Origin of the sequence: Nissabacter sp. SGAir0207, from assembly GCF_005491205.1 — a bacterium.
Taxonomy (GTDB): Bacteria; Pseudomonadota; Gammaproteobacteria; order Enterobacterales; family Enterobacteriaceae; genus Chimaeribacter.
Window position 1 is genome coordinate 800,999 of record NZ_CP028035.1, and the last position, 56,379, is coordinate 857,377.

Genomic DNA, 56,379 nt, shown 5'->3' on the forward strand with positions numbered 1-56,379 from the left:
GTTGGCGTTGTTCATCTCTTCGCGCACGATGTTTTCAACTTTTTTCAGGACGCGCAGGCCAGTCGGCAACCAGGTATACAACCCGGAAGCGAGTTTACGAATCATCCCGGCGCGCAGCATCAGCTGGTGGCTGATCACCTCTGCGTCGGCGGGGGTCTCCTTCAGGGTGGAGAGCAGGTATTGAGTTGTACGCATGATGTAGTGGTTCCAAGTAGAACAGCTAATTGCATCAGACTGCCGCAGTGGCAGCCAAAATATGAAAAGTCACTTAGTTTACCAGCGGCGGTGGGCCGCCAAAAGAGAAGGGCGAGAAAATTACACCCGCGTGAGGGAGAGCACTTCCGTTTCCCCCTCGCGTACCCGCCAGCGCACGTTGAATGCCAGCAGGTGAACCGCATACTCGCGCTCTTCACTGTCACCCTTGCGGTAGGCCGGGCGCGGGTCTTGCGCCAACACCTGGCTGATGAAGCGGCGCAACTGCGGGTAATCGCGGTTTTCCGCCAGCAGCTGGCGTTCTGCCTCGTCAGAGAAGCGCACCGGCATGTCGGCGGGCGGCGCATCCTGCGCGAAGCCAGCGCGCGCCTGCGGATGGCTCTCGGCAAACGGCAGATAGGGTTTGATGTCAACGACCGGCGTGCCATCCACCAGATCCAGACTGCCCAGCTCCAGAATCACCTCGCTGCCCTGTTGGCGGATGCCCTTCAGCGCAATCAATGACATGCCGAGTGGGTTAGGGCGGAAAGTGGAGCGGGTGGCGAACACCCCCATCCGCGCATTGCCGCCGAGCCGCGGCGGACGAACCGTCGGCCGCCAGCCGCCCTCCATGGTCTGGTGGAAGATAAACATCACCCAGACATGGCTGAACGCCTCAAGGCCGCGCACGGCTTCCGGCTGGTTGTAGGGCGGGAGCAGCACCAGCTCGCCGTTGCCATCTTCCACCAGTCCCGGCTGGCGCGGCACGGCAAACTTCTCTTTATAGGGGGAGCGGATGACGCCAATTTGCTGGAAGCTAAAGTCGGTCATTTAAAGGTGACGTCCAGTGCAGAGCCTTGGCAGACCGCCTGCTGGTAGCAGCCCGCCACATTACTGACCACCTCACACTTGTGCAGCAGCACGGCGTTGGCCTTCAGGCCCGCAGCGCGCACCTGCATCTTTTTGCGGGCGGCGGCCAGGCTTGGCGCGGCATCCTGGGCGGTGGCCTGACAGGATTCGCCGGTGACGGTGCCCAGATCGCGGAACGGGTGGGCGACCAGCTCTTCTGCGCTGCTATAGAGTTTGGCCGGTGCGGCAACATGCGGGGCCGCTGGCTTCGGCTTGGCCGGTTTCGGGTCAGAGAAAATAGGCTTGTTGGTGGAGGAGGGCTGGGTTTGGGTGGCCGAGCATCCTGCGAGCAGTAACGCCAACAAGCAGAGAGGTAAAGCACGCATGGGAGTTCCTCTGCTAAAAAAAGTGGCGTTATTGAAACAATCTGACGTGCAAATAACAAGACGGGCCGTAGCCCGTCTCAGAGATATATTGTTAAAAATCGAAAATTGCCGGATTACCAGCCCTTCACCGCGCCACCGTTGAAGATCTTGTTGGCGGCCTGATCAACGTCATCAGACTGGTAGGCCTGAACGAATTTCTTCACGTTCTCAGCATCCTTGTTGTCTTCACGGGAGACCAGCATGTTGACGTACGGGGAGTCTTTGTCTTCCACGAAGATGCCATCTTTCGCCGGCGTCAGGCCAATCTGGCTGGCGTAGGTGGTGTTGATGATGGCCAGCGCGATCTGCTGGTCATCCAAAGAGCGCGGCAGTTGCGGCGCTTCCAGCTCAACCAGCTTCAGGTTTTTCGGGTTGTCCACCACGTCCAGCACGGTCGGCAGCAGGCCCACGCCCTCTTTCAGCTTGATCAGGCCCTGTTTCTGCAACAGCAGCAGGGAGCGGCCCAGGTTGGTCGGGTCGTTTGGCAGGGCGATCTGCGAACCATCTTGCAGCTCAGACAGGGATTTGATCTTCTTGGAGTAGCCCGCAATCGGGTAGACAAAGGTATTGCCAACCGAAACCAGCTTGTAACCACGCTCTTTGATCTGCTGGTCCAGGTAAGGCTTGTGCTGGAAGGCGTTCAGGTCGATATCGCCCTTGCTCAGCGCTTCGTTCGGCAGCACGTAGTCGTTGAAGGTCACCAGCTCAACGTCCAGGCCATACTTCTCTTTCGCCACTTTGGCCGCTACTTCAGCCACTTGCTGTTCCGCGCCGACAATCACGCCCACTTTGATGTGGTTCGGATCTTTCTCTTCCTGGCCGCAACCCGCCAGCGCCAGAGAACCCAGAAGCGCACCCACTACCGCGAGAGATTTGAATTTAAACGCCATACCCTTTTCCTCTATAGACGGATATTAATTATGCGCCCCGCGGGGCGCTATTATGAAGACCGTTATTTATGTGTGACTGCCTTGACGATGCGGTCACCGGCGAACTGGATCAGATAGACCAGTACCACCAACAGAATCAGCACCGTGTTCATGACGGTAGCATCATAGCCGATATAGCCATACTGGTATCCAATCTGGCCAAGGCCACCGGCACCGACCGCACCGCCCATCGCCGAGTAGCCCACCAGGGTAATCAGCGTAATGGTGGCAGCGTTCACCAGACCGGGCAGCGCTTCCGGCAACAGGATCTTCTTGATGATCTGCAGCGGGGTGGCGCCCATGGCGCGCGACGCTTCAATCAGACCGGTAGGGATCTCCAGCAGCGCGTTCTCCACCATACGGGCGATGAAGGGCGCGGCACCCACGGTCAGCGGCACAATCGCCGCTTGCAGGCCAATGGAGGTGCCGACGATGATGCGCGTGAACGGGATCATCCACACCAGCAGGATAATAAAGGGAATCGAACGGAAAATGTTAACCAGCGCCGACAGCAGGCGATAGAGCTTGGCGTTCTCGCTGATCTGCCCAGGACGGCTGATATAAAGCAGCACGCCCACCGGCAGGCCAATCACAAAGCCAAAGAAGCCGGAGACGAAGGTCATCATCATCGTCTCCCAGACGCCACGGCCCAGCAGCCACATCATTGCCTCAGACATAACCCAGCACCTCTACTTTCACATGATGCTCCTTCAGGAACGTAATGGCCGCCGCGGTTGCTGCGCTGTCGCCATGCAGTTCGGTCAGCATGATGCCGAACTTCACGCCGCCAGCATAATCCATCTGGGCACTGATAATGTTGTTATTGATATTGAAACGGCGCACGGCCTCAGAGAGCAGCGGCGCATCCACGGATTGGCCGGTGAACTCCAGACGCAGCAGGGGCACACGGCCCTCCGCTGGCTCCGCGACCATCCGTTCGGCATAGTCGTCCGGGATATCCAGATGCAGCGTGGACTGGATGAAGGCTTGCGCCAGCGGGGTTTTCGGGTGGGAGAAGAGTTCGCTCACCTTATCCTGCTCAATCAGCTTGCCGCCGCTGATCACTGCCACCTGATCACAGATGCGCTTCACCACATCCATCTCATGGGTGATCAACAGGATGGTCAGACCCAGACGGCGGTTGATGTCTTTCAACAGCTCCAGAATGGCGCGGGTGGTAGCCGGGTCCAGGGCGCTGGTGGCTTCGTCACACAGCAGCACCTTTGGGTTGCTGGCCAGCGCACGGGCAATCGCTACGCGCTGTTTCTGGCCGCCAGAGAGGTTGGCCGGGTAAGCGTCATGCTTGTCCGCCAGCCCAACCAGCTCCAGCAGTTCGCTGACGCGACGCTTGATGTCCGCCGCGGGGGTGTTGTCCAGCTCCAGCGGCAGTGCCACGTTGCCAAACACGGTGCGCGAGGAGAGCAGGTTGAAGTGCTGGAAGATCATGCCGATCTGGCGGCGTGCGCGCACCAGCTGGCTGGCCGAAAGGGTGGTCAGATCCGTGCCGTCCACCAGAACTTTCCCGCTGGTGGGGCGCTCCAGCAGGTTTACACAACGGATAAGGGTACTCTTACCGGCGCCGGAGGCCCCGATAACCCCATAGATTTGTCCGGCAGGGACGTGCAGCGACACGTCAGAGAGCGCGTGAATGGCGCGCGAACCCTGCTGAAACACTTTAGTAATATTAGAAAGTCTGATCATGTTCTTCTTATATTGTCGCGGTTGCCTGTGGCTTGATGGAACATCACCCCTGACGGCAGGCGCCGGAGTATGGTGCGGATGGTAAGGTGTCTAGACGTCCAAGTCAACGCGATTGCCGTTGCTGCCCCTCTCACCCCCCGGAAAAACGTGCGATACTGATCAGGTTTTTCAGCCATCAGGAGCAAAGACGTGGCAAACAAAGTTCCCGCAATTTTTCTCGACCGTGACGGTACATTAAATGTCGATCATGGTTACGTTCATGAGATCGATGATTTCCAATTTATTGATGGCGTCATTGAAGCCTGTCAGGCACTCAAAAAGATGGGCTATGCCCTCATCGTCGTTACCAACCAATCTGGCATTGCGCGTGGCCTCTTTACTGAAGATCAGTTTATGACGCTGACAGAGTGGATGGACTGGTCGCTGGCTGACCGGGATGTCGATCTCGACGGTATCTACTTCTGCCCGCACCACCCAGAAGCGCAAGTAGAGGCTTACCGTCAAACCTGCGATTGCCGTAAACCGCAGCCGGGTATGCTGCTGGCCGCGCAACAGGAGCTGGAGATTGATATGGCCGCTTCTTATATGGTGGGCGACAAATTGGAAGACATGCAGGCGGGTCTGGCCGCTGGTGTCGGTACTAAAGTGCTGGTCAGAAGCGGCAAGCCGGTCACCGCAGAAGGGGAGAGCAGTGCGGATTGGGTGCTGAATAGCCTTGCTGAGCTGCCAGAAGCCATCAAAAAGCGGAAAAACTAGACGCTTCGCTCAAAAAATAGACGAACGAAATAAAAGTGATGATTTTCGCTTGTCATTCCGAACCGGCTCCCTATAATGCGCCTCCATCGACACGGCGCAAGTGATTCACTTCACGAAGCGACCGGAGCGAAAGAGAAAAAACTTCTGAAAAAAGAGGTTGACTCTGAAAGAGGAAAGTGTAATATACGCCACCTCGAGTTAGCAAGCGAAAGCGCGTAACTCACTGCTCTTTAACAATTTATCAGACAATCTGTGTGGGCACTCACAAGACGATATCAAGCATCCTCGGATGCACAAAATATTAAGTCTTGAAGAGTGACTAACTGAAGTAAAATTCAAACAGTAACCTTTGAGCATCGCTACCTTGTGTAGCACATCAAGCTTTTAATTGAAGAGTTTGATCATGGCTCAGATTGAACGCTGGCGGCAGGCCTAACACATGCAAGTCGAGCGGCAGCGGAAAGTAGCTTGCTACTTTGCCGGCGAGCGGCGGACGGGTGAGTAATGTCTGGGGATCTGCCTGATGGAGGGGGATAACTACTGGAAACGGTAGCTAATACCGCATAACGTCGCAAGACCAAAGCGGGGGACCTTCGGGCCTCGCGCCATCAGATGAACCCAGATGGGATTAGCTAGTAGGTGGGGTAATGGCTCACCTAGGCGACGATCCCTAGCTGGTCTGAGAGGATGACCAGCCACACTGGAACTGAGACACGGTCCAGACTCCTACGGGAGGCAGCAGTGGGGAATATTGCACAATGGGGGAAACCCTGATGCAGCCATGCCGCGTGTATGAAGAAGGCCTTCGGGTTGTAAAGTACTTTCAGCGAGGAGGAAGGCGGTAAGGTTAATAACCTTACCGATTGACGTTACTCGCAGAAGAAGCACCGGCTAACTCCGTGCCAGCAGCCGCGGTAATACGGAGGGTGCAAGCGTTAATCGGAATTACTGGGCGTAAAGCGCACGCAGGCGGTTTGTTAAGTCAGATGTGAAATCCCCGAGCTTAACTTGGGAACTGCATTTGAAACTGGCAAGCTAGAGTCTCGTAGAGGGGGGTAGAATTCCAGGTGTAGCGGTGAAATGCGTAGAGATCTGGAGGAATACCGGTGGCGAAGGCGGCCCCCTGGACGAAGACTGACGCTCAGGTGCGAAAGCGTGGGGAGCAAACAGGATTAGATACCCTGGTAGTCCACGCTGTAAACGATGTCGATTTGGAGGTTGTGCCCTTGAGGCGTGGCTTCCGGAGCTAACGCGTTAAATCGACCGCCTGGGGAGTACGGCCGCAAGGTTAAAACTCAAATGAATTGACGGGGGCCCGCACAAGCGGTGGAGCATGTGGTTTAATTCGATGCAACGCGAAGAACCTTACCTACTCTTGACATCCAGAGAACTTGGCAGAGATGCCTTGGTGCCTTCGGGAACTCTGAGACAGGTGCTGCATGGCTGTCGTCAGCTCGTGTTGTGAAATGTTGGGTTAAGTCCCGCAACGAGCGCAACCCTTATCCTTTGTTGCCAGCGATTCGGTCGGGAACTCAAAGGAGACTGCCGGTGATAAACCGGAGGAAGGTGGGGATGACGTCAAGTCATCATGGCCCTTACGAGTAGGGCTACACACGTGCTACAATGGCGCATACAAAGAGAAGCGAACTCGCGAGAGCAAGCGGACCTCATAAAGTGCGTCGTAGTCCGGATTGGAGTCTGCAACTCGACTCCATGAAGTCGGAATCGCTAGTAATCGTGGATCAGAATGCCACGGTGAATACGTTCCCGGGCCTTGTACACACCGCCCGTCACACCATGGGAGTGGGTTGCAAAAGAAGTAGGTAGCTTAACCTTCGGGAGGGCGCTTACCACTTTGTGATTCATGACTGGGGTGAAGTCGTAACAAGGTAACCGTAGGGGAACCTGCGGTTGGATCACCTCCTTACCTAGAGATATTTGACTGTGCAGTGCTCACACAGATTGTCTGATAGATGTACGAGCAAAGCGTCTGCGAAGCTGACCATGTGTCCCCTTCGTCTAGAGGCCTAGGACACCGCCCTTTCACGGCGGTAACAGGGGTTCGAATCCCCTAGGGGACGCCACTTGCTGATGATGGGTGAAAGACATTATCAACCGATATCTTAAAGCTGACTTACGAGTCAGGTTTACGATATTTGCTCTTTAACAATCTGGAACAAGCTGAAAATTGAAACCTTACAGCCCTGTCTCTCTCCGTAGAAGTCTTGAGAGATGGCGCATGTAAGAGAGTCTCTCAAATAATCACACCCTGATGGAAACATCTTCGGGTTGTGAGGTTAAGCGACTAAGCGTACACGGTGGATGCCTAGGCAGTCAGAGGCGATGAAGGGCGTGCTAATCTGCGATAAGCGTCGGTAAGCTGATATGAAGCGTTATACCCGACGATACCCGAATGGGGAAACCCAGTGTGATACGTCACACTATCTCTGCATGAATACATAGTGCAGTGAGGCGAACCGGGGAACTGAAACATCTAAGTACCCCGAGGAAAAGAAATCAACCGAGATTCCCCAGTAGCGGCGAGCGAACGGGGAACAGCCCAGAACCTGAATCAGTTTGTGTGTTAGTGGAAGCGTCTGGAAAGTCGCACAGTAAAGGGTGATAGTCCCGTACACAAAAATACACAAGTTGTGAGTTCGATGAGTAGGGCGGGACACGTGACATCCTGTCTGAATATGGGGGGACCATCCTCCAAGGCTAAATACTCCTGACTGACCGATAGTGAACCAGTACCGTGAGGGAAAGGCGAAAAGAACCCCGGCGAGGGGAGTGAAATAGAACCTGAAACCGTGTACGTACAAGCAGTGGGAGCCTTGATTTATCAGGGTGACTGCGTACCTTTTGTATAATGGGTCAGCGACTTATATTTTGTAGCAAGGTTAACCGTATAGGGGAGCCGTAGGGAAACCGAGTCTTAACTGGGCGTCTAGTTGCAAGGTATAGACCCGAAACCCGGTGATCTAGCCATGGGCAGGTTGAAGGTTGGGTAACACTAACTGGAGGACCGAACCGACTAATGTTGAAAAATTAGCGGATGACTTGTGGCTGGGGGTGAAAGGCCAATCAAACCGGGAGATAGCTGGTTCTCCCCGAAAGCTATTTAGGTAGCGCCTCGTGAATTTATCTTCGGGGGTAGAGCACTGTTTCGGCTAGGGGGCCACCCCGGCTTACCAACCCGATGCAAACTGCGAATACCGAAGAATATTATCACGGGAGACACACGGCGGGTGCTAACGTCCGTCGTGAAGAGGGAAACAACCCAGACCGCCAGCTAAGGTCCCAAAGTCATGGTTAAGTGGGAAACGATGTGGGAAGGCACAGACAGCCAGGATGTTGGCTTAGAAGCAGCCATCATTTAAAGAAAGCGTAATAGCTCACTGGTCGAGTCGGCCTGCGCGGAAGATGTAACGGGGCTAAACCATGCACCGAAGCTGCGGCAGCGACGCTTAGGCGTTGTTGGGTAGGGGAGCGTTCTGTAAGCCTGCGAAGGTGGACTGTGAGGTCTGCTGGAGGTATCAGAAGTGCGAATGCTGACATAAGTAACGATAAAGCGGGTGAAAAGCCCGCTCGCCGGAAGACCAAGGGTTCCTGTCCAACGTTAATCGGGGCAGGGTGAGTCGACCCCTAAGGCGAGGCTGAAAAGCGTAGTCGATGGGAAACAGGTTAATATTCCTGTACTTGGTGTTACTGCGAAGGGGGGACGGAGAAGGCTAGGCTGGCCAGGCGACGGTTGTCCTGGTTTAAGCGTGTAGGGGGAGAAGGCAGGTAAATCCGCTTTCTTGTTAACCCTGAGGCGCAATGACGAGCCACTACGGTGGTGAAGTAGCTGATGCCCTGCTTCCAGGAAAAGCCTCTAAGCTCCAGGTAACACGAAATCGTACCCCAAACCGACACAGGTGGTCAGGTAGAGAATACTCAGGCGCTTGAGAGAACTCGGGTGAAGGAACTAGGCAAAATGGTGCCGTAACTTCGGGAGAAGGCACGCTGGCATGTAGGTGAAGGGACTTGCTCCCGGAGCTGAAGCCAGTCGCAGATACCAGCTGGCTGCAACTGTTTAATAAAAACACAGCACTGTGCAAACACGAAAGTGGACGTATACGGTGTGACGCCTGCCCGGTGCCGGAAGGTTAATTGATGGGGTTAGCGGCAACGCGAAGCTCTTGATCGAAGCCCCGGTAAACGGCGGCCGTAACTATAACGGTCCTAAGGTAGCGAAATTCCTTGTCGGGTAAGTTCCGACCTGCACGAATGGCGTAATGATGGCCAGGCTGTCTCCACCCGAGACTCAGTGAAATTGAACTCGCTGTGAAGATGCAGTGTACCCGCGGCAAGACGGAAAGACCCCGTGAACCTTTACTATAGCTTGACACTGAACATTGAGCCTTGATGTGTAGGATAGGTGGGAGGCTTTGAAGTGTGGACGCCAGTCTGCATGGAGCCAACCTTGAAATACCACCCTTTAATGTTTGATGTTCTAACTCGGCCCCGTTATCCGGGGTGAGGACAGTGTCTGGTGGGTAGTTTGACTGGGGCGGTCTCCTCCTAAAGAGTAACGGAGGAGCACGAAGGTTAGCTAATCACGGTCGGACATCGTGAGGTTAGTGCAAAGGCATAAGCTAGCTTGACTGCGAGAGTGACGGCTCGAGCAGGTGCGAAAGCAGGTCTTAGTGATCCGGTGGTTCTGAATGGAAGGGCCATCGCTCAACGGATAAAAGGTACTCCGGGGATAACAGGCTGATACCGCCCAAGAGTTCATATCGACGGCGGTGTTTGGCACCTCGATGTCGGCTCATCACATCCTGGGGCTGAAGTAGGTCCCAAGGGTACGGCTGTTCGCCGTTTAAAGTGGTACGCGAGCTGGGTTTAGAACGTCGTGAGACAGTTCGGTCCCTATCTGCCGTGGGCGTTGGAAGATTGAGAGGGGTTGCTCCTAGTACGAGAGGACCGGAGTGAACGCACCACTGGTGTTCGGGTTGTCATGCCAATGGCACTGCCCGGTAGCTAAGTGCGGAAAAGATAAGCGCTGAAAGCATCTAAGCGCGAAACTTGCCTCAAGATGAGTCTTCCCTGGGACCTTGAGTCCCCTGAAGGGACGTTTAAGACGAAGACGTTGATAGGCCGGATGTGTAAGTGCAGCGATGCATTGAGCTAACCGGTACTAATGACCCGTGAGGCTTAACCTTACAACACCGAAGGTGTTTTCAGAGACGCGATATTCAGCTTGGTTCAGATATCTGATGGCCCGTTGGGCGGTCAGAGCACAGAATTTGCCTGGCGGCACGAGCGCGGTGGTCCCACCTGACCCCATGCCGAACTCAGAAGTGAAACGCCGTAGCGCCGATGGTAGTGTGGGGTCTCCCCATGCGAGAGTAGGGAACTGCCAGGCATCCAATTTAGCGTCTGTCGACAGACAGACCAGTGACACCGGTTAACAGAATGACCTCTCTGTTAACGTAAAAGAATCGGTGGTGCGGTAGTTCAGTCGGTTAGAATACCGGCCTGTCACGCCGGGGGTCGCGGGTTCGAGTCCCGTCCGCACCGCCACTTATTGCATAGGCCCTGAGCATTAGCTCAGGGCTTTTTGCATTGTATTTCGCCACACTGCTTTTCTGATTATCACCTCTTTGAGCCTCACGTCGCTGCTCTTATTGCGTCAGTTCCTCCTCTTTTACTCTTAAGCAACCTGTCAGTTGGGTAACGCCGCAAGATAGATAGCCGGTTTACCCTCAAAATCTGAGCTAAACAGGATCTGTTTATCATCTGGCGTGAATGAAGGGTGGGGGTGCGTGACCTGACGATCGCCATCCAACACTCGCCATGAACTATTGTGAGCTGCAATACGTTTATGCGTCTTACTGTGTACATCAAACAGATAGAGCCAGGGATCGTTATCAATGCTGTAACCCTTAGCATCTTGCACATCCACAGGTGTGCCCACACCATCTCCTACTAATAGCGTTCCTGTCTCGTTACTCATCAGGTGTGAACATGCCGGCATAGTCATCACTATTTCGTTAGTATTCGTGTCAGGATCAAAGCGCCAAATCTGACGATCCGGTTGGTTCTTCAAGTAGGAGACATAGATCAGTGCCGATCCATCAGGTACCCAGAACTCATGGGTACAACTCTCCCCTTCAGCATGTTCTTTGACTTTGCGTACATGAGAGCCATCTTCATTTACCAGCCACATACGGGCGTCGACCATATCGTGTGGGCCTTCATGGCAGAACGCCACTGTCTCATTATGGTAAGGACGATAGATAGGGTGGCCCAGCCAGGCGTTGGCTTCGTGGATGACATGTGACTTGCCGCTGTTCAGATCAATTCGCAGCAGCCGGCAGTGTGGCTGACGAGTGAAGAAGGTTTGGAAGACTTTCCAGTCTGTCAGCGGTACCCAATCCTTACGATCAATCTCAATCCCTACCAGGCTGGTACACTCGCTATTGGCAACCCACGTACCGTAGCCTACCCACTCTTCAGGTACTTCGTAGATGGTCTCTTCATGTTGAGTCGATAGGTCTACCCGCTGCAAACGGCGTTCATGTTTGACGTAATAGAGATAGCGATCGTCATGAGAAAGAAACCCGCCGAAGGTATTGTCGCCGCTGCCCTCAGTAAGTTGCACGGCTTTTCGCTTGGCCAGATCCAGCAGGTAATAGTTGCGATTTCCTTCAAACTCACCGGCAAACAGCAGCTTGTCACCCGCTCGGGTAAAACACTTTTGATAAAAGTAATTGCGGTGACACAGAACATCGGGTGGGGTCAGTCGAATGACCTCAACGCCTGTACCAGCATCTTGATAGGTATGATAATCCAGTGCAATAACAGAACCTTTAGCCACGTCACGTCTCCTCAGATAACAGGGTAGGGCGATTTCATACAGCCTCTATTTTTGAAACATCATTTCAATATTGTGATGAATCATACTCAGTTATCTTAAGTGAGGAGGATTTTCGCCCTTACTCTGTTAGCAGGATCACAATTTATTCTCACCTTATTAGTCTGCCGATCTCTACTAGCCAGATTGTGGCATTCGACTGGGGGAGGAGGGTGGGGGATACCGATCGCACCGTTAGCGCCCGGTGGTGGCAAAACAGGTTTTTCCTGTGCTGACTCTATGCGTATACTCAGACCTATACGGCTGGGTATTAAAGCCAGCCAGCCCCATTATGTAAGGGAGAAAGTTTCAGCGTGCGGAAGAAAACATATGCAATGAGGTATGTTGCCGGACAACCAGTTGAACGCATCTTTCCTGGTGCGGTAGCGCAATTGGGGCAGGCCTTGCCGCCTGGCGAGGCGTTGCCAAACTCACAGATTCTGCGCGTGATGGTGTGGAATATCTTCAAGCAGCAGCGGGCCGAGTGGCTCTCGGTGCTGAAAAACTTTGGGAAGGAGGCGCAGCTTGTGCTCTTGCAGGAGGCTCAAACGACGCCTGAGCTGATTAAGTTCGCCACCTCACACTATTTGGCAGCCGATCAGGTACCCGCTATTTCCTTGCCACAGCACCCCTCGGGTGTGATGACGCTGGCTGCGGCTCATCCGGTCTACTGCTGCCCTTTGCGCGAACGGGAACCATTGCTACGTTTGGCTAAGTCGGCCTTGATTACCGTCTATCCCCTGCTAAATGGCCAATTGCTGATGATAGTGAATATCCATGCCGTCAATTTCAGCATTGGTGTGGATGTCTACAGCAAGCAGCTGGGGCCGATTGGTGAGCAGCTAGCTTCCCATCGCGGCCCGGTTATTATGGCCGGGGATTTCAACGCCTGGAGCCGGCAGCGTATGAATGCGCTATTCAATTTTGCCCGTGATGCCGGGCTGGCGGAAGTCAGCTTTACGGATGACCATCGTCGGCGCGCATTTGGCAAGCCACTGGATTTTGTATTCTATCGCGGCCTGGACGTCAAAACGGCCTCTGTGCTGGTGACGCGAGCGTCGGATCACAACCCCTTGCTGGTTGAATTTGTTCCGCAAGAGGGTGGGGAAGAGGGATAAGAGACATAAAAAAAGCATCCCGAAGGATGCTTTTTTAAGAACTCAGTGGATATCTGACTTAAGTATCTGGCGTCATTTTGTTGTTCACAAACAACGTCAGCTTGTCACCCGGCTGCAGGTTATTGGAGATAGTATTCCAGCGCATAACATCGCTGATATTCACCCCATGACGTCGAGCGATACTCGCCAACGAATCCCCTTTGCGCACCTGATAGGTGATGCTGCCAGCTGACACCGTGCTGTTGTCAGCAGTCTGCAAGCTTTGGCCCACCTTGACCACGTTAGAGCGGCCCAGTTTGTTCCAACGCTGCAAATCACGCGTTGTCACGTTTAGTCGCGCAGCAATCGCAGACAGGGTGTCACCCGGACGCACTTTATAAGTGGAACCGGAAACCGTGCTGTTCTTGGCCAGTTTGGTCTCGACGGCGGCAATGTCACTCTCCGCCAGCGAATCCTTCAACTGATCAGCATGGGCTTTCGGTACCAAAATATAGTGCGGGCCGTTTGGCGCCGTCACACCTTGCTTATAGCCGGTGTTAAAGGATTTCAGCTTAGTGAGTGACATGCCAGCCATCTCGGCTGCCTGTGTCAGCTGCATCTGCTGACCTACCTCTACGCGGGCGAGGGCACGGCTCTCGTTCGCTTTCGGCAGGCGGATCCCATATTGTTTGCTATGCTTAAGAATATCACTAAGCGCTAACATCTTCGGAACATAGATGGACGTCTCATGGGGGAGCGCCAATGCCCAGAAGTTTGTTGGCCGACCTTTCGCTTTATTCGCTTTAATGGCTTGCATAACGCGGCCTTCGCCGCTGTTGTATGCTGCGACGGTCAGCAACCAGTCGCCATCAAACATGCGGTTAAGACGCTGCATCATGTCAAGCGCAGCCGTTGTCGAGGCCACCACATCGCGGCGACCGTCGTACCACTGGTTCTGTTTCAAACCATATGTGCGACCCGTGCTCGGTACAATCTGCCATAGCCCTGCGGCATTGGCGGAAGACGTAGCCCTGGGGTCAAAAGCGCTCTCCACTATGGGTAGCAGTACCAGTTCCATCGGCATCTTACGTTGCTTAATCTGCTCGACAATCCAGTACATGTACGGCTCTGCCCGTAATGTTACATCGTGGAGATAGCTCTTCTGTTTTAAATAACGCTTTTTTTGATCGCGGATCCGGGTGTTATCCGGAATTTCCATCTTCAGCTCGTCGCTAATGAAGTTCCACAAGTCCTCTTGCTGCGCAATGTCATTGTCACTGCCCAACCATCGTGCCGTGGTCTCTCGACCGGCTCCTGTGTACTCTCCTGCTTCACCTTGACCAGCTGAAGACAAACTCTGTGCGTGCTGTTCTGGTGGCATCGCGTCCTGCCTGGACGCCTGGCAACCCACTAGCAACACGGAGGCGAGTAGTATCGCTTTAGCCTTCATGTGTGTGTCAATAGTCGCTTAAAAGACGTCCGATAATACTTTGCTTCCCCAAACAACACAAGAAAAAGGTTCAATAACTGTCTTTCCGCTCGCGTAAACGGGCGAAAACTTGCCAAGGCTCACTAACTGGTAGGATAAATCCTAATTTCTTTTGTAAATCAGTATCATGGCAACGTAAAAATAGGTTAATTTTGTGCTCTAAATTGAGGGTTGTAGGTACTGTTGGTAGCCCTTTTTTACGTGTTTCTTGCACTTGTTGACGGTATGTTTCTATATCGCGATCAGTGGGTAAAATATGATGCGCAAAGTTAAGATTACTGAGGGTGTACTCGTGCGCGCAGCATACTAATGTATCTTCTGGTAAAACGGTTAACTGTTGAAACGACTGGTACATTTGCTGTGCGGTGCCTTCGAAAAGTCGTCCGCAACCGCCTGAAAACATCGTGTCACCACAAAACAGATAAGGCGCGCTGTAGTACGCAATGTGGCCTAAAGTGTGCCCCGGCACCTCGAAAATCTGGTAGGTTTGCTGCCCTACCGTGATCTCATCACCCTGTTTCAGAGTATTCTGAGTAAACTTGCTGGCGGTTTCCTGCGGGCCATAAAGAGTAACCTGCGGATAGCAATCAATAATCTCAGCGACGCCGCCCACATGGTCATGATGGTGGTGCGTCAACAAAATGGCAGTGGGTGTCAGGTTCCGCTGGCGCAGCTCGGCCAGCACCGGTGCCGCCTCGCCGGGATCGACAATAATGACCGTACCCTGCTGGTCATCAAGCAACCAAATGTAGTTATCCTGTAGAGCGGGAATGCTGATAAGATTCATAGAACACCTCGTTGGCAAACGCTTGAAAGAAGATAATAAAACATGCAAACCCTGCCGCCGTCCAACACTCTGTACCTGCCGCGCTCCTGGGAAGAGATTCCCCGAGGCGAGGCATTTCGCGCCGCGCTGGAGCAGCAGCTGCAGCCGTGGTGGCCAAAAATGTATGGTTATCATCTGCTAAAGCTTGGCAACCTGAGCGCTGGCATCGACAGTGAAAAGTGCCCGATCTCTCATCAGGTCAACGTAGGGCTGTGCGGCGAGGGACTACAGGTGCTGGCCGACCCCGTCCAGCTGCCGTTTGCCGAAAAGTCCGTTGATGCCTGTTTGATCGCCCATACACTGGCCTATGCGCGCGATCCGCACCGTATTCTGCGCGAGGTGGATCGGGTGTTGATTGATGACGGCTGGCTGGTGATGACCAACTTTAACTTGTTCAGTTTACTGGGTGTGGGAAAGCTACTGCCGTGGGTACGCCATCGGCAACCGATGGCGGCGCAGATGTTTACCCAGATGCGGCTGCTCGACTGGCTTGGCTTGCTGAATTACGAAGTGATGTATCATTCACGGGTACATGTGTTGCCGTGGGGTCGGCAGGGCGGAAAGATGCTGAGCGCCCACCTGCCGGCGTTGGGGTGTGTGGGGGTGATGGTGGCCCGCAAACGGACTTTGCCATTGACGCCTACGGCCAAGCGCGTTGGCCTGCGCAAGCCCAGCCTGAGCCGGGCCGTGGGTGCCGTAAAGAGTTATCGCGACCTGCCTTAGGCTGGCTGGTAGCCGATATCCTCAAAGCTGGGCGCATTGGCGGCGGCGCGTGCCAGCTCATCGCAACGCTCATTCTCCGGGTGACCGGCATGTCCTTTGACCCACTCCCAGGTAATCTGGTGGTGAGAGATGGCGGTATCGAGCCGCTGCCAGAGATCGACGTTCTTCACCGGCTTTTTGTCCGCGGTTTTCCAGCCACGCTTCTTCCAGTTATGGATCCAGCCAGTGATCCCCTGACGCACATATTGGCTGTCGGTGCTGAGCACCACATCACAGGGGGAGGTGAGTGCCTCCAGCGAGACGATGGCGGCCATCAGCTCCATCCGGTTGTTGGTCGTGAGCCGGTAACCGGCGCTGAAACACTTTTCATGCTGCTTGTAGCGCAAAATCGCGCCATAGCCACCGGGACCGGGATTGCCAAGGCAAGAACCGTCGGTGAAAATTTCTACCTGTTTACGCATCTCTGGTAGACTCTTCCTTCAATGTAAAAGCCAAGTCTGACACAAAACCAACCCTATGAGCACTGCAATTACACGACAGATTGTTATGGATACGGAAACCACCGGCATGAACAAGCTGGGGGTGCATTACGAAGGACACCGTATTATTGAGATCGGTGCGGTTGAAGTGATCAACCGCCGCCTGACCGGACGCAATTTCCATGTCTACCTGAAGCCAGACCGACTGGTCGACCCGGAGGCTTATGGCGTTCACGGCATCAGCGATGAGTTTCTGGCGGACAAACCGACCTTTGCGGACGTCGCTGACGAGTTCCTCGACTTTATCCGCGGCGGCGAGCTGGTGATCCATAACGCCTCGTTCGATATCGGCTTTATGGACTACGAGTTCGGCATGTTGAAGCGTGGCCTGCCGAAAACCGACACCTTCTGCACCATCACCGACAGTTTGTTGATGGCGCGCAAGCTGTTCCCCGGCAAACGCAACAACCTGGATGCGCTCTGCGATCGCTACCAGATTGACAACACCAAGCGTACGCTGCACGGCGCGCTGCTTGACTCCGAAATCCTGGCGGAAGTCTATCTGGCGATGACCGGCGGCCAGACCTCGCTCTCATTTTCGATGGAGGGGGAGAATCAGGCGCAGAACACCGAGCAGGGTATCCAACGCATTGCGCGCCCGAGCAGTGGGCTGACCGTGGTTTACGCCAGTGATGAAGAGGTTGTCGCCCATGAATCGCGGCTCGATCTGGTGATGAAGAAGGGCGGAAGCTGCCTGTGGCGCGGTTGAATTTTCCGCGTCTTGCAGCATTAATCGGCGGATTGTGGAAAAAGCGTGCAAACGAATCTTTTTAAAAGAAAAAGCATTGACGGATGCACGGGCTGACCGTAATATTCGCCTCGTTCTCAACCGGAACAACAGCGCGGTGCGGTAGTTCAGTCGGTTAGAATACCGGCCTGTCACGCCGGGGGTCGCGGGTTCGAGTCCCGTCCGCACCGCCAACTATTCAGAAGCCCTGAGTTAGCAATAACTCAGGGTTTCGTCGTTTTAGCGCGTCTCTTCCCCCATCCCCGCCTGTAGGTAAGCTGGCGCAGCGGCCGTTGCGGTTTCGCGGCGTGTAATCAGCCGATAAGCCCCGCCACCTAAAATTACCCCAATAAACCAGCTAAAGTTCGCCACCGCGTGCAGCCCCGGTGTGAAGCTAATTACCAACCCAATCGCCACCGCTGGCAGCAGCGCGGCAATCGCCTTCGGGTTAAAGCCATTACGATACCAGTAGCGCCCGGCGGGCGTGGCGTTGAACAGGTCATCCGTGTGCACCTTGCCACGTTTTACCAGATAGAAATCCGCCACCAGGATGCCAAACAGCGGCCCGATAAAGGCACCCAGCACATCCAGCGTATAGTGGATCAACTCCGGCGACTGGAAGAGGTTCCACGGCGTCAGCAGCACCGAGCCAACGGCGGCGATCATCCCGCCGGTACGGAAACTGATCTTCTGCGGCGCGCAGTTGGAGAAATCAAACGCCGGTGAGACAAAATTCGCCACGATGTTGATGCCGATGGTGGCGGTAATCATGGTCAGCAGGCCAATGGCCACCGCCAGGCTGTTGCCGACGCGGCTGACCGTCTCAATCGGGTCGGTGATCATCTGGCCAAACAGGCTCTGCGTCCCCGACACAATCACCACCGTCACCACCGAAAAGAGCAGGAAGTTGAAAGGCAGCCCCCAGCGGTTGCCGCGGCGGATCTCCTGCATGTTTTTGCCATAGCGCGAGAAGTCGCCAAAGTTCAGCAGCGGGCCGGAGAAGTAGGAGACTACCAGCGCGGTGGCGGTGATCATTTCCCAGGTCTGCTGGCCGGGTGTCAGCACCTTACTGGAGAGGGTAAAGGAGAGGTTATCCAGCCCGGTCTGGTAGAGGATCCAGCCGGCCAGCGCCAGCATCACCACATAGACCGCCGGGCCTGCGACGTCGATAAAGCGCTTGATGGCGTTCATGCCGTGCCAAAACACCATCGCCTGCAACAACCACATGATGCCAAAGCAGATCCAGCCCAACGTCGACAGCCCCAGCCACTGGCTGTGGGTCAACGGCACCAGCGAGGGATAGAACTTCAGCAGCACCAGCATCAGCGCGTTGGCCGCCAGATAGGTCTGGATACCGTACCACGCGAAGGCGATCAGCCCACGGATCACCGCTGGGATGTTGGCGCCGAACACGCCAAATGCCTGACGTGAAATCACCGCATAGGGCACGCCAGCCATCTGGCTCGGCTTCGCCACCAGATTGGCGCAGAGTTGCACGATGCAGATGCCCACCAGCAGGCAGATCAGCACCTGCCAGCTCGCCAGCCCCAGCGTGAAGAAGCTGGCGGCCACCACATAGCCCCCCATGCTGTGTACATCAGACATCCAGAACGAAAAGATGTTGTACCAACTCCAGCTCTGGTTTTTGGTCGGAGCCAGATCCTCGTTGCACAGCTTCGGGCTGTAAAAGGGCTTGATGCTGGCGGCATTGGGCCGGGTATCACTCCCGGCGGCATGGGTTTCCAGATTTGGCATAAAACGTGCTCCTCTACAGGACAGGCCACTTTTGTGGGTGTCAGGCGCGAACGCCCGAATACAAAAACAGTGGCAGCAACGGTGCAGGATCCAGGCCAGATTTTTAAAGCTAAGTAAAAAAGGTGTTCTTTTTGTATACAGAATGGAAATGCTGTGTATACGATTTGAGCAATAAACGGTATACGGAGTGACGCGATGACAAGCTGGGACGGGCTGAATTCAGCCTACTTCACATTGGATAAGGACGATCACATCTTCAACGCGCTGGTGACATCAATTGTCGAGCACCAGCTACTGCCGGGCAGCAAATTGCCCGAGGAGGCGCTGGCCGAGGTGTTTGGCGTCAGCCGCACCGGCATCCGCCGGGTATTGCAGCGCCTTGCCGCAGTGCAATTGATCACCCTGACGCCCAAGCGTGGTGCGCAGGTCGCCACGCCAGACATCGACACCTCGCGCGATCTGTTCGCCACCCGGCGAATGCTGGAGTGCGCCAACCTGCCAGCGGTGGTGGCCCACTGCCAGCCGCCGCATCTGGCGGCGATGCGCAATATCGTCAGTGAGGAGCAGCAGGCGCATGAGGCGCACGACGGCGCGGCGGCAATCCGGCTCTCGGCGGCCTTCCATGTGCAGTTGCAGGCCATCTCCGGCAACGCGGTACTGACCGAGCTGGTCTCCCAGCTCACGCTGCGATCGTCGCTGGTGGTGGCGGCATGGGGCGCGCCCTGGCAGCAGGGCTGCCGCTGCCTTGACCACGATGCCCTGCTGGCGCTGCTGAAAAAGCGCGATGTTGACGCGCTGGTGGCCCAGATGCACCGCCACTTTGACGCCATTGTCGGCAGCCTGCGCTTTGAGCCAGCAGGCGATACCCTGCCGGACTTCGCGCGCATCTTCGCGCCGTTCCAGGCGACCCTACCGAGTAAGGAGTAAACCATGCCTCCCCGTCCATTAGTGATTCAGGTGATCAATCCCAACACCAGCGAGGCGATGACCGCCACCATCGCCGCCGCCGCCCGCGTGGTGGCCGCGCCGGGCAATGAGATTCTGGCAGTCTGCCCGCAGGAGGGCGCGCCCTCGATTGAGGGCCATTTTGATGAGGCCGTGGCCGCACTGGGGGTGCTGGAGCAGGTGCGGCTGGGGCGTGAGGCGGGGGTGGATGGGCACATCATCGCCTGCTTTGGCGATCCCGGCCTGCTGGCGGCGCGGGAGTTGGCGCGCGCGCCGGTGATTGGCATTGCCGAGGCGGCAATGCACTTCGCCACGCTGGTGGCCACGCGCTTCTCCATCGTCACCACCCTGCCGCGCACTCTGGTGATTGCCCGCCATTTGCTGCATCAGTATGGCTTCGAGCGCCACTGCGCCGAGCTGCACGCCATCGACCTGCCGGTGCTGGCGCTGGAGGATGGCAGCGGTGTGGCGCAGGAGAAGGTGCGCGCGCAGTGCATTCAGGCGATCGAGCGCGATGGCAGCGGGGCGGTGGTGCTGGGGTGCGGCGGCATGGCGGATCTGGCGCGCCAGCTTACCCATGAGCTGGGGGTGCCGGTGATCGACGGCGTCAGTGCCGCGGTCAAGATGATTGAGGCGCTGGCGGCGCTGGGGTTGCGCACCAGCAAGCAGGGCGATCTGGCCTATCCGCTGGCAAAGCCGCTCTCCGGGCGCTTTGCCGGTTTGAATGAACGGTAAGTTTTTCCATCACAAGGAGTGGTTATGCACGACAACCGACGAGAGAGCCAGCCCGACTATGCCTTTACTGAACACTACCCGCGTGACCTGATGGGTTACGCCGGTAAGCCGCCCCACGCCAATTGGCCGGGCGGGGCGCGCATCGCGGTGCAATTTGTCCTGAACTACGAGGAGGGCGGAGAGAACCACGTCCTGCACGGCGATGCCGGTTCGGAGCAGTTCCTGTCAGACATCATTGGCGCGGCCAGCTACCCTGAGCGCCATATGTCGATGGACTCCCTTTATGAATATGGTTCGCGCGCGGGTTTCTGGCGCATCCATCAGGAGTTTGTGCGCCGTGGCCTGCCACTGACGGTGTTTGGCGTGGCGATGGCACTGGCGCGCAACCCGGCGGTGGTTGAGGCGATCAAGGCAGCGGAGTATGACGTGGTGAGCCACGGCTGGCGCTGGATCCACTACCAGCAGATGGAGGAGGCGCGCGAGCGCGAGCACCTGACGCAGGCGGTGGCAATCCTGAAGGATCTGTTTGGCCGCGCGCCGCTCGGCTGGTACACCGGCCGCGACAGCCCAAACACCCGTCGGCTGGTGGTGGAGCACGGCGGCTTCCAGTATGACAGCGACTACTACGGCGACGATCTGCCGTTCTGGAGCGAGGTCACGCTCAGTGATGGCCGCCGCGCGCCGCACCTGATCATCCCCTACACCCTGGAGGCGAATGACATGCGCTTCGCCTCACCGCAGGGCTACAACACCGGCGAACAGTTCTTCACCTACCTGAAAGACAGCTTCGACGTGCTCTATGCCGAGGGCGAAACCTCGCCGAAAATGCTCTCCATCGGTATGCACTGCCGGTTGCTGGGGCGGCCGGGGCGGTTCCGCGCGCTGCAACGCTTCCTCGACTATATCCAGCAGCATGAGCGCGTCTGGATCTGCCGTCGGCAGGATATCGCCGACCACTGGCGCGCCGAGCACCCCTACCAGCCTTGACCCGTGGCGCTGGCCCGAGGGCTGGCGTCAGGATCAGAAATCCCAGTCCTCATCCTCGGTGTTGACCGCCTTGCCAATCACATAGGAGGAGCCAGACCCGGAGAAGAAGTCGTGGTTCTCGTCGGCATTGGGCGACAGCGCCGACAGGATCGCCGGGTTGACCTCCGCCATCGCCGCCGGGAACAGCGCCTCATAGCCGAGGTTCATCAGCGCTTTGTTGGCGTTGTAGTGCAGGAATTTCTTCACATCCTCGCTCCAGCCGACGCCGTCATACAGCTCTTCGGTGTAGCGCAGCTCATTCTCATACAGATCCTGCAACAGGTCGTAGGCCTGCGCCTTCACCTGACGGCGGCGCGCCTCATCTACCTGCTGCAAGTTCTTCTGGAACTTGTAGCCGATGTAGTAGCCATGCACCGCCTCATCCCGGATGATCAGCCGGATCAGGTCGGCGGTGTTGGTCAGTTTGGCACGGCTTGACCAGTACATCGGCAGGTAGAAACCGGAGTAGAACAGGAACGACTCCAGGAACACGCTGGCCACCTTCTTCATCAGCGGATCGTCGCCCCGGTAGTGCGAGAGTACGATCTCCGCCTTGTTTTGCAGTGTGCGGTTCTGCTCGCTCCAGCGGAAGGCGTCATCCACGTCGGCGCTGGAGCAGAGCGTGGAGAAGATGGAGCTGTAGGAGCGGGCGTGCACCGCCTCCATAAAGCTGATGTTGGCGTAGACCGCCTCCTCATGCGGAGTGATGGCGTCCTCCATCAGCGCTGGCGCGCCCACCACGTTCTGCACCGTATCCAGCAGCGTCAGGCCGGTAAACACCCGGATGGTCAGCTGCTGCTCCTGTGGCGTCAACGTCGCCCAGGAGGGAATATCATTGGAGAGCGGCACCTTCTCCGGCAGCCAGAAGTTGGCGGTCAGCCGGTTCCACACCTCCAGATCCTTGTCATCCTCAATCTGGTTCCAGTTGATCGCCTTGTGTATGCGCCGTGCTGGCGCGACTAAAACACTCATCGTTGTCCCTTAATTCGTTGCGCCGGTCAGAGCGTGCAGGAGACGCAGCCCTGCACCTCGGTGCCTTCCAGCGCCATCTGCCGCAGGCGGATGTAGTAAATGGTTTTAATGCCCCGTTTCCAGGCGTAGATCTGTGCCCGGTTGATGTCGCGGGTGGTGGCGGTATCGCGGAAGAACAGCGTCAGCGACAGCCCCTGATCCACGTGCTGCGTCGCCTCGGCATAGGTGTCGATGATCTTCTCCGGCCCAATCTCATAGGCATCCTGGTAGTACTCCAGGTTGTCATTGGTCATAAAGGGCGCCGGGTAGTAGACGCGGCCAATCTTGCCCTCTTTGCGGATCTCAATACGCGACACAATCGGATGGATGCTGGAGGTGGCATTGTTGATATAGGAGATGGAGCCAGTCGGCGGCACTGCCTGCAAATTCTGGTTGTATAGCCCGTGCGCCATTACTGACGCTTTCAGCGCCGCCCACTCGGCGACCTGCGGGATGTGGATACCGGCCTGCTCAAACAGCGCCTTCACACGCGCGGTTTTCGGCTGCCAGCGCGGCTCCAGGTACTTGTCGAAGTAGGCGCCGCTGGCATAGGCGGAGTGCGCGAAGCCGCCAAACTGCGTCTGCCGCTCAATCGCCAACTGGTTGGAGGCGCGCAGGGCGTGGTACGCCACGGTATAGAAGTAGAGGTTGGTGAAGTCCAACGCCTCTTCCGAGCCGTAATAAATGCGCTCGCGCGCCAAATAGCCGTGCAGGTTCATCTGCCCAAGCCCGATGGCGTGGGAGCTGTGGTTTCCCTGCTCAATCGAGGGCACCGAGCGGATGTGGCTCATGTCAGAGACCGCGGTCAGCGCGCGGATCGCCGTCTCCACCGTCTGGCCGAAGTCCGGCGCGTCCATCACGTGGGCGATGTTCAGCGAGCCGAGGTTGCAGGAGATATCCTTGCCGATGTGCTGGTAAGAGAGATCCTCGCCATACTCGGTGGCGCTGTTGACCTGCAAAATCTCCGAGCAGAGGTTGCTCATGTTGATGCGGCCAGCGATCGGGTTAGCACGGTTCACCGTATCCTCAAACATCATGTAGGGATAGCCGGACTCAAACTGGATCTCCGCCAGGATCTTGAAGAACTCACGGGCGTTGATCTTCTTCTTGCGGATGCGCTTGTCCGCCACCATCTCACGGTACTTTTCGCTGACCGACAGCTCCGACAGCGGCACGCCATACACCTGCTGCACGTCATACGGCGAGAAGAGGTACATCTCCTCATTGTTCTTCGCCAGCTCAAAGGTGATGTCCGGGATCACCACGCCCAGCGACAGCGTTTTGATGCGGATCTTCTCGTCGGCGTTCTCGCGCTTGGTATCCAGAAAACGCAGGATGTCCGGGTGGTGCGCATGCAGGTAGACCGCGCCGGCCCCCTGACGCGCGCCAAGCTGGTTGGCGTAGGAGAAGGCATCCTCCAGCATCTTCATGATCGGGATGACGCCCGAGGATTGGTTCTCGATGCGCTTGATCGGCGCGCCAGCCTCACGGATGTTGGTCAGCATAAAGGCCACACCGCCGCCGCGCTTGGAGAGCTGCAACGCCGAGTTGACCGAACGGCCAATGGACTCCATGTTGTCCTCAATGCGCAGCAGGAAGCAGGAGACCAGTTCGCCGCGCTGCTTCTTGCCGCAGTTGAGGAAGGTGGGAGTGGCTGGCTGGAAGCGGCCACTGATGATCTCATCCACCATCTTCTGCGCCAGCGCGGTGTCACCCTGTGCCAACGTCAGCGCCACCATGCAGACGCGATCCTCATACCGCTCCAGATAGCGCTTGCCGTCGAAAGTCTTCAGCGTGTAGCTGGTGTAGTACTTGAACGCGCCCAAAAAGGTCTGGAAACGGAACTTATGGGCGTAGGCCTGGCGGAACAGCTGTTTGATAAAGGCCGGCGTATAGCGCGCCAGCACCTCCTGCTCGTAGTACCCCTCCGCCACCAGATAGCGCAACTTCTCCTCCAGGTTATGGAAGAAGACGGTGTTCTGGTTAACGTGCTGGAGGAAGTAGTGACGGGCGGCGAGCCGGTCTTTATCAAACTGGATCTGTCCCTGCTCATCGAACAGGTTCAGCATCGCGTTCAGCGCGTGGTAGTCCGGGCGCTCAAGCGCCGGCTCAGTCAGAGCGAGTTCTGTCGCTGCCAAAATGTGGTCACTCCGTTAATGACGTTATCGACATCGCCCGGCGTACCGAGCAACTCAAAGCGGTAGAGAAGGGGCACCTGGCACTTCTGCGCCACGATCCGGCCAGCAATGCCATAGGCCTCCCCGAAATTGGTGTTGCCAGCGGCGATCACCCCGCGGATCAGCGCGCGGTTCTCCGGCTGGTTCAAAAAGCGGATCACCTGTGGCGGCACCGCGCCCGCCATCCCGCCGCCGCCATAGCTCGGCACCACCAGAATATAGGGCTCATACACGCGCAGCGGCTCCCGCTGGCGCGCCAGCGGAATGCGGATGGCCGGCAGCCCGAGTTTGCCGATAAAACGGTGGGTATTCTCGGAGCTGCTGGAGAAGTAGACCAGCGGGTGCATCCGCTACCCCTGATGCGTGGCGCTCAGGGTGCTGAGCAGGTCAGGGCGGAAGCCCGACCAGTGGGCATCGCCAGCGACAATCACCGGCACCTGCTGATAACCGAGGGATTTGACATGATGCAGGGCAGCCTCATCGGTGGTCAGATCCACCACCTGATAGGCGATGCCCTGGCGATCGAGCGTGCGGTAGGTAGCGTTGCACTGAACACAATCCGGTTTACTGTAAATAATAATGCTCATGATTCGCATTTCCCTTTATGATAGGTCGTCAGGGCATTGCTCTGCAGTTCCCCCGGTAGTATTCCAGAGGCCCACTGAGCGCCATATTCAATATGTTAAGGCACAAAACGGACGGGCCGCCTGCGCTGTGGCTCTGCTAAAAATACTAGATATTGATCCGAAATATTGCAACCACACAATATATAGTGTTTGGGTGAAAAATATTCACGTGCGAATGCCAGCCCGCAGCAGCCGGGGCGTCAAGAGTTAAAAAATTTTTTTGATGATAGATGTGATAGGAAAAGCCAGGGTTTGCGAGGGGGCCGGGGGGGAAAGCCCCGGCATAAGAGACGCGAGAGTTATTATCAGCGAGAGAACAGAGGGTTAGCGGCGGGCAAGCAGGATACCGACCACGACACCCACGGCGGCACCCAACCCAACCCCTTTCCACGGGTTATCTTTAAGGGCGCTTTTTGCCTTGCCGGCCAGTTCGCGTGCAGGCGGTACCTCATGCAGACGCGCCCGGCTATTGCGCAGTACATCCTCTGCCCGGCTGCGGATCGCCTCCGCTGTCTCATGACCGCGGTTACGTGAGGATTGCAGCACCCCATCCAATGTATCCGCCAGCAGCGAGACATCCTGATCGAGGTTACGCTCAATTTTTTCTGATCTTTTAAACATTTGCTTCTCCCTTTCGCATGGTTTGCTTTAAAGCATAGACCAAATCACGCGCAGGGGCGGGGCCGCCAACGGGGCAATCTTCCAAAGATTAGCGTGGTTAATTGATGCCCGCCAAGGCGCGCGCAAGTCACCGGTAACGCAACCCGTCCCGTAGGGTTATGCTGACCAAGAGGGGATATTGGCGGCGGGAAAGGGGGAGAGTAAGCAGCCTGTTTAGAATAAGAGTTATTTGCAAAACATTTCTATTGTGATGCCGCATAGGGCAGGTCATTTATTTTTATTGATGCGCTGATGCATAGAAGACAATAAACCTGTAACAGGCGGCGGATTGATAACGGATGGAAAGTAATGACACTGCCCGATATCACCGGATAGTTTTCCTCCCTTGTTGTGCATTTACCGGGATCAGATCGTATTGTCATATCACTTTCCGTTGCACGGAGCCGGCCTTTATAACCGTTATGCACCGCGTTCGTTTAATAGCTGACGCCGCCTGCCTCCTTCTGATACTATTCCGCGCCTGCCGCTTGAGGGCGGCATTTTAGTTCCGGCAACATCCTATTTAATTGTTTGATCTGTAAGTTATTAATCAAAAAAGGCCCGTGTTCCTCACGCTGGTCAGATGTGTAACATCCTGACTTTATTGATTTTTGGCGTTGCGGAGAAGAGTAAAAGACACTTTGGCAATGACGCAAAGCGTCAGCACGAAAGGTATTACACAATGAAAACAATCACTGTCGCAACAAAAGAGCTGGAAGGGATCTCCCTTGATTGGGCCGTGGCCATTGCGACGAAACAGGCAGTCTGGTGTGAGCAGGGAATGATATTTCAGCATGGTGATGGGTTCCCCGAGTATTACCAACCCTCCGCTAACTGGAATCAAGCTGGAAAGTTAATTGAGCAATACAATGTCTGGCTATCCAGTCAGGATAAAGAGAGTGGCAATCGGGTAAACATTGCCAGCTGCTCGCCCCATGTTGACGCGGCAATACAGCAGGGGCAGACCGCGCTGATTGCGGCTTGCCGGGCGATTGTAATGATGGCACTGGGGGCATGCGTAGAGATACCTGACCTGATTAAGGGGCGGTACGCCAGCGATAAATAGCGATATGCCTTTGCCAACGGATGGCCGTAGTTGCGGAAAACATCCGGGCGCTGATTGGCGGGCCTGACTACCTGTCGTCAATAGGTAAGAATTATTGCTTGGACGCCAAGCAGGTTAGTCAATACGGGGACGCCGGAACGGGCTTCCCCAGAGGCGAAACGGCCTTAGGCACACCTTCTCTCATCCTTCATCCCATGCTTCCCTTTTCCTGCGCAGTTGTACATTTCGTTACGTAGCGACACCAATCACTCACGGAGTGCGGTGAAGAATCTGCGTAGACTGCATTTCACCGGCCCACCCCCGGGCTGATCCCAAACACGCTGAGGAATGTTATGAAAAAGATCGTCGCCATGATTGTTGCCGCTACCCTGGGTATGTCCTCTGTAGCGTTTGCTGCGGAAACGGCAACCACCGCTCCGGCCACCGCTGCACCGGCCACCACCACTGCACCGGCTGCGACCGCCCCGGCCGCGAAGACCGTGCACCACAAAGCGCATAAAAAACACGTTGCCCAGAAAGCTCAGGCTGCGAAAAAACACAAAAAATCCACCAAGAAAGCGGTAGAGCAGAAAGCCCAGGCTGCCAAAAAGCACCACAAAAAAGCCACTACCAAGCCGGCTGAGCAGAAAGCCCAGGCTGCTAAAAAGCACCACAAAAAAGCCACTACCAAGCCAGCTGAGCAGAAAGCCCAGGCTGCTAAAAAGCACCACAAAAAAGCGGCCCACAAACCTGTTGCCCAGAAAGCCCAGGCCGCTAAAAAGCACCACAAAAAAGTGACCCACAAGAAAGCTGCAGCACAGCCTGCCGCATAAGGAACAGGCGTGACGGCAGACACCCTCTGACCGCCAAACCCGTTGATAACGCCCGTCTTGTACGGGCGTTTTTTTAGCATCAGGACGGTGGCAACCATGCTGAAACGCTATTGGTTTGAACTCTTTCTGGCTGGGCTGACCCTGTGTGGGCTGGCGGCAGCCTGGGCACTGTTTATCACTGACGATCTGCTGTAACCCCCCCTCCGGCCGTTGTCTGATTGTTAAATTTTTTCACGATTTCCACATACCCTGATAGCGGCGCAGGCGCTATGCTGTTCACTTAACTCACTTTTTATCAGGCCAGCCGATGTCTGCCAGTCATGCAATCAGCACTTCGCAGCTGAACAAGCGCATCCTCTCCATTGTTCTGTTTACCTTCGTCTGTTACCTCACCATTGGCCTGCCGCTGGCGGTGCTGCCGGGCTTTGTCCATCACGATCTTGGTTATAACTCGGTACTGGCGGGGCTGATTATCAGCGCGCAATACTTCGCGACGCTGGTGAGCCGGCCACACGCCGGACGCTATGCGGACATGCTGGGGCCAAAGCGGGTGGTGCTGTTTGGGCTGGCGTGCTGTGGCCTCAGCGGCCTCTGTTATGCGCTGGCGTGGCTGGCGAGTGGGCAGCCGCTGCTTAGCCTGATGCTGCTCTGCGCGGGCCGCGTGCTGCTGGGCGTCGGCGAGAGCTTCGCCAGCACCGGCTCCACCCTGTGGGGCATCGGGGCGGTCGGGTCGCTGCATACCGCCCGCGTCATCTCCTGGAATGGGGTGGCGACCTACGGGGCCATGGCGATTGGCGCGCCACTTGGCGTCTGGCTTAACCAGCGCTGGGGGCTGGCTGGCGTGGCCGGGGTGATTGTGCTGGCGGTGGTGATCGCCATGCTGCTGGCCGCGCGCAAGTCACCCATCTCGGTGGTGGCAGGCAACCGCATCGCCTTCAGTGCCGTGGTGGGCAAAATTTGGCCCTACGGCCTTGGGCTGGGGTTGGGCACCATCGGGTTCGGTGTCATCGCCACCTTTATTACCCTCTACTACGGCGAGCGCGGCTGGCAGGGGGCGGCCTTCTCACTCTCCCTGTTCAGCTTGGGCTTTGTCGGCATCCGGTTACTGTTCAGCAACAACATCAACCGCCACGGCGGGCTGAAGGTCTCACTGGTCTCATTCCTGTTCGAGATGGCAGGGCTGCTGCTGATTTGGCAAGCCGGCAGCCCGCTGCTGGTGGAGTGCGGGGCGTTCCTGACCGGCGCTGGCTTCTCACTGGTCTTCCCGGCGTTGGGCGTGGAGGCGGTGAAGCAGGTGCCGGTGCAGAACCAAGGGACAGCCCTGGGGCTCTATTCTGCGTTTCTGGATCTCGGGCTGGGGCTGACTGGCCCGGTAGCGGGGATGATCATTAACCACTTTGGCATTGCCTCCATCTATCTGGTGGCGGCGATCACCGTTGGAGTGGCGGCGCTGATCACCCTGCGCCTGACGCTGGCCCGGCCAGCGGGGTCGGCGCAATAAACCGCCAGAAACTTGCGGCAGTGCCGGTAATTACATCAGCCGGGTGGAGAATATTCTGAAATCGTCCAGAATGCAGGATAAAGGCATTGTCTGATCGGGCCAATACGGTAAGGTCGCTTGGCTGTTCAAGATGCGAGGAGAAACAATGTATTTACGGCCGGATGAAGTCGCACGGGTATTGGAAGGTTCAGGATTTGAGCGGGACTATGTAGATGACAAAACCTACGGTTACCGCCGCGGCGTGCACTACGTGTACGTCAACCGCGAGGCCCGCTTTGGCCGCACGGCGCTGGTGATCCACCCAGCGCTCAAGGAGTTCAGCCTGCGTTTTGCGCAACCCACCTCGGAGATGCGCGCCAGCGAGCACTACACGGAGTTCCCGCGTGAGACCTCCGGCAGCGGCGGGCTGCACTACGGCATTCCGCACGGATTCAGCTCGCGCCAGTTGCTGGCCAGCTATCTGGAGAATGTCTTCAAATAATTACACCAGGTGGATCTGGTTATAGGTCTCGTTGTAGTGGCGGCGGAATTGCGCCAGCTCAAACGGATCCAGATCCAGCTCGGCAAAGTAGAACAGCGCCTGTTCAGCGTGCTCATTGGTCAGCACCGGTGACAGGTGCGCGCGAATCAGCACGTCACGCCAATGGAGGATGCTCTCTGGCGAGTCGTCGCGGATAAAGGTGTGGTAGATAAACACGATATAGGCCGCCTTGCGCAGCTCCTCCGCGTAACCACTGCTGATGGCACGGGTAAACATCTGGCTCTGGCGTTTGCCCATCTCCAGTAGCATTGACTCAATCACCACCGGCTTGATCCGCAGCAGGGAAGCCAACGAATCATTGGCCTTGCGGGTATCTGCCGTCATCACCAGGTAACCGGCGACAAAGACCGCGATCAGTGCGGCAATGATAATCCATGTCATCTGTCAGTCTGCTCTCCAGCTTGCCGGTCGCCGGCTGGCGTCCGATCTCCAGCCTGAGTGTATCCGCTTCTGCCGCGAATGGGATAACCCCGGCCACAATGTCGCGCTGACTGCTGAAAAAATAACCTTGGCGGGTGTCTGGTCTCCCTTGGCGCGGCGGGCAAGCTGCCGCCGCGCCAGACCGGGAAGGGAAATCAGTCGCGGTGGCCGTAGTGGTGACCGTGGCCATGCCCGTGGTGGTGGCCGTGGTGGGGATAGATGCAGCCGCTCAACAGGGTACTCAGCAGCAGGGCGCTGCACATCAGGGTCAATCTTTTCATCATCTTCAACTCTTAAAACAGTGCCATAACGGCAGGGGAAAAACGGTTTGCCACATCCCTGTCAGGCAGCACCTTAGTGCGCGGCAAAAAATTTATCCAGAGAAATCCACGCTGGCAGGCCGCCTGATCGAGGATTCAGACTATTCTGCCTGCCGTTGGCAACAGATTATGCTGAAAGCTCAATGTGTTGGCCGTTGTACCGCTATAACAGGCAACACGGCGGGTCGAAAACCGGGCCGTAACGAGTTGCGGCACCTCTTGACGCCCGAAACGCGGTTTACCTCTTCCTCCATTTGCTCCTTCTCTACGCGGAAGCCATTAATTCGCACCGGAAAAAATAGTCTGCGGCGAAATTTCTTTTGCACACTTTTAGACCATACTTCTCCTACCTTCAGAGAAGTGGAGTCTCACCCGATGAACAATCCCGTTATTTTGCAATTCTTTCACTGGTATTACCCGGAGGGCGGCAAGCTGTGGGCAGAAGTCGAGCAACAAGCGTCTTACCTGGGGGAGTTGGGAATCAGCCACACCTGGCTGCCGCCGGCCTATAAAGGGTCTGCGGGGGGCCACTCAGTGGGCTACGACGTGTACGATCTGTTTGACCTGGGAGAGTTCGATCAGAAGGGCAGTGTGGCCACCAAGTATGGCGACAAGGCCGGGCTGCTGCGGGCGGCCGACGCGCTGAACAGCGCGGGGGTGGGCGTGATGATGGATGTGGTGCTCAACCACAAAATGGGGGCGGATGAGAAAGAGCCGGTGAAGGTTAACCGCGTTGATGAGGGTAACCGCACGGACATTGATGATGAGGTGGTGGAGTGCGAAGCCTGGACTCGCTTTACCTTCCCCGGCCGCGCTGGCAAGTACTCCCAATTCGTCTGGGACTACAAGTGCTTCAGTGGCGTGGATCACATTGATAACCCGGAGGAGAGCGGCGTTTTCAAAATCATCAATGATTACACCGCCGAGGGGTGGAACGTAGAGGTGGACGGCGAACTGGGTAACTTCGACTACCTGATGGGGGCGAACATCGACTTCCGCAATCAGGCAGTGCGCGGCGAGCTGGAGTACTGGGCGCGCTGGCTGCTGGAGCAGGTACCCTGCGCCGGGTTCCGGCTGGACGCGGTGAAGCACATCCCGGCGTGGTTCTACCGGGACTGGCTGGCCTATGTCGAGACGCTGCGCGACCAGCCGATGCTGGTGGTGGCGGAGTACTGGTCGCCGGATCTCGATGTGCTCAAGCACTATATCGAGCAGGTCGAAGGGCGCACCATGCTGTTTGATGTGCCGCTCTACATGAATTTCCACCATGCCTCGAAGCAGGGTCAGGATTTCGATCTCTGCACACTGTTTGACGGCTCGCTGCTGGCAGACGATCCCTTCCATGCGGTGACCATTGTTGGCAACCACGACACCCAGCCCCTGCAGGCGCTGGAAGCGCCCGTGGAGAGCTGGTTCAAGCCGCTGGCCTACGCGCTGATCCTGCTGCGTGAGCAGGGCGTGCCAACCATCTTCTACCCGGATCTGTTTGGCGTGGCCTATGACGATCGCGGCCAGGATGGCAATGAGCACCACATCGATCTGCCCGCGGTGGCGGAGCTGCCCACGCTGCTGAAGGCGCGCCAGCGTTTCGCCCACGGGGTGCAAACCGACTACTTCGACCATGCCAACTGCATCGCCTTTACCCGCAGTGGTACAGACGAGGCACCGGGCTGCGTGGTAGTGCTCTCCAATGGCGAGGACGGCGAGAAGGGCGTTGCCCTTGGCGAGGCGCTGGCCAACCGCGAGTGGCGGGACTACCTGGGCCTGCGCGAGGAGACCATCACCACGGATGAACAGGGCAATGGCGTTTTCACCTGCAACGGTGGCAGCGTCAGCGTCTGGGTGCTGGCGGAGTGCCTGGATGCCTGAATACCTGCGGGCCGCCCGGCCCGCAGATTTCTCCCTTACACCACCCGCAACGCCTCATAAGAGACCATCACATGCTGGCGATAGGCTGGCCTCGCTGTCAGGCGCGCGTAGTAGGCGGCTAGATGGGGAAGGTCGGGCCGCTCCAGCGCAATGTCATAGTAGCGGTAGAGCAGGTGGCCGAACTGGATGTCCGCCAGCGTAAAGTGCTCCCCCACCAGCCACGGCTGCCGTGCCAGCCGCGCGTCGGCAATCTGCAAAAAAGGCACCAGCTTTGCCATCGCCTGCCTGACCTTCTCTGCATCACGCTCCCGCTCCGGCGTCCGCACCAGTTGCCAGAAGATCGGGCCAGTGAAGTTCTGCGAGATATTCAGCTTCGCCCACTCGGCCCACATGTCCACCGGCGCGCGCGCCGCTGCCTCCGCAGGCCAGAAAGCCGCGTCCGCATAGCGGGCGGCCAGGTAACGCAGGATCGCGCCACTCTCCCACAGCGGGGGGTGATCGCCATCCTGAATCACCGGCACCAGCCCGTTAGGGTTCATGGCCAAAAACTCTGGCGTATCGGTGCCGCCATAGCAGTGGCCAATATCGTAGCGCTGATAATCCAGCCCCAGTTCGCCGACACACCACATCACCGCCTGCACGTTGGATGAGGTTTTTCTTCCCCAGATTTGCAACATCGCTCCACGCCTCCATTGATAGCACTATGACGGCAGCCTATCAGGTCAAGGGGGAGGGCGGGGGAGTTTTCAGACTTTATCTGATGGCCGGGCGCGAAGGGTGAACTACAGTGAAAGGGCATCCCGGTCACTCAGCCGCTGCTCGCGGCCGGGGCGGCTTTGCAACAGTGACTGCCACAGGCGGGAGCGAAAGGGCGTCGCGTTCACCACACTGATAACGCGCCCCGGATCGTGATTGATCTGGTAACCCTGCCGATGGGGCGTCAGGCGGTCGCCGGGCCGCAGGGCCAGATCGGTGACTGTCCAGACAATCAACTTCAGGCTTTTGGCTGAAATCACGCAGACAAAGGTCATGTTGCTGCGCGTGCACACCACACTATCAATGACTCTCCACTCCATCAGGATCTCCTTATACGTCAAGCTGTGAGGGCAACAGTGAGGTAACATCCAGAATAAATTAAATATAATTTAATTTTAAATAACATTATGTGGCGATCGTTATGCGTGATAGAAGCAAAAAATGGTGTGTCAGCAAAATTTATTGATCTGGATCAACACCTTTGCATATCCCTCAACTTTTCCGCTTTATCAAACCTTACAACGGGTTATTTGCACGCCATTTAACCAGCGGATAAGAGCCTCTCTCCGGCAGCCTCATGGTTTTCCCGAATAATCTGGGGCGCAGCGTCGCGCTTTATGGTTATTATTCACGGTGGAAATAAGTCTGCGTGACGCCATCAGGCGCGAAAAGTCAGACCCGATTGCCAGTTCACTAACGGAAAAAGCCTGCTATGCCGATCACACCTTTGCGCCTCAGGCGCCTGCTCTATGCTCTTTTGCTGTTTGTTCCCCTGATGTCCCAAGTCGCCCATGCCGCCCCCGATGCCGCCGCAACGGGCGAAGAGAGTGCCAAACCAGCGGCGATCAATGCGCCCGCCACTCTGGCCCAGCTGCAAAAACGCCTCGACAACATCAAGCAGCAGGTCTCGAACACCACCAGCGACAACAAGCTCAGCGCGCTGAATGACAGCACGCTGCAACTGGCTGCCGATGCTGATGCGCTGTCTACGGCCCTGCAACCGGCCCTGGCGCAGGCCGAGGCGCAACTGGCGGTATTGGGGCCGGAGCCAGCCGATGACGCGCTAGCGGAGACCGCCGACGTCGCGCGCCAGCGCACCAGCCTGAACAAGAGCCAGCAACAGCTGAAAGACCAGATCGATCAGGCCAGCGCCATCAACGCGGCCGCCACCAATCTGTCAGCCCAGATCACCAACCTGCGCCGCAATGCGCTGAAGACCCAGCTGGCGCTTAACACCGGCAGCATTTTGGGCCACCATTTCTGGTCACCGCTGCTGGATGGGCAGGCCAATGATGCCCGCCGTTTCACTGGCTTTACCGAGCAACTGCACGCGAGTTGGTCGACGGCTTGGGAGCCGGAATGGCGCTACGGTTCCGTGGCGCTGCTGGTGGCCGCGCTGGCGATTGGCCTGTTTGGCCGCCGCCTGCTGGACAAGCCACTCACTTGGCTGGTGCTGAAGGCACTGCCAGAGGGGCGCTTACGCCGCAGTGCGCTGGCCGCCGGCACGGTGCTGACCGTATTGCTCTCCGTCGGGATTGCCGCTCAGCTGCTGTGCCAGATCGTGACCCGTGAGGGGAGTGCCAGCCAGATGGTGCTCGACTACGCGGAGGGCGTGGTCGACCTGAGCCTCTTCTCGGCGCTGATTGCCGGACTGGGGCAGGCGCTGCTCGCCAACCAGCACCCCTCGTGGCGCTTGCCGACCATGGCCAATGAGATCGCCCAGACGCTGCGGCCTTTCCCGCTGATGCTCGCCAGCTTCATTTTGGTGTTTGGCGCGATGGAGCAGCTGAACAACTTGATTGGCGTCAGCGTGGTGACCAGCCTGATGGGCAGTGGTCTGGCCTCGCTGCTGGTGGCGCTGACCGCCTTCATTGGCCCGATGCGCGTCAACCGCCTGCGCCGCCGCTACATCGCCGAGGGCGAGACCCCAGAGGCGCGCTCCACGCTGGTCGGGCTGGTTCATCTGGCAACCAGCGTCACGGCCTTCGTCATTTTGATGGCTGTGCTGGTGGGCTATATCCCGCTGGCACGTTTTCTCTCCTATGAACTGGTCTGGATCGGGCTGGTGCTGGGCTGCCTCTACCTGCTGATCCATCTGGTCACCGACGTATGCGAGAGCCTGTTTTCGGCCAATACCGCCAGCGGCCGCATCATCAAGCACTCCCTCAACATTCAGGATCGCCACCTGACGCTGGCCGCGACGCTGCTCTCCGCCATCGGCAAAAGCATCCTGATCCTGCTGGCGGTGGTAGCCATCCTTAACGGCACCTTCGGTACCACCACGCCGCTGGAGCTGATCAGCAAAGTGGTCGATATCTGGGGTGGCAAGGGGCTAGAGAAGCTCAACATTGTGCCGTCGCAGCTGATTAACGCGGTGATCTGTCTGGTGGTCGGCATGGTGGTGCTGCGTAGCGCGCGCCGCTGGCTGGACAATGACTTCCTACCAAAGACCATGATGGATAAGGGCATTCGCGCCTCGCTGGTGACGCTTTTCAGCAACGTAGGCTACGTGCTGGTGATCCTGATCACCCTGTCGGCAATGGGCATTCAGTGGAACAAACTGGCCTGGATCGTCAGTGCGCTGTCAGTGGGCATCGGTTTTGGTTTGCAGGAGATTGTGAAGAACTTCATCTCTGGCCTGATCTTGCTGACCGAACGGCCAGTCAAGGTGGGCGATCTGGTGACCATTAGTGGGGTAGAAGGGGATATTCGCCGCATCAATGTACGCGCCACCGAGATCCAGCTCTCTGACCGCTCAACGGTGATTGTGCCGAACTCCCAGCTGATTTCGCAGAACGTGCGCAACGCGACGATGAATAACGCTCAGGGCGTGGCGACCATCGCCTTGACCTTCCCGCTGGATATCGACCCGGAGCAGGTGCGCGGCATTCTGTTACAGGCCTATCAAGAGCATCAGTCTATTCTGGAGATGCCAGCGCCCTCAGTGACCTTCAGCCAGCTGGCACCAACCGGCATTGTACTGAGCGTGACGGGCTATGTTACCAGCCCACGCGTAGTGAGCAGCACTAAGAGCGAGCTGCTATATGACATCCTGAAGCGCCTGCGCGCTGAAAAGGTCTCCCTCTCCATGCCACAGAAAATGGTGCTAGAGGCTCCCGAAGACCGGCAGGGCTGATCGTTTTCCCTCCTTCCCACAGCACGCCTTAGGGTGTGCTTTTTTTTGGCGCGAGGAGTGCCTGTCAAATAGACAATCCTGCATGCAACGCAAAAAGAGACAGGTTTACCCAGCGCCTTTACCATGAAATGCAAATAATTTACAATGTTAAGAATTCTGGAAGTATCTGTGTCGACAGTGGCACAATGCAAATAAATTCAACCGATTAAGTGGTTTCTCTGTGCTTTTGACATCTTCACTCAGCTCACCCACCGTAGAAAACGAAAATTACCATGCCAGCGTTGAACACCTCAAAAATTGCCTGCGCATTGAGGTAATGAAATCCGACAAAGAGTTTTCATGGCTGAAAACCATCCATAAAGTCCTCAAGTGCCCGGACCGACGTTTCTACTTCTGGTGGCGTATCGCCAATTACTTCTACCTTAATAACAAGTATAAAAAACATGCGGTCAACTTTAATCGCAAATTACGTAATCGGTATGGCCTACATATTAAGCTGGGTGCCCAGATTGGCGAAGGGTTACGCATTGCGCACTATGTGGGCATCGTGATCGCCGAATGCAGCGTTATCGGTAAAAATTTCTATATCAAACAGAATGTTACCATTGGCATTCGCCATCTGGATCAGGCAGGCAAGATCTATATCGGGGATAACGTCGAAGTCGGGGCAAATAGCTGCATTATTGGTGACAATCTCCGGATTGGCGATAATGTGGTGATCGGTGCCATGACCTTTGTAAATAAGGACGTACCCGCAGGATCCGTGGTCTATAACCGAAAAGAGCTTCACTATCTTTAAGTTGCTCGCATAAACCGTAAGATCGCCTGGACAGGGATGTCAGGCAATATCAAGCTCCTCTGCACTTCACTTATTGAACGTGATTCACTGACGTTAAATAATCCACCCTGATTCAAGCCGTACTTCCGCAGCATAAAAAGCACATTGTAAGCGCTAATGATAAAAGCCTATCGTAAGAACAGCGGCCTGTTTCCCCTCTTAATATGTTACTCGCACTCATCAGTAAGTGCCCGGCCAACTTCTGACACTAACGCTAAATTTATTACAACATACAGAAATGCGCTGCCGCTACTTCACTCTGGCCTTACGGCAGCTGCTATAAATGGTGCGCTAAGAGTAGTGAAGAAGAGGAATGGCTGAACGGCAGGCACAAAAAAACCCGCCAACCGAAGTTGCGGGTTTTTAGGGTTTCCGGCCTTATCTGGTGATAACCGGAAGCATATTTGGTGGAGCTGGGGGGATTTGAACCCCCGTCCGAAATTACTACGCCGTCGGTACTACATGCTTAGTCCAATCTTTACATTCGCCTGCCAGCTGCGGATGGACACGCCACTAACAAACTAGCTTGATTAGTTTTAACGCTTCAACCCCAAGCAAGGCATCCACGCGATCTCTTTTAGGTTTGACCTCTCTTGATCCCCGTCCTAAGAGCGGAGGCTAGGGAGAGAGGGCTCTAAGCAGGTTATTAAGCTGCTAGTGCGTAGTTTTCGTCGTTTGCGACTATTTTTTTGCGGTTTTTTAGCGAGGCCTACCGCACCTCGGCATGCACCTTGGGTTTCGCAAATCCCGTCGAATCCAGAATCAGCCCCAAGTGTCTGTCAGACAGTATAACAGAAGATTACCATGTAATGCCAGTCACTTAACGATTGGCATTCTTCATGATACGCGCACGGTCAACCTGCCATTCACGGGTGCGGGTGTCTTCACGTTTGTCGTGCTCTTTTTTACCCTTCGCGACGCCGATCTTGATCTTCGTCCAGGCATTTTTCCAGTAGAGCGAGAGCGCCACGATGGTGTAACCATCACGGTTTACGGCACCAAACAGTGAGCTGAGCTCTTTACGGTTCAGCAGCAGCTTACGGGTACGCATCGGCTCACACACTACGTGGGAGGAGGCAACGTTGAGCGGAGTGATGGTAGCGCCAAACAGGTACGCTTCACCATCACGGAAAACAACATAGCTGTCGCTAAGGTTGGCTTTGCCAGCGCGCAGCGACTTAACTTCCCATCCTTGCAACGCAAGACCGGCCTCGATCTCTTCTTCAATGAAGTACTCGTGGCGGGCGCGCTTGTTCATCGCTATGGTTGCGGAACCGGGTTTATGTGCTTTTTTCTTAGTCATAGTGGTTGTTATTATACCGCATGGAGTGGCGAATGAAATCCCTTGAGCCTGAGGCCCTTAGCCTTTTTATGCTCTGTGAGCATATGATGTGAAGCAGTTTTTTGTCACAGCGCAGATAAATGTTATTATCTGTACGTTTTATGACACACAGGAAACGATATGCCCCAGATCAACCGTTCTGCGTTAGTGCCATTCAGCGCTGAGCAAATGTACCAGTTGGTAAACGATGTTAATTCCTATCCGGAATTTTTGCCAGGCTGCACCGGTAGCCGGGTATTAACCCAGGGGCCGGGCGAAATGATGGCAGCCGTGGATGTCGCGAAAGCGGGGATCAGCAAAACCTTCACTACACGTAACCTGCTCTCCAGCAACCAGAGTATCAAGATGCATCTGGTCGATGGGCCGTTCCGTAAATTGATGGGCGGCTGGCACTTTACTCCCCTAAGCCCGGATGCATGCAAAATTGAGTTCAACCTGGATTTTGAGTTCACCAATAAGCTGATTGAACTGGCATTCGGCCGGATCTTCAAAGAATTGGCGAGCAGTATGGTACAAGCGTTTACCCAGCGCGCGAAAGAGGTCTACAGTGCCTGAGATCCGGGTTGAGGTGGTCTACGCGCTGCCCGAGCGGCAGTACCTGCGCAGCGTGAAGCTGGCGTTGGGCAGCAGCGTCCAGCAGGCCATTGAGGCCTCTGGCATCCTTGAACAGCGCAGTGACATTGATCTGAGTATCAATAAGGTTGGCGTCTATAGCCGGCCGGTCAAGCTGACGGATGAGGTACAGGATGGCGACCGGGTGGAGATCTATCGCCCATTGATTGCCGATCCGAAAGAGCTACGGCGCCAGCGCGCTGAGCGAGCCACAAAAAAATAGGGTGCCCATAGAGGCACCCTTATTTTTTAGCAGGTAACGAGCCGCAACCGCGTCACTCTGCTTGGCTTTCAGCCGTTACTCTTCTTTCTGTCCTGCCAGTGCTGGCTTGTTATCGACATTGGTCAGCACGTCGCTACTGTCGAAGGTCAGCGTCAGCGTCTGTTGAGTGACACTCTCATGCCCTGGCTGCTGGCGGAAGACATAGAACCAGGTATTGCTGCCAAACGGGTCCTGCATCATTGGCGTACCTAACACATAAGCCACTTGCTGCTTGGTCATGCCGGTATGAATCTTGGCTACGTCAGCAGGGGAGAGGTAGTTCCCCTGATTGATATCAGGCCGATAAACCACCTTTTCCAGTGTGGAACAGCCTGTGGTAAGCGTAACAAGTACCACAGCGGCGGCAGTCAGCAATTTACAGCGCATAGTAATCACATTCCTTTAGGGCATAGGATGCCGATAATAATAAACCTTTCGGCAGTTGGGAACCTTTACAGGGTTCCAGTATGACCGCAGGAAAGCAAAAAAGTTGAGTATTTCTAAGCAGCCAGCAGCTCTTTGGCGTTCGCTAGCGTGTTGCGCGTCACTTCACTACCACCCAGCAGGCGAGCCAACTCTTGCAGCCGTGCGCGCTTGTCGAGGCGTACCATCGTGGTCTCTGTGACTTCACCATCGGTTTGCTTGCTGACAAAGTAGTGCTGATGGCCACATCCCGCCACCTGCGGCAGGTGGGTAACGCACATCACTTGGGCGGACTCCCCTAACTGGCGCAACAGCTTGCCAACGATGGCCGCCGTTGGGCCGCTGATGCCTACGTCCACCTCATCGAAGATCAGTGCAGGTGTGTCCATTTTGCGGGCTGTGATGACCTGAATGGCCAGAGCAATACGCGACAGCTCCCCGCCAGACGCCACTTTCGCCAATGCCTGCATGGGCTGGCCGGGGTTGGTAGTGACCTGGAACTCGATATGATCGGCACCCTCGGCGCTCAGGTGATCCGGGTTGAAAGCAATCTCGATATTGAATTTGCCGTGCGGCATGGAGAGCGCCTGCATACTCTGGGTAATCAGGGTCGTCAGTTCATCCGCGTATTCGCGACGCTTCTGGCTCAGCTGGCCAGCAATCGCCGTGGCTTTTTGATGGTGGTGGGCCACCGCCTCGCTAAGCTCCGCCTGGCTGCTCTCCTGATCTTCCAGCGCTTGCTGTTCGTCCAACAGTTGCTGGTAGAGCACCGGCAGCTCTTCCGGCGATACACGATGTTTACGTGAGAGGGAAAGCTGACGCGAGAGGCGCTGCTCCAACTCATACAGACGGTTCGGATCGAGATCCAGACGCTGGCTATAGTGACGCAGCTCGTCACTTGCCTCACTGATCTGGATAGATGCCTCTTCCAGCATTGCCAGCAATTCACCCATCTTCTCATCCAGCTCCGCCAGTTCACCCAGCTGATTTTTTGCCGTGTAGAGTTGGCTCAGGATGTTCTGGTCATCACCATCGGCCAGCAGATAGAGCGCCTGTTGGCTGAGAGAGAGCAACTGGCCGCTGTTGGCCAGGCGCTTATACTCGCTGTCGATTTGCTCGTATTCACCGGCAACCGGCGAGAACTCATTCAACTCTTTTAGCTGGTAGTGCAGTAGCTGGCGACGAGACTCGCGCTCACTCATCAGCTGTTGGTGCTGTGCCAGTTCGCGGCAGCTTTGGTGCCATGCCTGATAGGCGCCACGCATGGCAGCCAGCAGTTGCGGCTCGTCGGCATAGGCATCAAGCAGGGATTTCTGGTGCTCCGGACGCAGCAGCAGTTGGTGGGCGTGCTGGCCGTGGATCTGAATCAGGTGCTGGCCCAATTCGCGCAGCTGGGAGAGGGGTACCGGTGTGCCGTTGATAAACCCGCGGGAGCGGCCATCCGCGCCGATGGTGCGGCGCAGCAGGCACTCATTGCCCTCATCGAGCTGGTTTTGCGCCAGCCATTCGCGGGCGGAAGGGGTATCTGAGAGGGCAAAGCGTGCGCAGAGATCGGCGCGGTTTGCCCCATTGCGTACCATGCTGCCATCAGCGCGATTGCCCAGGCAGAGGCCTAGTGCATCAATTGCAATCGATTTGCCCGCACCGGTTTCACCGGTGATGGCGGTCATCCCTGCCTGAAAATCAATGTCCAGCTCACGGACGATTGCAAAGTTACTGATAGTGAGTTGAGCCAGCATAGCCACCTTCCTGTACATAACCACAGAACTGTAATTGCGTACAGTATAAACGGGAATCATCGCCAGTAAAGTAGGGCAGCACGTTTTTCAGAACAATTTTTTTGACCAGCCTAGCTTGGTGCTTAACGTGTTGAAATAGCTGTAATCCTTGGGGTGGATTAGGTTCAGGTGGAAGGCGCTGCGGCGAATGACGACCTCTTCTCCCTCCTGAATCGGCAGGGCAATCTGGCTGTCACAGCTGATCTCCAGGTCACTGCTGATCTGGGAAAAGCGCAGGCGGATGGTGCTGCTGCTGTTGATCACCAGCGGTCGCGCCGAGAGTGTATGCGGGAACATCGGCACCAGCGCGATGGCATCCAGCGTCGGCGTCAGGATTGGGCCGCCACCGGAGAGGGAATAGGCGGTGGAGCCGGTGGGCGTCGAGATGATCAGGCCATCGGAGCGCTGCGAAAAGGCGAAGCGATCGTCAATATAGACCTCAAACTCAATCATGTGCGCCACTTTGCCGGGGTGCAGCACCACTTCGTTGATGGCGGTGCCAAGCCGACACTGCTCATTGCCGCGCTTCACCTGCGCCTCCAGCAGGAAACGCTGCTCGTCGAGGTACTCGCCCTCCAGCACATCGGCCAGCTGCTGCTGGGCATTGTCCGGGTCGAGGTCGGTGAGGAAACCCAGATTGCCGCGGTTGACGCCAATCACCTTGATGTCATAGCGCGCTAGCACCCGCGCCGCACCAAGCATGTTGCCATCGCCGCCGACTACCACCGCCAGATCGGCCTGCTGGCCGATCTCCGCCAGGGTGCCGGTGGGGGCATCCGCCAGCTTCAGCTCCTCTGCCACCAGCCGTTCGAGGATGACGTCATAGCCCTTTCCCCGCAGCCAGTGGTATAGCATCTCATGTGTGGCCAGGGCCGAAGGGTGGCGTGGGTGGCCCACGATGCCGATACGCTTAAATTTCTTACTCATTGTCTCGCTTGTCCTCAGTGCGGGGGCTGTCCCACACATTCTGACCGGTTCCCTTGAAACCCCGGTTTTGATCCCCATAATAAGCGAACTAGCAAGTGTAATGCTAAAACGCGGAGAATTTCATGAGTAGTAAAGAACAGAACACAGCAAACGAGCAAGTCTCGGACGAAATGGAAAAAGATCAACTGCACGCGGAAGCTGGAGCCGAAACGGCAAACGACGTCGATCCGCGTGACGCCCGTATTGCTGAGCTGGAAGCGCAGTTGAAAGATGCTCAGCAACGCGAGCGTGAAAGCCTGCTGCGCGCCAAGGCGGAAGTGGAAAACCTCCGTCGCCGCACCGAGATGGATGTGGAGAAGGCGCATAAATTCGCCCTGGAGAAATTCTCTGGCGAGTTGCTGCCGGTGATCGACAACCTGGAGCGTGCGCTGGATCTGGCGGACAAATCCAACACTGAACTGGCGTCCATGATTGAGGGCATTGAACTGACCCTGAAATCGCTGCTGGATGCGGTACGCAAATTTGGCATTGAGGTGGTGGGTGAGACCCATGTGCCGTTCAACCCGGAAGTGCATCAGGCGATGACCCTGATGGAGTCCGCGGAGCACGAGCCGAACCACGTCATGATGGTCATGCAGAAGGGCTACACCCTCAACGGTCGCCTGTTGCGCCCGGCGATGGTGGCGGTCTCCAAAGCCAAGGCGTAAGCGCAAAAAAGGCACCCAAGGGTGCCTTTTTTCTGCCTGAGCGTTATAGCTCTTTCGGCAGAACCGGCGTCCAGTCAATCGCCGGCAGCCCTTGCTGCTCCAGCAAGGCGTTGGTCTGCGAGAAGTGGCGGCAGCCCAGGAACCCGCGATGTGCGGAGAGCGGGGAGGGGTGCGGCGCCTTCAGCACATGGTGGCGCTGGGTATCAATAAAGCTCCCTTTCTTCTGCGCATGGGAACCCCACAGCAGAAACACCACGCCCTCGCGATGCTCGTTGATTGCACCGATCACCTTATCGGTGAAGGTTTCCCAGCCCAGCCGCGCATGGGAGTGTGCCTGCCCGCGCTCCACGGTCAGCACCGTATTCAGCAACATTACCCCCTGTTCCGCCCAACTCTGTAGGCAGCCATGCTCTGGCCGTACGAAGCCAGGGATGTCGCTCTCCAGCTCCTTATAGATATTGACCAGCGAGGGCGGCACCTGCACGCCGGGGCGTACGGAGAAGGCCAGACCGTGCGCCTGATTTGGCCCGTGGTAAGGATCCTGCCCGAGGATCACCACCCGCACGTCACTTAGCTCAGTGAAGCGAAAGGCGTTGAACACATCTTTTTGCGGTGGGTAGACCGTTTTGCCCGCCGCCCGCTCCGCGGCGACAAATGCCAGGGTTTCCTGAAAGTAAGGCTGCTCTTTTTCCTGACCAATCACATCATGCCAGGTAGGTGAAGTTGGCATCCGCGCTCTCCTTTGTTTTTGCAGATAATCTGATGACTATAGAGTACCTGCATCCGCTTACCAGTAAAACGCCTGCTTATAGGGCGCATGGGCATTTCAAAAAAAGTTGATAATTTACAAAAAAATCAGGAATGGCCGCGGGGGCTAATTTGATAAAAAACAAAATGTTGGTTTTCCAGCCTGCTGTGCCAGCCCGAATTTATTGATTTCAATCAAGGATTGCCACTTTTCAGGCTGGTATACAGGGAACAGACGTGCGGTGTGCCGAGAGACCACCGCCATTGATGACATTGTTCGGGCAGCCTGACCGCTGCTCTCTGGAGGCAATCATGATTACAGGTATCCAAATTACCCAAGCCGCAAACCCGGCGCTGGTTAACTCATTCTGGCTGCTGGATAGCGAACAGGCGCAAGTGCGTTGCCTGTGCGCCAAGGCGGAGTTTGAAGAGGATCAGGTAGTGGCACTGGCCGAGCTGGGCGAAGTAGAGTATCGCGAGGTGCCGGTGGATGTGCAGCCCAGCGTGCGTGTCGAGGGCGGCCAGCACCTCAACGTCAACGTACTGCGCCGTGAAACGCTGCTGGATGCGGTGGAACACCCGGAGAAGTACCCGCAACTGACCATCCGCGTCTCTGGCTATGCGGTGCGTTTCAACTCCCTGACGCCGGAACAGCAGCGCGACGTCATTGCCCGCACCTTTACCGAAAGCCTGTAAGCAGGCAGAAAAAAGGGGAGCCTCGGCTCCCCTGTTTATTTCCCACGCGTTACTTCTGCTCGCCGGTTTCCGCTTTCGGCTGGCGGCGCTTGCCGACGTTTTTGGCGTCGCGCTGGCGTACCTTGACCTTGGCCTTCGGCTTGTCTTTTTTCTCGGCAGCACGTTTGGCGAGCACCTTTTTGGAGGGCTTGCCATTGCTCTTCTCGCTCGGCAGCTTGCTGGTGGGGCGCAGCTCGTCAATGACGCGCGGCTTCAGCGGCTCATTCAGGTAACGGCCGATTTTACCCAGCAGCAGGTGGTCATGCGCCTCTACCAGTGAGATCGCGCACCCCTTGCGGCCCGCGCGGCCAGTACGGCCAATGCGATGCAGGTAGATGTCAGCGGTGCGCGGCAGGTCAAAGTTGAAGACGTGGGTGATATCGTTGATATCCAATCCACGTGCCGCCACATCGGTGGCGACCAGCACATTGACGCGGCCATCGGTCATGCGTTTGACGGCCTCATTGCGCTTGGCCTGCACCATCTCACCCTCAAGGTAGCAGGAGTTGATACCCGCCTCACGCAGCCAGGAGACCATCTCATGCACCCGCTCGCGCTTACGCACGAAGATGATCGACTTCTGCACGTCCGGCTGTTTCAACAGGTGGACGAGCAGGGTGGTCTTATGTTGCAGGTCATCGGCACGGTAGTACCACTGCTGGATCTTTTTGCGCTCGCGGCGGGAGGGATCGGCTTCCACTTCTACCGGCTCCTGCAACAGGCGCTCAGCGAAGTCACGGATTGCCTCGCCTTCCAGCGTGGCGGAGAACAGCATGGTCTGCTTTCTCCAGCGGGTTTCGCCGGCGATGGTTTCGATGTCCTGAGCGAAGCCCATGTCCAGCATACGGTCGGCTTCATCAAGGATCAGCGTTTCGACGGCGCGGCAGTCAAAGTTCTCTTCTTTGATGTACTGCAACAGGCGGCCGGTGGTGGCGACCACGATGTCCTGATTTTCGCTGAATACCTCGGCGTGGTTCATATAGGCCACGCCGCCAGTGATGGTGGCGATATCCAGATGGGTGTGTTTCGCCAGTTCGCGCGCCTGATCGGCGACCTGCATCGCCAGTTCGCGGGTAGGCGTCAGGATCAGGATGCGCGGCGGGCCAGATTTATGGCGCGGGAAATCCAGCAGGTGCTGCATCACCGGCAGCAAGAAAGCGGCGGTTTTGCCGGTGCCGGTGGGTGCCGAACCCAGAACGTCACGGCCTTCCATCGCGGGCGGGATCGCCTCAGCCTGGATGGCGGTGGGCCGGTCATAGCCCTTGTCGCGCAGCGCGTCGAGCAGGCTTTCGTCTAGTTCGAGTTCGGAAAAAGTGGTTACAGTCATGGTCTACCTCTACGTGGGGCGCCGATTATAGACGGGTTAGACGCATTCTTCATCTATTTAAGCCGCTACCGTCGCTTTTACTCACTCATTGATTATCCTATGCTACGCCCGATTTGTCGTGCCGCGCCTGCCGCCGCACCCCATGAGATGACCTGGAAAAGCCCGTGACTACCGAACCGACCCCTGCACCTACGCTGCGCCGTAATGGCTTTACCTTCAAACAATTTTTTGTCGCCCATGACCGCTGCGCGATGAAAGTCGGCACCGACGGCGTGCTGCTCGGTGCCTGGGCGCCCGTGGAAGAGGCCCGCCGCATCCTGGATATCGGCACCGGCAGCGGGCTGATCGCCCTGATGCTGGCACAGCGGACGCCAGCCACCTGCCAGATTGATGCGGTGGAACTGGACCCGGATGCCGCCGCGCAGGCACAGGAGAACGCGGCGGCCTCACCCTGGGCCGATCGCATTCGGGTACTGGCGACAGATATCCATAAGGTCACGGCGAATGCTTCCACGCGCTATGACCTGATTGTCAGCAATCCGCCCTATTTTGAGCCGGCGGTCGCCTGCCGTGATGCCGCTCGTACTCAGGCACGTTACACCGACACCCTCAGCCATGAGGCGCTGCTGGCCTGTGCCGCGGCCCTGCTGCAGGAGGGCGGGCGCTTCTGCGTGGTGCTGCCCTATGAGATTGGCGAGCGCTTTGTCACCAGCGCTGTCGCAGCGGGCTGGCACCTCGCCCAACGACTGGCGCTGCGCGACCGGCCGGGCAAGCCGCTGCACCGCGTCCTGCTGACGCTGGTGCGCCAGCCAGCCGCGCTACAGCTGGGGGAGATGCCGCTGCGGGATGCCGACGGACACTACAGCGACGCCTTTCGCCAGCTGATCACTGACTTCTACCTTTTTTATTGATGCCATGCTCGCCGCGCAATGGTGCGGTGATGCAGAGAAAGTGCACAAAACGTGGTAGCCTGTTGATTCAGCGGCGCTGACATGCCGACAGAAAAATCATAAGCGCGACGGAACTCTATGTACCGTGTAAACTCCAAGCAGGTGCTTGCTCAGGAAAAAAGAACATGACTGGCAGTACAATTTTATGCGTGGAGACAGGTTTGGGGAGACTTTACCTCGGATGAGCGAGCAGTTTACGGATCAGGTTCTGGTTGAGCGGGTCCAGAAGGGAGATCAAAAATCGTTTAACTTACTGGTAATCCGTTACCAGCATAAAGTGGCGAGCCTCGTTTCCCGCTATGTGCCACAGGGCGACGTGCCTGATGTGGTGCAGGAGTCCTTTATTAAGGCCTATCGTGCGCTGGAATCCTTCCGCGGCGACAGCGCCTTCTATACTTGGTTATATCGTATCGCCGTCAACACGGCCAAGAATTACCTGGTAGCTCAGGGGCGCCGCCCGCCGGCCAGCGACGTTGATGCCAATGAGGCAGAGAACTTCGAAAGTGCCGGGGCGTTGAAAGAAATTTCGAACCCTGAGAACCTAATGTTGTCTGAAGAGTTACGACAGATAGTTTTTCGTACGATCGAATCACTCCCTGAAGATCTCCGCATGGCGATTACCCTGCGAGAGCTGGATGGCCTGAGCTATGAAGAGATAGCCGCCATTATGGAGTGCCCGGTGGGGACGGTGCGATCCCGTATCTTCCGCGCGCGCGAAGCTATCGATAATAAAGTCCAACCGCTGATTCAGCGTCAATGATGGCGGACACAGGAAGGGTACTAAGGCATGCAGAAAGAACAGCTTTCAGCTCTGATGGATGGCGAAGCGCTTGATTCCGAGTTGTTAAACGCGTTATCAAACGACAAGGCTCTCCAGGCGCGCTGGCAGAGTTACCATCTCATCCGTGACACCATGCGGGGCGATGTCAGCGAAGTGATGCACTTCGACATTGCCGCTCAAGTGGCCGCTGCCATTGAGAAAGAGCCGGTTCGTCTTATCCCGCAGGCCGTGCCTGACGCACAGCCACAGCCGCACACCTGGCAGAAGATGCCGTTCTGGCACAAGGTGCGCCCTTGGGCCAGCCAGATCACCCAAGTCGGGGTGGCGGCTTGTGTCTCCTTGGCGGTCATCGTCGGCGTGCAGCACTACAACCAGCCTGAAGGCAGCGCCTCGCCGGAGACCCCGGTGTTCAACACGCTGCCGATGATGGGCGGCAAGGCTTCGCCAGTCAGCTTTGGCGTGCCGGGCAGTGACGCCACGGCAGCCAACGGCGGCCAACAGCAGCAGCTTCAGGAACAGCGCAAGCGTATCAATGCCATTTTGCAGGATTACGAATTACAGCGCCGTTTGCATTCTGACCAGTTGCAGTTGGACACCACAAGTCCGCAGCAAGCGGCTGTTCAGGTCCCAGGAACCCAGACATTAGGAATGCAGTCGCAGTAATGAAGCAATTTTGGTTTGCCGTGTGTGTGCTGACAGGCAGCCTGGTTTATCCCACCATCGCCCCGGCGCAGAGTGCGTCCGGGGCGTTGTTGCAACAGATGAACAGCGCCAGCCAGACACTCGATTACGAGATCGCCTTTATCAGCATCAGCAAGCAAGGGATAGAATCTTCACGCTATCGCCACGTCTTGCTGGGCAAACAACCCCTCGCCCAACTGCTGCAAATGGATGGCCCACGTCGGGAGATCCTGCAACGTGGCAATGAAATCAGCTACTTCGAATCCGGGCTGGAACCCTTTACGCTGACTGGCGACCATATTGTCGATGCATTGCCAGCGCTGGCCTTCGCGGATTTCAACGAGCTGGCGAAATTCTATGACTTCATTCCAGTGGGTAGGGCGCGCATTGCCGACCGACCCAGTGAAGTGCTGCGCATTGTGGCGCGTGATGGCACCCGTTACAGCTATATCGTCTGGATTGATGAGCAAACCAAACTGCCGCTGCGGGCCGATCTGCTAGATCGTGACGGCGAGACGCTGGAGCAATTCCGGGTTATTTCGTTTGTCGCCAATGAGGGCGTAGAGGGCGCATTAAGTGGCCTGACGAAGGCCAGCCTGCCGCCACTGCTGGCCATTCCGGCCACCGAAAAGGTGGACTTCAATTGGCAGCCGAAGTGGCTACCAGCCGGGGTCACCGAGGTGTCACGCAGCCGCCGTACCTTGCCAAGCCTGCCCGTTCCGATAGAATCACGTCTCTACTCGGACGGATTATTCAGTTTCTCCGTGAATGTCAGCACCTCGTCCAACCCTACCTCGGAGCAGTTTGTCCGGCAGGGGAGGCGCACGGTGCACACGGAGATCCGCGCCGGGCAGGAGATTACGGTGGTAGGCGAATTGCCGCCCACTACCGCCAAACGTATTGCCGATAGCATTGTGCTCAGCCGGGCGCAATAGGAGTCACCGCGATGATGAAAGAGTGGGCCACGGTCGTGTCGTGGGAAAATGGGATGGCGTTGCTGCGCTGTGATCCGCAAGCCGGTTGCGGCAGCTGCAATGCGCGCACGGGTTGCGGAACCCGCACACTCAATAAACTCGGCCCCCAGCCGGAGCATCATTTGCAGGTTGCCATTGATCAACCGCTAGAGCCGGGGCAGAAAGTGGAGCTGGGCATCACCGAAGGGAGCCTGCTGCGCTCCGCGCTGCTGGTCTACATGACGCCGCTGGTCGGCGTGCTGCTGGGCGGGGGCGTGATGCAAATGTGGCTCAACAGTGACCTGTTCGCCCTGCTGGGTGCGGTGGCCGGCGGCATGGCCGGGTTCCTGACTGCCCGCCGGTTGGCGAAACACAGCGGTGAGGAGAGCCAGTACCAGCCTGTGGTATTGCAAATTGGCCTGCCGCCCACCGCCTTCCGCACCTAGTCCTTTCGTTATCACGCGCCGCTTCGTTAGGGCGCGTCGGCTCATTGCTTATTAGCCCTGAATCGGGATCCGGCTCTGGATCATATGCTCCAGCAGCGCAACGAACAGTTCGGCGCTGAACAGCGACAAATAGGGAATGGAAAACAGTACCCGATCCTGGGCATCCAATAGCTCAATCGGTTGGGTCGGCGTGCCCGCGATCACCCGGTGCACCTGATCAATCGAGACCACCTGATCCTCGCTGCTCAGGGAGAGGGCGCTCAGGCGCAGCTGCTTCTCCTTCATCATCAGGAAGTTGCGGGTCAGCAACCGCTTCAGCAGGCTACGGCTGCGCGGCAGGTAGAAGAAGCTGACATGGCCATCATTGGCCAGCATGGTCAGCGCCGCCGCGCCGCGATGGGTAAGCTGCTGGTCAATGATCACCTCAATCAGCCGGGCAGAGCCAGCCACATGGGGCGAGATCTTATTCCACGCACTGTAGATATCGGTGCGAAACGCCATCGCATTAATCACTTTGCCGGTATAATTTCCGCTGCGATAACGGTAAATATCACAGATGCGCTCAAAGGGAATAAAGTGATCTTTCTGGTTGTGCTGATTAATAACCAGAACACCATTTTCATGCAGTTCGTAGGTTTGCTTGGGTTTAATTAACTGCCGTAAAACCAGCAGTGTCACCCCAAGCAGAATACAGGCCATGCCAGCCAGAAGAGTAAAATGAACCCGGTCATCCTCCGCCCGTTTTGCCGTCAATAAAAACAGAACCAGCATCGCGCCCGCCAGCATCAGCAATGCAGAAATGACGATGGTTATCCACGAGTTGGTCTTGGTGAAACCGTGGCGACTCAGCAGCCGTCCTTCCTCGATCATAACGGGTATCCTTGTAACCTGAATAAAATGAGACATCAAAGTTTCCCCAAGGTAAATATTAAAATGGTTATCGACACGCCTCCTGGGGAACTACTCTATCTAGTCTAATCCGGCAAAATGTGTAAATGAGCATTATCCTAAACCCCCGGCAGCCCACGGAATGAAAAGCAACGGAAATAGCGGCGGCATGGACAGATGCCCTGTGATGAAAAAGGGAAGCGGGCGGGCATAAATAGCGTTTACTGACGGCTGGCCATAAACCGGGGCAGGGGGCGGGCGGCAGTCTCAAGTTTATCCGCATGGATGAAATAATTTCCCTTTGGCGTCAACCTTTGTCACGCCTTCTCACATCTTATTTCCCCGGTTGCTGCCGCTTTTGCGCGAAGATGTTCATAATTGAGAGATAGCAGGGCGGATGACTAGGTTTTCACAAGCCTGACATGTAGAATGCTGCGACTTAGGCGAAACAGAGCCGACCTACTCACCGTCGCTTCTTGTCCATGCGTGTGCCCACAGGCGAGCGATTCAGAAATACCAAGGCAGAAAAACTTTTATAATGAAGCATATACGAAATTTCTCCATTATTGCCCATATTGACCACGGTAAGTCGACCCTGTCCGACCGTATTATCCAGATTTGCGGCGGCCTGACCGACCGTGAGATGGCGGCCCAGGTGCTGGACTCCATGGACCTGGAGCGTGAGCGCGGCATTACCATCAAGGCGCAGAGCGTGACGCTGGATTACAAGGCGCAGGATGGCCAGACCTACCAGCTCAACTTCATCGACACGCCGGGGCACGTTGACTTCTCCTATGAAGTTTCCCGCTCGCTGGCCGCCTGTGAGGGCGCGCTGCTGGTGGTGGACGCGGGTCAGGGCGTGGAAGCGCAGACGCTGGCCAACTGCTACACCGCCATTGAGATGGATCTGGAAGTGGTGCCGGTCCTGAACAAAATCGACCTGCCAGCTGCTGACCCGGATCGCGCGGCGCAGGAGATTGAAGACATCGTTGGCATTGACGCCGCGGATGCGGTGCGCTGCTCGGCGAAGACCGGCGTCGGCGTGCCTGACGTGCTGGAGCGTCTGGTGCGTGACATCCCGGCCCCCGAGGGTGACCCGGACGCGCCGTTGCAGGCGCTGATCATCGACTCTTGGTTCGATAACTATCTGGGCGTCGTCTCCCTGATCCGTATCAAAAACGGCACCCTGCGTAAGGGCGACAAGATCAAGGTGATGAGCACCGGCCAGACTTACAACGCTGACCGCCTTGGCATCTTTACGCCGAAACAGGTCGATCGCGACGCGCTGAGCTGTGGCGAAGTGGGCTGGTTGGTGTGCGCCATCAAAGACATTCTGGGCGCGCCAGTGGGCGATACCCTGACCCTGGCTCGCCAGCCGGCGGACAAGGCGCTGCCGGGCTTCAAAAAAGTGAAGCCGCAGGTCTACGCTGGCCTGTTCCCGATCAGCTCTGATGACTACGAAGCCTTCCGTGACGCGCTGGGCAAGCTCAGCCTGAACGACGCCTCGCTGTTCTATGAGCCGGAGAGTTCCACCGCGCTGGGCTTCGGCTTCCGTTGTGGCTTCCTCGGCCTGCTGCACATGGAGATCATCCAGGAGCGTCTGGAGCGCGAGTATGACCTGGATCTGATCACCACCGCACCGACCGTGGTGTATGAGGTGGAGACCACCTCCGGCGAAACCGTCTACGTTGACAGCCCCTCCAAGCTGCCGCCGCTGAACAATATCGCGGAGCTGCGTGAGCCGATCGCTGAGTGCCACATGCTGATGCCGCAGGAGTATCTGGGTAACGTGATCACCCTCTGCGTTGAGAAGCGCGGCGTGCAGACCAACATGGTCTACCACGGCAATCAGGTGGCACTGACCTATGAGATCCCGATGGCCGAGGTGGTGCTCGACTTCTTCGACCGCCTGAAGTCCACTTCCCGCGGCTATGCGTCGCTGGATTACAACTTCAAGCGCTTCCAGACCTCCGACATGGTGCGGGTTGACGTGATGATCAACAGCGAGCGCGTGGATGCGCTGGCACTGATCACCCACCGTGACAACTCCCAGTACCGTGGCCGTGATCTGGTGGAGAAGATGAAAGATCTGATCCCGCGCCAGCAGTTTGACATCGCCATTCAGGCGGCGATCGGCAACCACATCATCGCCCGTTCGACGGTGAAACAGTTGCGTAAAAACGTTCTGGCAAAATGCTATGGCGGCGACGTCAGCCGTAAGAAAAAGCTGCTCCAGAAGCAGAAAGACGGTAAGAAACGCATGAAGCAGGTCGGCAACGTCGAACTGCCGCAAGAGGCGTTCCTGGCGATTCTGCACGTGGGCAAAGACAGCAAATAAAAGGGTAAGGAGTTGGCATGGCTAACATGTTTGCACTGGGGTTGGCCATTGCCACCCTGCTGACAGGGATCATTTGGTGCCTCGACCGTTTCGTCTGGGCGCCGGCCCGCCGCCGCAAGGCGGCCGCGGCCAACGCTCAGGTAGCGGGCAACCTCGACGGCGACACCTTGAAAAAGGTGACCAAGCAGCCGGGCTGGGTAGAGACTTGCGCCTCGGTGTTCCCGGTACTGTTCATCGTGTTTGTGGTGCGCTCCTTCATTTTTGAGCCGTTCCAGATCCCGTCTGGTTCCATGATGCCGACGCTGCTGATCGGGGATTTCATCGTGGTGGAGAAGTTCGCCTACGGCCTGAAAAACCCGGTCACACAGGGCACGCTGATCCCCACCGGCCACCCGAAGCGCGGCGACATTGTGGTGTTCAAGTACCCGCGTGACCCACGTGTGGACTACATCAAGCGCGTGGTGGGGCTGCCGGGCGACCGCGTCAGCTACGATCCGATTAGCAAGCAGGTGACCATACAGCCGGGCTGTGGCAGTGACAGCCGCTGCGACTCGGCGTTGGCACTCACCTACAGCGCCTCAGAGCCAAGCAATCTGGTGCAGACCTTTGGCCAGCGCAGCGGCAACACGGAAGTCAGCAGTGGCTTCTTTGAGATCCCGCAGAGCGACAGCGTGCCAGAGGGCGGTATCCGCCTGCGCACGCGCCAGGAGACGCTGGGTGATGTGACACACAACATCCTGGCCGTGCCGGGCGCGCAGGATCAGCTGAGCATGTACTACCGTCAGCCGGGCCAACCGCTCGGCGTCTGGGTGGTGCCAGCCGGCCACTACTTCATGATGGGCGACAACCGCGACAACAGCGCTGACAGCCGCTACTGGGGCTTTGTGCCGGAGAAAAATCTGGTGGGCAAAGCCACGGCGATCTGGATGAGCTTTGAGAAGCAGGAAGGCGAATGGCCGACCGGTGTGCGCCTGAGCCGCATCGGCGGGATCCATTAATCCGCCCCATAAACGCAGCATTATGCTGCTACTCGTTGTAGAATAACCGTTTGAGCGATAAAAGTTGGCTCCCCTTCGGGAGCCACTGCAAACGAAACAGCTTTGGATTGGCTTTGGGCGAAACAGGCCTGTTCCGTATGCTGAAGTTTTTGACGCATTCTTGATCTATTGGTAACTCATGAACCCCATCTTAGTAAACAGGCTACAGCGAAAGCTGGGCTACACTTTTCAACAGCAGGAGCTCTTGCTGCAAGCGCTGACTCATCGCAGTGCCAGCAGTAAACACAATGAACGGTTAGAGTTTCTGGGTGACTCTATTCTCAGTTTCGTGATTGCCAATGCGCTTTATCACCGCTTCCCAAAGGTCGACGAAGGGGACATGAGCCGGATGCGCGCCACGCTGGTGCGCGGTAACACGCTGGCCGAGATGGCGCGTGAATTTGATCTGGGCGAGTGTCTGCGCCTTGGGCCGGGTGAGTTGAAAAGTGGTGGTTTCCGCCGCGAATCCATCCTCGCAGATACGGTGGAAGCCCTGATTGGTGGCGTGTTCCTGGACAGTGATATCCAGACCGTCGAACGTTTGATTCTCAACTGGTATCGTAGCCGGTTGGATGAAATCAGCCCCGGTGACAAGCAGAAGGACCCGAAAACTCGGTTACAGGAGTTTTTACAAGGTCGTCATCTGCCGTTGCCTTCTTATCTGGTCGTACAGGTTCGCGGTGAGGCGCACGATCAAGAATTTACCATCCACTGCCAGGTGAGCGGTCTGAGTGAGCCGGTGGTCGGCACCGGATCGAGCCGCCGCAAAGCCGAACAGGCGGCAGCGGAGCAAGCGCTGAAAAAGCTGGAGCTTGAATGAGCGAAGAGAAAACCTATTGCGGATTTGCCGCGATCGTTGGGCGTCCGAACGTGGGGAAATCCACGCTGCTCAACCAGTTGCTGGGACAGAAAGTCTCCATCACCTCCCGGAAACCCCAAACCACCCGTCACCGCATTATGGGCATCCATACGGAAGGCCCCTATCAGGCGATCTACGTGGACACCCCCGGCCTGCACATCGAAGAGAAGCGCGCCATCAACCGCCTGATGAACCGTGCTGCCAGCAGCTCCATCGGCGACGTGGAACTGGTGATCTTTGTGGTTGAGGGCACCAACTGGACTGCCGATGACGAGATGGTGGTGCAGAAACTGCGCGGCCTGAGCTGCCCGGTCGTGCTGGCGATCAACAAAGTGGATAACGTGGCGGACAAGAGCAAGCTGCTGCCGCACATCCAGTTCCTCAGTGAGCAGATGAACTTCCATGACGTAGTGCCGATCTCCGCTGAGAAGGGCACCAATGTGGACACCATCGCCCAGATCGTGCGCAAGCGCCTGCCCGAGGCGATCCACCACTTCCCGGAAGATTACATTACTGACCGTTCACAGCGCTTCATGGCCTCAGAGATCATCCGTGAAAAACTGATGCGTTTCCTCGGTGAGGAGCTGCCCTACTCAGTGACGGTTGAGATCGAACGCTTTGTCGCCAATGAGCGCGGCGGCTATGACGTCAATGGCCTGATTCTGGTGGAGCGCGAAGGCCAGAAGAAGATGGTCATCGGCAACAAAGGCAGCAAGATCAAAACCATCGGCATTGAGGCACGTCAGGACATGGAAGAGATGTTCGAGGCGAAAGTGCACCTCGAGCTGTGGGTCAAAGTGAAATCCGGCTGGGCAGACGACGAACGTGCGCTGCGCAGTTTGGGTTACGTCGACGACCTCTAAGGCGACACGCCGATGGAAGGCTGGCAGCGGGCGTTTGTCTTACATGGGCGGCCCTACAGTGAAACCAGCCTGATGCTGGACCTGTTCACTGAGGGGCACGGTCGAGTGCGGGTGCTGGCCAAAGGCGCCCGCAGTCGCCGCTCCAACCTGAAGGGGGCGCTGCAACCCTTCACGCCGCTGCTGGTGCGCTGGGGCGGGCGCGGGGAGGTCAAAACCCTGCGCAACGCCGAGCCAGTTTCCCTCGCCCTGCCGCTCACGGGCCTGATGCTCTACAGCGGCCTCTACGTCAACGAGCTGTTGGCGCGGGTGCTGGAAGCCGAGAGCGACTGCGCCACCCTGTTCTTCGACTACCTCAACTGCATCCAATCGCTGGCCGCT

The 56,379-nt window shown here is 56.9% G+C and carries 55 protein-coding genes, 3 tRNA genes, 3 rRNA genes and 1 other RNA gene (2 of these 62 only partly in view); 34 read left to right on the top strand and 28 right to left on the bottom strand.

The window, feature by feature from the left end; genetic code table 11:
* The 6 genes from proS to metN all read right to left on the bottom strand — a co-directional run.
* Positions 1-195: the start of a proline--tRNA ligase gene (gene proS, locus C1N62_RS03490; RefSeq protein WP_137762321.1), read on the bottom strand. Its footprint begins 1,524 nt before the window's first position; 195 of the gene's 1,719 nt are visible here — the first part of the coding sequence; its start codon is at positions 193-195; its stop codon lies off the left edge, out of view.
* 120 nt (positions 196-315) lie between these two features.
* Positions 316-1,023 (bottom strand): tRNA (N6-threonylcarbamoyladenosine(37)-N6)-methyltransferase TrmO, encoded by a 708-nt coding sequence (gene tsaA / locus C1N62_RS03495; protein ID WP_137762322.1) that lies wholly within the window; start codon positions 1,021-1,023, stop codon positions 316-318.
* Entirely contained in the window at positions 1,020-1,427 is a 408-nt protein-coding gene (gene rcsF / locus C1N62_RS03500; RefSeq protein WP_137762323.1) for an Rcs stress response system protein RcsF, read from the bottom strand. The genes tsaA and rcsF overlap by 4 nt, the downstream gene beginning before the upstream one ends.
* A gap of 113 nt (positions 1,428-1,540) precedes the next feature.
* Positions 1,541-2,356 (bottom strand): MetQ/NlpA family lipoprotein, encoded by an 816-nt coding sequence (locus C1N62_RS03505; RefSeq protein ID WP_137762324.1) that lies wholly within the window; start codon positions 2,354-2,356, stop codon positions 1,541-1,543.
* 62 nt (positions 2,357-2,418) lie between these two features.
* Positions 2,419-3,072, bottom strand: a complete 654-nt coding sequence (locus C1N62_RS03510) for a methionine ABC transporter permease MetI (RefSeq protein ID WP_137762325.1) — start codon at positions 3,070-3,072, stop codon at positions 2,419-2,421.
* Positions 3,065-4,096 carry a methionine ABC transporter ATP-binding protein MetN gene (gene metN, locus C1N62_RS03515; protein WP_137762326.1) on the bottom strand — a complete coding sequence of 344 codons (1,032 nt, stop codon included), beginning with the start codon at positions 4,094-4,096 and terminating at the stop codon, positions 3,065-3,067. The genes C1N62_RS03510 and metN overlap by 8 nt, the downstream gene beginning before the upstream one ends.
* 189 nt (positions 4,097-4,285) lie before the next feature.
* On the opposite strand from metN, the gene gmhB reads away from it, so the two are divergent.
* The 6 genes from gmhB (at position 4,286) to C1N62_RS03545 (ending at position 10,417) form a co-directional block, all read left to right on the top strand.
* Entirely contained in the window at positions 4,286-4,852 is a 567-nt protein-coding gene (gene gmhB / locus C1N62_RS03520; protein WP_137762327.1) for a D-glycero-beta-D-manno-heptose 1,7-bisphosphate 7-phosphatase, read from the top strand.
* Between the two features lie 385 nt (positions 4,853-5,237).
* A 16S ribosomal RNA gene (locus C1N62_RS03525) occupies positions 5,238-6,779 on the top strand.
* A gap of 81 nt (positions 6,780-6,860) precedes the next feature.
* Positions 6,861-6,936, top strand: a tRNA-Glu gene (locus C1N62_RS03530).
* 211 nt (positions 6,937-7,147) lie between these two features.
* A 23S ribosomal RNA gene (locus C1N62_RS03535) occupies positions 7,148-10,056 on the top strand.
* Positions 10,057-10,143: 87 nt separating this feature from the next.
* Positions 10,144-10,259: ribosomal RNA gene (gene rrf / locus C1N62_RS03540) — 5S ribosomal RNA — on the top strand.
* Together the 16S, 23S and 5S rRNA genes with 2 tRNA genes alongside form the textbook arrangement of a ribosomal RNA operon.
* Before the next feature lie 81 nt (positions 10,260-10,340).
* A tRNA-Asp gene (locus tag C1N62_RS03545) sits at positions 10,341-10,417 on the top strand.
* A gap of 142 nt (positions 10,418-10,559) precedes the next feature.
* On the opposite strand, the gene C1N62_RS03550 is transcribed toward C1N62_RS03545, so the two are convergent.
* Positions 10,560-11,714 carry an oligogalacturonate lyase family protein gene (locus tag C1N62_RS03550; RefSeq protein ID WP_137762328.1) on the bottom strand — a complete coding sequence of 385 codons (1,155 nt, stop codon included), beginning with the start codon at positions 11,712-11,714 and terminating at the stop codon, positions 10,560-10,562.
* 350 nt (positions 11,715-12,064) lie between these two features.
* Between C1N62_RS03550 and C1N62_RS03555 the strand changes: the two genes are divergently transcribed.
* Positions 12,065-12,868, top strand: coding sequence for an endonuclease/exonuclease/phosphatase family protein (locus tag C1N62_RS03555; protein ID WP_137762329.1), 804 nt, complete (start codon positions 12,065-12,067; stop codon positions 12,866-12,868).
* Positions 12,869-12,926: 58 nt separating this feature from the next.
* On the opposite strand, the gene mltD is transcribed toward C1N62_RS03555, so the two are convergent.
* Together mltD and gloB are read right to left on the bottom strand one after the other, a co-directional pair.
* Entirely contained in the window at positions 12,927-14,297 is a 1,371-nt protein-coding gene (gene mltD, locus C1N62_RS03560) for a murein transglycosylase D (protein WP_137762330.1), read from the bottom strand.
* 70 nt (positions 14,298-14,367) lie between these two features.
* Positions 14,368-15,123 (bottom strand): hydroxyacylglutathione hydrolase, encoded by a 756-nt coding sequence (gene gloB / locus C1N62_RS03565; RefSeq protein WP_137762331.1) that lies wholly within the window; start codon positions 15,121-15,123, stop codon positions 14,368-14,370.
* Positions 15,124-15,165: 42 nt separating this feature from the next.
* Here gloB and C1N62_RS03570 point away from each other — a divergent pair, with 42 nt between their 5' ends.
* Positions 15,166-15,885, top strand: coding sequence for a methyltransferase domain-containing protein (locus C1N62_RS03570; RefSeq protein ID WP_137762332.1), 720 nt, complete (start codon positions 15,166-15,168; stop codon positions 15,883-15,885).
* On the opposite strand, the gene rnhA is transcribed toward C1N62_RS03570, so the two are convergent.
* Entirely contained in the window at positions 15,882-16,346 is a 465-nt protein-coding gene (gene rnhA, locus C1N62_RS03575) for a ribonuclease HI (RefSeq protein WP_137762333.1), read from the bottom strand. The genes C1N62_RS03570 and rnhA overlap by 4 nt on opposite strands.
* A gap of 55 nt (positions 16,347-16,401) precedes the next feature.
* Between rnhA and dnaQ the strand changes: the two genes are divergently transcribed.
* Both dnaQ and C1N62_RS03585 read left to right on the top strand, forming a co-directional pair.
* Positions 16,402-17,133, top strand: coding sequence for a DNA polymerase III subunit epsilon (dnaQ, locus tag C1N62_RS03580; RefSeq protein WP_137762334.1), 732 nt, complete (start codon positions 16,402-16,404; stop codon positions 17,131-17,133).
* Positions 17,134-17,268: 135 nt separating this feature from the next.
* A tRNA-Asp gene (locus tag C1N62_RS03585) sits at positions 17,269-17,345 on the top strand.
* 46 nt (positions 17,346-17,391) lie between these two features.
* Here the strand turns inward: C1N62_RS03585 and C1N62_RS03590 are convergent.
* Positions 17,392-18,906 carry an NCS1 family nucleobase:cation symporter-1 gene (locus tag C1N62_RS03590; protein ID WP_137762335.1) on the bottom strand — a complete coding sequence of 505 codons (1,515 nt, stop codon included), beginning with the start codon at positions 18,904-18,906 and terminating at the stop codon, positions 17,392-17,394.
* Between the two features lie 195 nt (positions 18,907-19,101).
* Here C1N62_RS03590 and C1N62_RS03595 point away from each other — a divergent pair, with 195 nt between their 5' ends.
* From C1N62_RS03595 to puuE, 3 genes are read left to right on the top strand one after another with little or no spacing between them, the layout of a single operon-like run.
* Positions 19,102-19,833: a GntR family transcriptional regulator gene (locus tag C1N62_RS03595; RefSeq protein ID WP_137762336.1), complete on the top strand. Its 732-nt coding sequence runs from the start codon at positions 19,102-19,104 to the stop codon at positions 19,831-19,833.
* A gap of 3 nt (positions 19,834-19,836) precedes the next feature.
* A complete protein-coding gene (gene hpxA, locus C1N62_RS03600; RefSeq protein WP_137762337.1) occupies positions 19,837-20,586 on the top strand; it encodes an allantoin racemase in 750 nt (249 codons plus the stop codon).
* A gap of 24 nt (positions 20,587-20,610) precedes the next feature.
* Entirely contained in the window at positions 20,611-21,573 is a 963-nt protein-coding gene (gene puuE / locus C1N62_RS03605) for an allantoinase PuuE (RefSeq protein ID WP_137762338.1), read from the top strand.
* A 33-nt stretch (positions 21,574-21,606) separates the two neighbouring features.
* On the opposite strand, the gene nrdF is transcribed toward puuE, so the two are convergent.
* The 5 genes from nrdF to C1N62_RS03630 all read right to left on the bottom strand — a co-directional run bounded on the left by nrdF (position 21,607) and on the right by C1N62_RS03630 (position 26,047).
* Positions 21,607-22,584, bottom strand: a complete 978-nt coding sequence (gene nrdF, locus C1N62_RS03610; RefSeq protein WP_137762339.1) for a class 1b ribonucleoside-diphosphate reductase subunit beta — start codon at positions 22,582-22,584, stop codon at positions 21,607-21,609.
* A gap of 26 nt (positions 22,585-22,610) precedes the next feature.
* Entirely contained in the window at positions 22,611-24,761 is a 2,151-nt protein-coding gene (gene nrdE / locus C1N62_RS03615) for a class 1b ribonucleoside-diphosphate reductase subunit alpha (RefSeq protein ID WP_137762340.1), read from the bottom strand.
* Positions 24,737-25,147 carry a class Ib ribonucleoside-diphosphate reductase assembly flavoprotein NrdI gene (gene nrdI / locus C1N62_RS03620; RefSeq protein WP_137762341.1) on the bottom strand — a complete coding sequence of 137 codons (411 nt, stop codon included), beginning with the start codon at positions 25,145-25,147 and terminating at the stop codon, positions 24,737-24,739. The genes nrdE and nrdI overlap by 25 nt, the downstream gene beginning before the upstream one ends.
* 3 nt (positions 25,148-25,150) lie before the next feature.
* Positions 25,151-25,387 carry a glutaredoxin-like protein NrdH gene (gene nrdH / locus C1N62_RS03625; RefSeq protein WP_137762342.1) on the bottom strand — a complete coding sequence of 79 codons (237 nt, stop codon included), beginning with the start codon at positions 25,385-25,387 and terminating at the stop codon, positions 25,151-25,153.
* A gap of 363 nt (positions 25,388-25,750) precedes the next feature.
* Complete coding sequence (locus C1N62_RS03630; protein ID WP_137762343.1) at positions 25,751-26,047, bottom strand: YqjD family protein; 297 nt, start codon at positions 26,045-26,047, stop codon at positions 25,751-25,753.
* Positions 26,048-26,768: 721 nt separating this feature from the next.
* On the opposite strand from C1N62_RS03630, the gene C1N62_RS03635 reads away from it, so the two are divergent.
* The 4 genes from C1N62_RS03635 (at position 26,769) to C1N62_RS03650 (ending at position 29,946) form a co-directional block, all read left to right on the top strand.
* The gene (locus C1N62_RS03635; protein WP_168195799.1) at positions 26,769-27,152 is read left to right on the top strand and encodes a phage protein NinX family protein; all 384 of its coding nucleotides are present in this window, start codon (positions 26,769-26,771) and stop codon (positions 27,150-27,152) included.
* A 332-nt stretch (positions 27,153-27,484) separates the two neighbouring features.
* Entirely contained in the window at positions 27,485-27,964 is a 480-nt protein-coding gene (gene asr / locus C1N62_RS03640) for an acid resistance repetitive basic protein Asr (protein WP_137762345.1), read from the top strand.
* A gap of 307 nt (positions 27,965-28,271) precedes the next feature.
* Entirely contained in the window at positions 28,272-29,465 is a 1,194-nt protein-coding gene (locus C1N62_RS03645; RefSeq protein WP_137762346.1) for an MFS transporter, read from the top strand.
* A 145-nt stretch (positions 29,466-29,610) separates the two neighbouring features.
* A complete protein-coding gene (locus C1N62_RS03650; protein ID WP_137762347.1) occupies positions 29,611-29,946 on the top strand; it encodes a DUF2002 family protein in 336 nt (111 codons plus the stop codon).
* Here C1N62_RS03650 and C1N62_RS03655 read toward each other — a convergent pair whose 3' ends face one another.
* Positions 29,947-30,387, bottom strand: a complete 441-nt coding sequence (locus C1N62_RS03655) for a DUF1198 family protein (RefSeq protein ID WP_137762348.1) — start codon at positions 30,385-30,387, stop codon at positions 29,947-29,949.
* A gap of 194 nt (positions 30,388-30,581) precedes the next feature.
* Positions 30,582-30,710: a hypothetical protein gene (locus C1N62_RS23485; protein ID WP_255508610.1), complete on the bottom strand. Its 129-nt coding sequence runs from the start codon at positions 30,708-30,710 to the stop codon at positions 30,582-30,584.
* A gap of 411 nt (positions 30,711-31,121) precedes the next feature.
* Here C1N62_RS23485 and amyA point away from each other — a divergent pair, with 411 nt between their 5' ends.
* Positions 31,122-32,615: an alpha-amylase gene (gene amyA, locus C1N62_RS03660; protein ID WP_137762349.1), complete on the top strand. Its 1,494-nt coding sequence runs from the start codon at positions 31,122-31,124 to the stop codon at positions 32,613-32,615.
* A gap of 35 nt (positions 32,616-32,650) precedes the next feature.
* On the opposite strand, the gene C1N62_RS03665 is transcribed toward amyA, so the two are convergent.
* Both C1N62_RS03665 and C1N62_RS03670 read right to left on the bottom strand, forming a co-directional pair.
* Positions 32,651-33,292: a glutathione S-transferase family protein gene (locus C1N62_RS03665; RefSeq protein ID WP_137762350.1), complete on the bottom strand. Its 642-nt coding sequence runs from the start codon at positions 33,290-33,292 to the stop codon at positions 32,651-32,653.
* Between the two features lie 105 nt (positions 33,293-33,397).
* Positions 33,398-33,691, bottom strand: coding sequence for a hypothetical protein (locus C1N62_RS03670; RefSeq protein WP_168195800.1), 294 nt, complete (start codon positions 33,689-33,691; stop codon positions 33,398-33,400).
* Between the two features lie 455 nt (positions 33,692-34,146).
* Between C1N62_RS03670 and C1N62_RS03675 the strand changes: the two genes are divergently transcribed.
* Positions 34,147-36,507, top strand: coding sequence for a DUF3772 domain-containing protein (locus tag C1N62_RS03675; RefSeq protein ID WP_240775719.1), 2,361 nt, complete (start codon positions 34,147-34,149; stop codon positions 36,505-36,507).
* Between the two features lie 220 nt (positions 36,508-36,727).
* Positions 36,728-37,306, top strand: a complete 579-nt coding sequence (locus C1N62_RS03680; RefSeq protein ID WP_240775720.1) for a serine acetyltransferase — start codon at positions 36,728-36,730, stop codon at positions 37,304-37,306.
* 444 nt (positions 37,307-37,750) lie between these two features.
* Here the strand turns inward: C1N62_RS03680 and ssrA are convergent.
* Together ssrA and smpB are read right to left on the bottom strand one after the other, a co-directional pair.
* Positions 37,751-38,115: a transfer-messenger RNA gene (gene ssrA / locus C1N62_RS03685) on the bottom strand.
* A 50-nt stretch (positions 38,116-38,165) separates the two neighbouring features.
* Complete coding sequence (smpB, locus tag C1N62_RS03690) at positions 38,166-38,648, bottom strand: SsrA-binding protein SmpB (protein ID WP_137762353.1); 483 nt, start codon at positions 38,646-38,648, stop codon at positions 38,166-38,168.
* 159 nt (positions 38,649-38,807) lie between these two features.
* Between smpB and C1N62_RS03695 the strand changes: the two genes are divergently transcribed.
* Positions 38,808-39,242, top strand: coding sequence for a type II toxin-antitoxin system RatA family toxin (locus tag C1N62_RS03695; protein WP_137762354.1), 435 nt, complete (start codon positions 38,808-38,810; stop codon positions 39,240-39,242).
* The gene (locus C1N62_RS03700; RefSeq protein ID WP_137762355.1) at positions 39,235-39,522 is read left to right on the top strand and encodes an RnfH family protein; all 288 of its coding nucleotides are present in this window, start codon (positions 39,235-39,237) and stop codon (positions 39,520-39,522) included. Before C1N62_RS03695 ends, C1N62_RS03700 begins: the two co-directional genes overlap by 8 nt.
* A gap of 75 nt (positions 39,523-39,597) precedes the next feature.
* Here the strand turns inward: C1N62_RS03700 and bamE are convergent, their stop codons facing one another.
* The 3 genes from bamE to nadK all read right to left on the bottom strand — a co-directional run bounded on the left by bamE (position 39,598) and on the right by nadK (position 42,689).
* Positions 39,598-39,948, bottom strand: a complete 351-nt coding sequence (gene bamE / locus C1N62_RS03705) for an outer membrane protein assembly factor BamE (RefSeq protein WP_137762356.1) — start codon at positions 39,946-39,948, stop codon at positions 39,598-39,600.
* Positions 39,949-40,061: 113 nt separating this feature from the next.
* Positions 40,062-41,723: a DNA repair protein RecN gene (gene recN, locus C1N62_RS03710; protein WP_168195801.1), complete on the bottom strand. Its 1,662-nt coding sequence runs from the start codon at positions 41,721-41,723 to the stop codon at positions 40,062-40,064.
* A gap of 87 nt (positions 41,724-41,810) precedes the next feature.
* Entirely contained in the window at positions 41,811-42,689 is an 879-nt protein-coding gene (nadK, locus tag C1N62_RS03715) for an NAD(+) kinase (protein WP_137762358.1), read from the bottom strand.
* Between the two features lie 122 nt (positions 42,690-42,811).
* Here nadK and grpE point away from each other — a divergent pair, with 122 nt between their 5' ends.
* Positions 42,812-43,396 carry a nucleotide exchange factor GrpE gene (grpE, locus tag C1N62_RS03720; RefSeq protein WP_137762359.1) on the top strand — a complete coding sequence of 195 codons (585 nt, stop codon included), beginning with the start codon at positions 42,812-42,814 and terminating at the stop codon, positions 43,394-43,396.
* Positions 43,397-43,439: 43 nt separating this feature from the next.
* Here the strand turns inward: grpE and ung are convergent, their stop codons facing one another.
* Positions 43,440-44,126, bottom strand: a complete 687-nt coding sequence (gene ung / locus C1N62_RS03725) for a uracil-DNA glycosylase (RefSeq protein ID WP_137762360.1) — start codon at positions 44,124-44,126, stop codon at positions 43,440-43,442.
* A gap of 329 nt (positions 44,127-44,455) precedes the next feature.
* Between ung and grcA the strand changes: the two genes are divergently transcribed.
* Positions 44,456-44,839 (top strand): autonomous glycyl radical cofactor GrcA, encoded by a 384-nt coding sequence (gene grcA, locus C1N62_RS03730; RefSeq protein ID WP_137762361.1) that lies wholly within the window; start codon positions 44,456-44,458, stop codon positions 44,837-44,839.
* Between the two features lie 49 nt (positions 44,840-44,888).
* Here the strand turns inward: grcA and srmB are convergent, their stop codons facing one another.
* Positions 44,889-46,205 carry an ATP-dependent RNA helicase SrmB gene (gene srmB, locus C1N62_RS03735; protein ID WP_137762362.1) on the bottom strand — a complete coding sequence of 439 codons (1,317 nt, stop codon included), beginning with the start codon at positions 46,203-46,205 and terminating at the stop codon, positions 44,889-44,891.
* A 164-nt stretch (positions 46,206-46,369) separates the two neighbouring features.
* Between srmB and C1N62_RS03740 the strand changes: the two genes are divergently transcribed.
* The 5 genes from C1N62_RS03740 to rseC all read left to right on the top strand — a co-directional run bounded on the left by C1N62_RS03740 (position 46,370) and on the right by rseC (position 50,016).
* Positions 46,370-47,116: a tRNA1(Val) (adenine(37)-N6)-methyltransferase gene (locus C1N62_RS03740; RefSeq protein WP_240775721.1), complete on the top strand. Its 747-nt coding sequence runs from the start codon at positions 46,370-46,372 to the stop codon at positions 47,114-47,116.
* A gap of 220 nt (positions 47,117-47,336) precedes the next feature.
* The gene (rpoE, locus tag C1N62_RS03745; protein ID WP_137762363.1) at positions 47,337-47,915 is read left to right on the top strand and encodes an RNA polymerase sigma factor RpoE; all 579 of its coding nucleotides are present in this window, start codon (positions 47,337-47,339) and stop codon (positions 47,913-47,915) included.
* Between the two features lie 27 nt (positions 47,916-47,942).
* A complete protein-coding gene (gene rseA, locus C1N62_RS03750) occupies positions 47,943-48,599 on the top strand; it encodes an anti-sigma-E factor RseA (RefSeq protein ID WP_137762364.1) in 657 nt (218 codons plus the stop codon).
* Positions 48,599-49,552 carry a sigma-E factor regulatory protein RseB gene (gene rseB, locus C1N62_RS03755; RefSeq protein WP_137762365.1) on the top strand — a complete coding sequence of 318 codons (954 nt, stop codon included), beginning with the start codon at positions 48,599-48,601 and terminating at the stop codon, positions 49,550-49,552. Before rseA ends, rseB begins: the two co-directional genes overlap by 1 nt.
* 11 nt (positions 49,553-49,563) lie before the next feature.
* Entirely contained in the window at positions 49,564-50,016 is a 453-nt protein-coding gene (rseC, locus tag C1N62_RS03760; protein WP_137762366.1) for a SoxR-reducing system protein RseC, read from the top strand.
* Positions 50,017-50,067: 51 nt separating this feature from the next.
* On the opposite strand, the gene C1N62_RS03765 is transcribed toward rseC, so the two are convergent.
* On the bottom strand, positions 50,068-50,886 hold the full coding sequence (locus tag C1N62_RS03765; RefSeq protein WP_137762367.1) for a hypothetical protein: 819 nt from the start codon (positions 50,884-50,886) through the stop codon (positions 50,068-50,070).
* A 556-nt stretch (positions 50,887-51,442) separates the two neighbouring features.
* Here C1N62_RS03765 and lepA point away from each other — a divergent pair.
* The 5 genes from lepA to recO form a co-directional block, all read left to right on the top strand.
* Positions 51,443-53,242, top strand: a complete 1,800-nt coding sequence (gene lepA, locus C1N62_RS03770; RefSeq protein WP_137762368.1) for a translation elongation factor 4 — start codon at positions 51,443-51,445, stop codon at positions 53,240-53,242.
* 17 nt (positions 53,243-53,259) lie between these two features.
* Positions 53,260-54,240, top strand: a complete 981-nt coding sequence (lepB, locus tag C1N62_RS03775; protein WP_137762369.1) for a signal peptidase I — start codon at positions 53,260-53,262, stop codon at positions 54,238-54,240.
* Positions 54,241-54,418: 178 nt separating this feature from the next.
* The gene (gene rnc / locus C1N62_RS03780; RefSeq protein ID WP_137762370.1) at positions 54,419-55,099 is read left to right on the top strand and encodes a ribonuclease III; all 681 of its coding nucleotides are present in this window, start codon (positions 54,419-54,421) and stop codon (positions 55,097-55,099) included.
* Complete coding sequence (gene era, locus C1N62_RS03785; protein ID WP_137762371.1) at positions 55,096-56,001, top strand: GTPase Era; 906 nt, start codon at positions 55,096-55,098, stop codon at positions 55,999-56,001. Before rnc ends, era begins: the two co-directional genes overlap by 4 nt.
* Before the next feature lie 12 nt (positions 56,002-56,013).
* Positions 56,014-56,379, top strand: the start of a protein-coding gene (recO, locus tag C1N62_RS03790; RefSeq protein WP_137762372.1) for a DNA repair protein RecO. It continues 384 nt past the right edge of the window; 366 of the gene's 750 nt are visible here — the first part of the coding sequence; it begins with the start codon at positions 56,014-56,016; its stop codon lies beyond the right edge, outside the window.

Coding starts and splice junctions, on each gene's coding strand:
- recN (WP_168195801.1), bottom strand. CDS start 41,723: ATGCTGGCTCAACTCACTATCAGTAACTTTGCAATCGTCCGTGAGCTG.
- lepB (WP_137762369.1), top strand. CDS start 53,260: ATGGCTAACATGTTTGCACTGGGGTTGGCCATTGCCACCCTGCTGACA.
- rseC (WP_137762366.1), top strand. CDS start 49,564: ATGATGAAAGAGTGGGCCACGGTCGTGTCGTGGGAAAATGGGATGGCG.
- C1N62_RS03765 (WP_137762367.1), bottom strand. CDS start 50,886: ATGATCGAGGAAGGACGGCTGCTGAGTCGCCACGGTTTCACCAAGACC.
- lepA (WP_137762368.1), top strand. CDS start 51,443: ATGAAGCATATACGAAATTTCTCCATTATTGCCCATATTGACCACGGT.
- C1N62_RS23485 (WP_255508610.1), bottom strand. CDS start 30,710: ATGATGAAAAGATTGACCCTGATGTGCAGCGCCCTGCTGCTGAGTACC.
- asr (WP_137762345.1), top strand. CDS start 27,485: ATGAAAAAGATCGTCGCCATGATTGTTGCCGCTACCCTGGGTATGTCC.
- C1N62_RS03590 (WP_137762335.1), bottom strand. CDS start 18,906: ATGCCAAATCTGGAAACCCATGCCGCCGGGAGTGATACCCGGCCCAAT.
- C1N62_RS03695 (WP_137762354.1), top strand. CDS start 38,808: ATGCCCCAGATCAACCGTTCTGCGTTAGTGCCATTCAGCGCTGAGCAA.
- grpE (WP_137762359.1), top strand. CDS start 42,812: ATGAGTAGTAAAGAACAGAACACAGCAAACGAGCAAGTCTCGGACGAA.
- gloB (WP_137762331.1), bottom strand. CDS start 15,123: ATGAATCTTATCAGCATTCCCGCTCTACAGGATAACTACATTTGGTTG.
- nrdH (WP_137762342.1), bottom strand. CDS start 25,387: ATGAGCATTATTATTTACAGTAAACCGGATTGTGTTCAGTGCAACGCT.
- C1N62_RS03510 (WP_137762325.1), bottom strand. CDS start 3,072: ATGTCTGAGGCAATGATGTGGCTGCTGGGCCGTGGCGTCTGGGAGACG.
- C1N62_RS03645 (WP_137762346.1), top strand. CDS start 28,272: ATGTCTGCCAGTCATGCAATCAGCACTTCGCAGCTGAACAAGCGCATC.
- C1N62_RS03505 (WP_137762324.1), bottom strand. CDS start 2,356: ATGGCGTTTAAATTCAAATCTCTCGCGGTAGTGGGTGCGCTTCTGGGT.
- tsaA (WP_137762322.1), bottom strand. CDS start 1,023: ATGACCGACTTTAGCTTCCAGCAAATTGGCGTCATCCGCTCCCCCTAT.
- mltD (WP_137762330.1), bottom strand. CDS start 14,297: ATGAAGGCTAAAGCGATACTACTCGCCTCCGTGTTGCTAGTGGGTTGC.
- C1N62_RS03630 (WP_137762343.1), bottom strand. CDS start 26,047: ATGTTTAAAAGATCAGAAAAAATTGAGCGTAACCTCGATCAGGATGTC.
- era (WP_137762371.1), top strand. CDS start 55,096: ATGAGCGAAGAGAAAACCTATTGCGGATTTGCCGCGATCGTTGGGCGT.
- C1N62_RS03670 (WP_168195800.1), bottom strand. CDS start 33,691: ATGGAGTGGAGAGTCATTGATAGTGTGGTGTGCACGCGCAGCAACATG.
- C1N62_RS03665 (WP_137762350.1), bottom strand. CDS start 33,292: ATGTTGCAAATCTGGGGAAGAAAAACCTCATCCAACGTGCAGGCGGTG.
- dnaQ (WP_137762334.1), top strand. CDS start 16,402: ATGAGCACTGCAATTACACGACAGATTGTTATGGATACGGAAACCACC.
- rseB (WP_137762365.1), top strand. CDS start 48,599: ATGAAGCAATTTTGGTTTGCCGTGTGTGTGCTGACAGGCAGCCTGGTT.
- nrdI (WP_137762341.1), bottom strand. CDS start 25,147: ATGCACCCGCTGGTCTACTTCTCCAGCAGCTCCGAGAATACCCACCGT.
- smpB (WP_137762353.1), bottom strand. CDS start 38,648: ATGACTAAGAAAAAAGCACATAAACCCGGTTCCGCAACCATAGCGATG.
- C1N62_RS03595 (WP_137762336.1), top strand. CDS start 19,102: ATGACAAGCTGGGACGGGCTGAATTCAGCCTACTTCACATTGGATAAG.
- C1N62_RS03650 (WP_137762347.1), top strand. CDS start 29,611: ATGTATTTACGGCCGGATGAAGTCGCACGGGTATTGGAAGGTTCAGGA.
- rpoE (WP_137762363.1), top strand. CDS start 47,337: ATGAGCGAGCAGTTTACGGATCAGGTTCTGGTTGAGCGGGTCCAGAAG.
- C1N62_RS03635 (WP_168195799.1), top strand. CDS start 26,769: ATGAAAACAATCACTGTCGCAACAAAAGAGCTGGAAGGGATCTCCCTT.
- C1N62_RS03570 (WP_137762332.1), top strand. CDS start 15,166: ATGCAAACCCTGCCGCCGTCCAACACTCTGTACCTGCCGCGCTCCTGG.
- C1N62_RS03675 (WP_240775719.1), top strand. CDS start 34,147: ATGTCCCAAGTCGCCCATGCCGCCCCCGATGCCGCCGCAACGGGCGAA.
- puuE (WP_137762338.1), top strand. CDS start 20,611: ATGCACGACAACCGACGAGAGAGCCAGCCCGACTATGCCTTTACTGAA.
- nrdF (WP_137762339.1), bottom strand. CDS start 22,584: ATGAGTGTTTTAGTCGCGCCAGCACGGCGCATACACAAGGCGATCAAC.
- rnhA (WP_137762333.1), bottom strand. CDS start 16,346: ATGCGTAAACAGGTAGAAATTTTCACCGACGGTTCTTGCCTTGGCAAT.
- nadK (WP_137762358.1), bottom strand. CDS start 42,689: ATGAGTAAGAAATTTAAGCGTATCGGCATCGTGGGCCACCCACGCCAC.
- hpxA (WP_137762337.1), top strand. CDS start 19,837: ATGCCTCCCCGTCCATTAGTGATTCAGGTGATCAATCCCAACACCAGC.
- bamE (WP_137762356.1), bottom strand. CDS start 39,948: ATGCGCTGTAAATTGCTGACTGCCGCCGCTGTGGTACTTGTTACGCTT.
- srmB (WP_137762362.1), bottom strand. CDS start 46,205: ATGACTGTAACCACTTTTTCCGAACTCGAACTAGACGAAAGCCTGCTC.
- ung (WP_137762360.1), bottom strand. CDS start 44,126: ATGCCAACTTCACCTACCTGGCATGATGTGATTGGTCAGGAAAAAGAG.
- C1N62_RS03655 (WP_137762348.1), bottom strand. CDS start 30,387: ATGACATGGATTATCATTGCCGCACTGATCGCGGTCTTTGTCGCCGGT.
- rcsF (WP_137762323.1), bottom strand. CDS start 1,427: ATGCGTGCTTTACCTCTCTGCTTGTTGGCGTTACTGCTCGCAGGATGC.
- metN (WP_137762326.1), bottom strand. CDS start 4,096: ATGATCAGACTTTCTAATATTACTAAAGTGTTTCAGCAGGGTTCGCGC.
- grcA (WP_137762361.1), top strand. CDS start 44,456: ATGATTACAGGTATCCAAATTACCCAAGCCGCAAACCCGGCGCTGGTT.
- rnc (WP_137762370.1), top strand. CDS start 54,419: ATGAACCCCATCTTAGTAAACAGGCTACAGCGAAAGCTGGGCTACACT.
- rseA (WP_137762364.1), top strand. CDS start 47,943: ATGCAGAAAGAACAGCTTTCAGCTCTGATGGATGGCGAAGCGCTTGAT.
- amyA (WP_137762349.1), top strand. CDS start 31,122: ATGAACAATCCCGTTATTTTGCAATTCTTTCACTGGTATTACCCGGAG.